This is a genomic window from Streptomyces sp. SCL15-4 (assembly GCF_033366695.1).
Classification (GTDB): Bacteria; Actinomycetota; Actinomycetes; order Streptomycetales; family Streptomycetaceae; genus Streptomyces.
Genome location: NZ_JAOBTQ010000001.1, coordinates 6,428,978 through 6,486,448 on the forward strand (window position 1 = coordinate 6,428,978; position 57,471 = coordinate 6,486,448).

General features: G+C 71.4%; 48 protein-coding genes, 3 rRNA genes and 1 pseudogene (2 of these 52 only partly in view). 34 read left to right on the plus strand and 18 right to left on the minus strand.

The window, feature by feature from the left end:
- From SCK26_RS28820 to SCK26_RS28830, 3 genes are all read right to left on the minus strand, one after another.
- On the minus strand, nt 1-2,569 hold the 5' portion of the coding sequence (locus SCK26_RS28820; protein WP_318204254.1) for a nitrate reductase subunit alpha. The gene continues 1,094 nt to the left of window position 1, outside the view; the window shows 2,569 of its 3,663 coding nt (coding positions 1-2,569); it begins with the start codon at nt 2,567-2,569; the stop codon falls past the left edge of the window.
- Between the two features lie 300 nt (nt 2,570-2,869).
- Entirely contained in the window at nt 2,870-3,094 is a 225-nt protein-coding gene (locus tag SCK26_RS28825; RefSeq protein WP_318204255.1) for a hypothetical protein, read from the minus strand.
- A 246-nt stretch (nt 3,095-3,340) separates the two neighbouring features.
- On the minus strand, nt 3,341-3,748 hold the full coding sequence (locus SCK26_RS28830) for a DUF3099 domain-containing protein (RefSeq protein ID WP_318204256.1): 408 nt from the start codon (nt 3,746-3,748) through the stop codon (nt 3,341-3,343).
- Between the two features lie 236 nt (nt 3,749-3,984).
- On the opposite strand from SCK26_RS28830, the gene SCK26_RS28835 reads away from it, so the two are divergent.
- Entirely contained in the window at nt 3,985-4,269 is a 285-nt protein-coding gene (locus SCK26_RS28835) for a GlsB/YeaQ/YmgE family stress response membrane protein (RefSeq protein ID WP_318204257.1), read from the plus strand.
- 68 nt (nt 4,270-4,337) lie between these two features.
- On the opposite strand, the gene tyrS is transcribed toward SCK26_RS28835, so the two are convergent.
- The 3 genes from tyrS to SCK26_RS28850 form a co-directional block, all read right to left on the minus strand.
- A complete protein-coding gene (gene tyrS, locus SCK26_RS28840) occupies nt 4,338-5,606 on the minus strand; it encodes a tyrosine--tRNA ligase (protein WP_318204258.1) in 1,269 nt (422 codons plus the stop codon).
- A 66-nt stretch (nt 5,607-5,672) separates the two neighbouring features.
- A complete protein-coding gene (locus SCK26_RS28845; RefSeq protein ID WP_318204259.1) occupies nt 5,673-7,067 on the minus strand; it encodes a TldD/PmbA family protein in 1,395 nt (464 codons plus the stop codon).
- Nucleotides 7,064-8,587 (minus strand): TldD/PmbA family protein, encoded by a 1,524-nt coding sequence (locus SCK26_RS28850; protein WP_318204260.1) that lies wholly within the window; start codon nt 8,585-8,587, stop codon nt 7,064-7,066. Before SCK26_RS28850 ends, SCK26_RS28845 begins: the two co-directional genes overlap by 4 nt.
- 239 nt (nt 8,588-8,826) lie before the next feature.
- Here SCK26_RS28850 and fabG point away from each other — a divergent pair, with 239 nt between their 5' ends.
- The 3 genes from fabG (at nt 8,827) to SCK26_RS28865 (ending at nt 10,930) form a co-directional block, all read left to right on the plus strand.
- A complete protein-coding gene (fabG, locus tag SCK26_RS28855) occupies nt 8,827-9,531 on the plus strand; it encodes a 3-oxoacyl-[acyl-carrier-protein] reductase (protein ID WP_318204261.1) in 705 nt (234 codons plus the stop codon).
- 5 nt (nt 9,532-9,536) lie between these two features.
- Nucleotides 9,537-10,304, plus strand: coding sequence for an enoyl-ACP reductase FabI (gene fabI, locus SCK26_RS28860; protein WP_318204262.1), 768 nt, complete (start codon nt 9,537-9,539; stop codon nt 10,302-10,304).
- A gap of 275 nt (nt 10,305-10,579) precedes the next feature.
- A complete protein-coding gene (locus tag SCK26_RS28865; protein WP_318204263.1) occupies nt 10,580-10,930 on the plus strand; it encodes a hypothetical protein in 351 nt (116 codons plus the stop codon).
- On the opposite strand, the gene SCK26_RS28870 is transcribed toward SCK26_RS28865, so the two are convergent.
- A complete protein-coding gene (locus SCK26_RS28870) occupies nt 10,908-11,600 on the minus strand; it encodes a FadR/GntR family transcriptional regulator (protein ID WP_318204264.1) in 693 nt (230 codons plus the stop codon). The genes SCK26_RS28865 and SCK26_RS28870 overlap by 23 nt on opposite strands.
- Before the next feature lie 70 nt (nt 11,601-11,670).
- On the opposite strand from SCK26_RS28870, the gene SCK26_RS28875 reads away from it, so the two are divergent.
- From SCK26_RS28875 to SCK26_RS28890, 4 genes are all read left to right on the plus strand, one after another.
- Nucleotides 11,671-13,008 (plus strand): CynX/NimT family MFS transporter, encoded by a 1,338-nt coding sequence (locus SCK26_RS28875; RefSeq protein ID WP_318204265.1) that lies wholly within the window; start codon nt 11,671-11,673, stop codon nt 13,006-13,008.
- Between the two features lie 56 nt (nt 13,009-13,064).
- The gene (locus SCK26_RS28880; RefSeq protein ID WP_258565284.1) at nt 13,065-13,184 is read left to right on the plus strand and encodes an SGM_5486 family transporter-associated protein; all 120 of its coding nucleotides are present in this window, start codon (nt 13,065-13,067) and stop codon (nt 13,182-13,184) included.
- A 286-nt stretch (nt 13,185-13,470) separates the two neighbouring features.
- Nucleotides 13,471-13,677, plus strand: a complete 207-nt coding sequence (locus SCK26_RS28885) for a hypothetical protein (protein ID WP_318204266.1) — start codon at nt 13,471-13,473, stop codon at nt 13,675-13,677.
- 78 nt (nt 13,678-13,755) lie between these two features.
- Entirely contained in the window at nt 13,756-14,274 is a 519-nt protein-coding gene (locus SCK26_RS28890) for a histidine phosphatase family protein (RefSeq protein ID WP_318204267.1), read from the plus strand.
- A 129-nt stretch (nt 14,275-14,403) separates the two neighbouring features.
- On the opposite strand, the gene serB is transcribed toward SCK26_RS28890, so the two are convergent.
- Nucleotides 14,404-15,627 carry a phosphoserine phosphatase SerB gene (serB, locus tag SCK26_RS28895; protein ID WP_318204268.1) on the minus strand — a complete coding sequence of 408 codons (1,224 nt, stop codon included), beginning with the start codon at nt 15,625-15,627 and terminating at the stop codon, nt 14,404-14,406.
- A gap of 590 nt (nt 15,628-16,217) precedes the next feature.
- Here serB and SCK26_RS28900 point away from each other — a divergent pair.
- Nucleotides 16,218-18,872: an FHA domain-containing protein gene (locus SCK26_RS28900; protein WP_318204269.1), complete on the plus strand. Its 2,655-nt coding sequence runs from the start codon at nt 16,218-16,220 to the stop codon at nt 18,870-18,872.
- Nucleotides 18,873-18,969: 97 nt separating this feature from the next.
- On the opposite strand, the gene SCK26_RS28905 is transcribed toward SCK26_RS28900, so the two are convergent.
- Complete coding sequence (locus tag SCK26_RS28905; protein ID WP_318204270.1) at nt 18,970-19,698, minus strand: transglycosylase SLT domain-containing protein; 729 nt, start codon at nt 19,696-19,698, stop codon at nt 18,970-18,972.
- Nucleotides 19,699-20,224: 526 nt separating this feature from the next.
- On the opposite strand from SCK26_RS28905, the gene SCK26_RS28910 reads away from it, so the two are divergent.
- The 3 genes from SCK26_RS28910 to SCK26_RS28920 all read left to right on the plus strand — a co-directional run bounded on the left by SCK26_RS28910 (nt 20,225) and on the right by SCK26_RS28920 (nt 22,413).
- The gene (locus tag SCK26_RS28910) at nt 20,225-21,370 is read left to right on the plus strand and encodes a GAF domain-containing sensor histidine kinase (RefSeq protein ID WP_318204271.1); all 1,146 of its coding nucleotides are present in this window, start codon (nt 20,225-20,227) and stop codon (nt 21,368-21,370) included.
- Complete coding sequence (locus SCK26_RS28915) at nt 21,363-22,004, plus strand: response regulator transcription factor (protein ID WP_318204272.1); 642 nt, start codon at nt 21,363-21,365, stop codon at nt 22,002-22,004. The genes SCK26_RS28910 and SCK26_RS28915 overlap by 8 nt, the downstream gene beginning before the upstream one ends.
- A gap of 169 nt (nt 22,005-22,173) precedes the next feature.
- Nucleotides 22,174-22,413, plus strand: coding sequence for a chaplin (locus tag SCK26_RS28920; RefSeq protein ID WP_318206118.1), 240 nt, complete (start codon nt 22,174-22,176; stop codon nt 22,411-22,413).
- Nucleotides 22,414-22,659: 246 nt separating this feature from the next.
- Here SCK26_RS28920 and SCK26_RS28925 read toward each other — a convergent pair whose 3' ends face one another.
- A complete protein-coding gene (locus SCK26_RS28925; RefSeq protein WP_318204273.1) occupies nt 22,660-23,448 on the minus strand; it encodes a hypothetical protein in 789 nt (262 codons plus the stop codon).
- Nucleotides 23,449-23,597: 149 nt separating this feature from the next.
- Here SCK26_RS28925 and SCK26_RS28930 point away from each other — a divergent pair, with 149 nt between their 5' ends.
- From SCK26_RS28930 to SCK26_RS28940, 3 genes are all read left to right on the plus strand, one after another.
- Nucleotides 23,598-24,395, plus strand: coding sequence for an ABC transporter ATP-binding protein (locus tag SCK26_RS28930; RefSeq protein ID WP_030619876.1), 798 nt, complete (start codon nt 23,598-23,600; stop codon nt 24,393-24,395).
- 60 nt (nt 24,396-24,455) lie between these two features.
- Nucleotides 24,456-24,884, plus strand: coding sequence for an NfeD family protein (locus SCK26_RS28935; RefSeq protein ID WP_318204274.1), 429 nt, complete (start codon nt 24,456-24,458; stop codon nt 24,882-24,884).
- A 123-nt stretch (nt 24,885-25,007) separates the two neighbouring features.
- Nucleotides 25,008-25,952, plus strand: a complete 945-nt coding sequence (locus SCK26_RS28940) for an SPFH domain-containing protein (protein WP_318204275.1) — start codon at nt 25,008-25,010, stop codon at nt 25,950-25,952.
- A gap of 95 nt (nt 25,953-26,047) precedes the next feature.
- On the opposite strand, the gene SCK26_RS28945 is transcribed toward SCK26_RS28940, so the two are convergent.
- The 3 genes from SCK26_RS28945 to SCK26_RS28955 form a co-directional block, all read right to left on the minus strand.
- Nucleotides 26,048-26,554: an HNH endonuclease gene (locus SCK26_RS28945; RefSeq protein ID WP_318204276.1), complete on the minus strand. Its 507-nt coding sequence runs from the start codon at nt 26,552-26,554 to the stop codon at nt 26,048-26,050.
- 167 nt (nt 26,555-26,721) lie between these two features.
- Nucleotides 26,722-27,261 (minus strand): YbhB/YbcL family Raf kinase inhibitor-like protein, encoded by a 540-nt coding sequence (locus SCK26_RS28950; protein ID WP_318204277.1) that lies wholly within the window; start codon nt 27,259-27,261, stop codon nt 26,722-26,724.
- A 44-nt stretch (nt 27,262-27,305) separates the two neighbouring features.
- Nucleotides 27,306-28,088 (minus strand): sporulation protein, encoded by a 783-nt coding sequence (locus SCK26_RS28955; RefSeq protein ID WP_318204278.1) that lies wholly within the window; start codon nt 28,086-28,088, stop codon nt 27,306-27,308.
- 108 nt (nt 28,089-28,196) lie between these two features.
- On the opposite strand from SCK26_RS28955, the gene SCK26_RS28960 reads away from it, so the two are divergent.
- From SCK26_RS28960 to SCK26_RS28980, 6 genes and pseudogenes are all read left to right on the plus strand, one after another.
- Nucleotides 28,197-28,847 (plus strand): DNA-3-methyladenine glycosylase, encoded by a 651-nt coding sequence (locus SCK26_RS28960; protein WP_318204279.1) that lies wholly within the window; start codon nt 28,197-28,199, stop codon nt 28,845-28,847.
- A 609-nt stretch (nt 28,848-29,456) separates the two neighbouring features.
- Nucleotides 29,457-30,983: ribosomal RNA gene (locus SCK26_RS28965) — 16S ribosomal RNA — on the plus strand.
- Between the two features lie 296 nt (nt 30,984-31,279).
- Nucleotides 31,280-34,401: ribosomal RNA gene (locus SCK26_RS28970) — 23S ribosomal RNA — on the plus strand.
- Nucleotides 34,402-34,510: 109 nt separating this feature from the next.
- A 5S ribosomal RNA gene (gene rrf, locus SCK26_RS28975) occupies nt 34,511-34,627 on the plus strand.
- Together the 16S, 23S and 5S rRNA genes form the textbook arrangement of a ribosomal RNA operon.
- 93 nt (nt 34,628-34,720) lie before the next feature.
- Nucleotides 34,721-35,554 (plus strand): annotated as a pseudogene (locus SCK26_RS38035) (tetratricopeptide repeat protein); the annotation flags it as partial.
- Nucleotides 35,555-35,569: 15 nt separating this feature from the next.
- Nucleotides 35,570-36,343, plus strand: a complete 774-nt coding sequence (locus SCK26_RS28980; RefSeq protein ID WP_318206119.1) for a tetratricopeptide repeat protein — start codon at nt 35,570-35,572, stop codon at nt 36,341-36,343.
- A gap of 107 nt (nt 36,344-36,450) precedes the next feature.
- Here SCK26_RS28980 and SCK26_RS28985 read toward each other — a convergent pair whose 3' ends face one another.
- Nucleotides 36,451-37,758: a DUF1015 domain-containing protein gene (locus tag SCK26_RS28985; protein ID WP_318204280.1), complete on the minus strand. Its 1,308-nt coding sequence runs from the start codon at nt 37,756-37,758 to the stop codon at nt 36,451-36,453.
- Nucleotides 37,759-37,832: 74 nt separating this feature from the next.
- Between SCK26_RS28985 and SCK26_RS28990 the strand changes: the two genes are divergently transcribed.
- The 4 genes from SCK26_RS28990 to SCK26_RS29005 all read left to right on the plus strand — a co-directional run bounded on the left by SCK26_RS28990 (nt 37,833) and on the right by SCK26_RS29005 (nt 41,946).
- Nucleotides 37,833-38,861, plus strand: a complete 1,029-nt coding sequence (locus SCK26_RS28990) for an HAD hydrolase-like protein (protein ID WP_318204281.1) — start codon at nt 37,833-37,835, stop codon at nt 38,859-38,861.
- A gap of 159 nt (nt 38,862-39,020) precedes the next feature.
- Nucleotides 39,021-40,064: a FecCD family ABC transporter permease gene (locus tag SCK26_RS28995; RefSeq protein WP_318204282.1), complete on the plus strand. Its 1,044-nt coding sequence runs from the start codon at nt 39,021-39,023 to the stop codon at nt 40,062-40,064.
- Nucleotides 40,061-41,107 carry a FecCD family ABC transporter permease gene (locus tag SCK26_RS29000; protein ID WP_318204283.1) on the plus strand — a complete coding sequence of 349 codons (1,047 nt, stop codon included), beginning with the start codon at nt 40,061-40,063 and terminating at the stop codon, nt 41,105-41,107. The genes SCK26_RS28995 and SCK26_RS29000 overlap by 4 nt, the downstream gene beginning before the upstream one ends.
- A complete protein-coding gene (locus SCK26_RS29005; RefSeq protein ID WP_318204284.1) occupies nt 41,104-41,946 on the plus strand; it encodes an ABC transporter ATP-binding protein in 843 nt (280 codons plus the stop codon). Before SCK26_RS29000 ends, SCK26_RS29005 begins: the two co-directional genes overlap by 4 nt.
- Here SCK26_RS29005 and SCK26_RS29010 read toward each other — a convergent pair.
- Entirely contained in the window at nt 41,930-42,277 is a 348-nt protein-coding gene (locus SCK26_RS29010; RefSeq protein WP_318204285.1) for a sterol-binding protein, read from the minus strand. The two genes, SCK26_RS29005 and SCK26_RS29010, sit on opposite strands and share 17 nt — an antisense overlap.
- Before the next feature lie 42 nt (nt 42,278-42,319).
- On the opposite strand from SCK26_RS29010, the gene SCK26_RS29015 reads away from it, so the two are divergent.
- From SCK26_RS29015 to SCK26_RS29040, 6 genes are all read left to right on the plus strand, one after another.
- A complete protein-coding gene (locus tag SCK26_RS29015; protein ID WP_318204286.1) occupies nt 42,320-42,601 on the plus strand; it encodes a hypothetical protein in 282 nt (93 codons plus the stop codon).
- A gap of 23 nt (nt 42,602-42,624) precedes the next feature.
- Nucleotides 42,625-43,440 carry a TlyA family RNA methyltransferase gene (locus tag SCK26_RS29020; protein WP_318204287.1) on the plus strand — a complete coding sequence of 272 codons (816 nt, stop codon included), beginning with the start codon at nt 42,625-42,627 and terminating at the stop codon, nt 43,438-43,440.
- Nucleotides 43,437-44,354 carry an NAD kinase gene (locus SCK26_RS29025; protein ID WP_318204288.1) on the plus strand — a complete coding sequence of 306 codons (918 nt, stop codon included), beginning with the start codon at nt 43,437-43,439 and terminating at the stop codon, nt 44,352-44,354. The genes SCK26_RS29020 and SCK26_RS29025 overlap by 4 nt, the downstream gene beginning before the upstream one ends.
- Nucleotides 44,355-44,393: 39 nt before the next feature.
- Entirely contained in the window at nt 44,394-46,136 is a 1,743-nt protein-coding gene (gene recN, locus SCK26_RS29030; protein WP_318204289.1) for a DNA repair protein RecN, read from the plus strand.
- A gap of 65 nt (nt 46,137-46,201) precedes the next feature.
- A complete protein-coding gene (locus tag SCK26_RS29035; RefSeq protein ID WP_318204290.1) occupies nt 46,202-46,945 on the plus strand; it encodes a hypothetical protein in 744 nt (247 codons plus the stop codon).
- Nucleotides 46,946-47,251: 306 nt separating this feature from the next.
- Complete coding sequence (locus SCK26_RS29040; protein ID WP_318204291.1) at nt 47,252-48,406, plus strand: glycosyltransferase family 4 protein; 1,155 nt, start codon at nt 47,252-47,254, stop codon at nt 48,404-48,406.
- A 20-nt stretch (nt 48,407-48,426) separates the two neighbouring features.
- Here SCK26_RS29040 and SCK26_RS29045 read toward each other — a convergent pair whose 3' ends face one another.
- From SCK26_RS29045 to SCK26_RS29055, 3 genes are all read right to left on the minus strand, one after another.
- Nucleotides 48,427-50,073, minus strand: a complete 1,647-nt coding sequence (locus SCK26_RS29045) for a PucR family transcriptional regulator (protein ID WP_318204292.1) — start codon at nt 50,071-50,073, stop codon at nt 48,427-48,429.
- 134 nt (nt 50,074-50,207) lie between these two features.
- On the minus strand, nt 50,208-51,566 hold the full coding sequence (locus tag SCK26_RS29050; RefSeq protein ID WP_318204293.1) for an FAD-binding oxidoreductase: 1,359 nt from the start codon (nt 51,564-51,566) through the stop codon (nt 50,208-50,210).
- Nucleotides 51,567-51,643: 77 nt separating this feature from the next.
- Nucleotides 51,644-53,446: a glycoside hydrolase family 15 protein gene (locus SCK26_RS29055; protein ID WP_318206120.1), complete on the minus strand. Its 1,803-nt coding sequence runs from the start codon at nt 53,444-53,446 to the stop codon at nt 51,644-51,646.
- Nucleotides 53,447-53,988: 542 nt separating this feature from the next.
- Here SCK26_RS29055 and SCK26_RS29060 point away from each other — a divergent pair.
- The 3 genes from SCK26_RS29060 to SCK26_RS29070 form a co-directional block, all read left to right on the plus strand.
- Nucleotides 53,989-55,638, plus strand: a complete 1,650-nt coding sequence (locus tag SCK26_RS29060; protein WP_318204294.1) for a CTP synthase — start codon at nt 53,989-53,991, stop codon at nt 55,636-55,638.
- An 82-nt stretch (nt 55,639-55,720) separates the two neighbouring features.
- Complete coding sequence (locus SCK26_RS29065; RefSeq protein WP_318204295.1) at nt 55,721-56,347, plus strand: NUDIX hydrolase; 627 nt, start codon at nt 55,721-55,723, stop codon at nt 56,345-56,347.
- Between the two features lie 164 nt (nt 56,348-56,511).
- On the plus strand, nt 56,512-57,471 hold the start of the coding sequence (locus tag SCK26_RS29070) for a tetratricopeptide repeat protein (protein ID WP_318204296.1). Its footprint extends 1,119 nt past the window's final position; 960 of the gene's 2,079 nt are visible here — the first part of the coding sequence; its start codon is at nt 56,512-56,514; its stop codon lies off the right edge, out of view.

Here is a 57,471-nt window from a genome sequence, read left to right on the forward strand (position 1 = left end):
GGGTGTCGTGCTGGAGGGGGGTGGCCACCAGGTCGTAGCCGACGTCCAGCCGGCCCTCGGCCAGCCGGGCGACCTCGGCGGCCAGGCCGTGGAAGATCTCGAAGTCGGTGCGGGCCTGCCAGGGCGGGCTGATCGCCGGGGAGAACGCGTGCACATAGGGGTGCATGTCCGTGCTGGACAGGTCGTGCTTCTCGTACCAGGTCGCCGCGGGCAGCACCAGATCCGCGAACAGCGTCGTCGAGGTCATCCGGAAGTCGAGCGCGAGCAGCAGGTCGAGCTTGCCGCGCGGCGCCTCCTCCCGCCACGCCACGTCCCGGGGCCGGCACCCGGGCGGTGCCTCCTCGGCGCTCGCGTTGTCGGCCGCCCCCAGCAGGTGCCGCAGGAAGAACTCGTTGCCCTTGGCGGACGAGCCGATCAGATTGGCCCGCCACACGGTGAGCACCCGCGGCCAGTTGGCCGGGTCGTCCGGGTTCTCGACGGCGTAGGAGAGCCGGCCGGCGTCCCGTTCGGCGGCCACCCACGCCGCCGGGTCGGCGCCCGCCTCGTGGACGCGTCGCCCCAAGTCCAGCGGGTTGGCACCGAAGGTGGGGTACGACGGCATCCAGCCCTGGCGCGCGGAACGGGCCACGAGGTCCGCGGTGTGCAGCCCGCCGAGCGTCCCGGGCGCGGTCGGCGCGGCCAGCGCGTCCGCGGTGAATTTCTCGTACCGCCACTGGTCGGTGTGCAGGTACCAGTACGGCGTGCCCGCCATCTGCCGCGACGGGCGCACCCAGTCCGAGGCCGTCGCCAGCTGCTGCCAGCCCGCGTACGGACGCACCTTCTCCTGGCCGACGTAGTGCGCCCAGCCGCCGCCGTTGACGCCCTGGCAGCCGGTGAGCAGCAGCAGCGACAGGAACGACCGGTAGATCGTGTCCGAGTGGAACCAGTGGTTGGTGCCCGCGCCCATCACGATCATGCAGCGGCCCCGGGTCTGCTCCGCGGTCCGGGCGAACTCCCTCGCCGCCCGCACCACGGCACCCGCCGGCACGGAGGTGATCGCCTCCTGCCAGGCCGGCGTGCAGGGCGTGGAGGCGTCCTCGTACGAGGCGGGCCACTGCCCGTCCAGGCCCTCGCGGCCCACCCCGTACCGGGCCAGCAGCAGATCGAAGACGGTGGTCACCAGGCGCCCGCCGACGCGCAGCGCCGGCACCGACCGGGTCAGCGTGGCGCCCGGTTCGTCGAAGCGCGGCAGCACCACCCGTGCCGTCGTGGCCTCCGGCCGGCCGTGGCAGGTCAGCAGGGGCCGGATGCCGTCGAGACCGAGGTGCCAGCGGCCCTTGCCCGCCTCGCCCCAGCGGTCGCCCAGCGTGCCGGGGGGCACGGCCGGCCGGCCGGTCGCCGTGTCGAACACGACCGGCATCCAGCGCCGCGCCGCCGCCTCCGCGTCCCCGGCCAGATCCAGGTCACGGGCGGTCACGAAGGCGCCCGGCGTACCGCCCTCGGCCGTATCGCCGTCGAGGGCGACCAGGAAGGGCAGGTCGGTGAACCGCTGCACGTAGTCGGTGAAGTACGGCACCTGCCGGTCCACGAAGCACTCGCGCAGGATGACGTGGCCCATCGCCATGGCCAGCGCGCCGTCGGTGCCCGGATGGGGATGCAGCCACTCGTCGGCGAACTTCGTGGCGTCCGCGTAGTCCGGCGAGACCACCACCACCTTCTGTCCCCGGTAGCGGGCCTCCGCCATCCAGTGGGCGTCCGGCGTCCGGGTGACCGGCACGTTGGAACCCCACAGCATCAGATAGGCCGCGTCCCACCAGTCGCCCGACTCCGGTACGTCCGTCTGGTCGCCGAAGACCTGCGGCGAGGCGATCGGCAGATCCGCGTACCAGTCGTAGAACGACAGCATCGGCGCCCCGATCAGCGCGTGGAACCGCGCCCCGGCCGCGTGCGACGCCATCGACATCGCCGGGATCGGGGAGAAACCCGCGATCCGGTCCGGCCCGTACTCCTTGAGCGTGTGCACATGGGCGGCGGCGGCGATCTCCAGCGCCTCCTCCCAGCCGATGCGCACCAGGCCGCCCTTGCCGCGCGCGGACTGGTAGCGGCGCCGCTTGTCCGGGTCGCCGGTGATCTCCGCCCACGCCGCCACCGGATCACCGCCCAGGCGGCGCTTTGCATCCCGGAACATCTCCACCAGGACTCCGCGGGCATGCGGGTACTTCACCCGGGTCGGCGAGTACGTGTACCAGGAGAACGACGCCCCGCGCGGACAGCCCCGCGGTTCGTAGTCGGGCCGGTCCGGGCCCGCCGAGGGATAGTCCGTCGCCTGGGTCTCCCAGGTGATCAGGCCGTCCTTCACATACACCTGCCAGGAACACGATCCCGTGCAGTTCACTCCGTGTGTGGAGCGCACCACCTTGTCGTGTGCCCAACGGTCCCGGTACGGCTGGTCGTTGACCTGCTGGTCCGTACGGAGTACGGCTCGTCCTCCGGGCGTGGTCGGCGCCCGTCGCAATAACTGTCCGGCCGCGAAAAGCCGTTCGGCCGCATCCGAAGCAATCCGCTCCGCCTTCGCCCTGCCACGTCCCACGCCCTCGGGCTCCCCTCGGGATCCGGTTGCCGGAGTGGTCGGCTCCGGCACGCACCTGTCGGTGAACGGGGCCAGAGTGCTCCCGGCACGCTCGCGCGGTGGCGCTCTTTTTCGCCGCTTGGGGCTACCGAGAACTTGTTTTTCTTGCGCTTTGCAATGGTTCGTGGCGGACGAAAGAGAGACGACCCGACGTTGGTGTCCGCGTTACGCGCCGTTGGGCAAGGACGCATGACAGGGTCCTATGACAGAGGACGCGCTCCTCGCCGCAGCCGCAGCCGCAGCCGCAGCCGCAGGCCCTCGTTACGCCCCGGACTCCTCGGCGGCCCGCCACTCCTCGAAAGGGACCACGTCCTTCAAAAATCCCCGCACCCCGAGGAACTGCGACAGGTGCTCGCGGTGGGCCGCGCAGGCCAGCCAGGTCTTGCGCCGCTCGGGCGTGTGGACCTTGGGGTTGTTCCAGGCCAGCACCCACTCGGCGGCGGCACGGCAGCCCTTGGCCGAGCAGATCGGGGTCTCGTCACTCACGTTTTCGTCTCGGTTCGTCTCATCGAGGGGCGGAAAACAGGGGAAAAGAAGGGCGGAAAACAAGGCGACGCCGGGCAGCCACGGGGGGAGCTGCCCGGCGTCGGTCCGTCGCTCCGACGGGGGATGCGGAGCGCCTACGCAGTATGTCACGGGTACCCCGTCGCCCGGGACCGGAACAGCTAGATTGATCTGAGGTTTTCTTGAGCTGCCAGGTGGCCGCCCCGGCGGTCCCGGCGTCCGCCGTGCTCAGACCGGGTCGGGACGCTCGCCGCCCGCCCCGGCCGTCTGGTTCGTCGGCACGTCGCGCGGCGCGGAATCCCGTACGGAGTCCCTGCGCTCCTCCTCGGCCGGCGCGGCGGCGATCATCGGACGCATCGGCGTGGTGACGAACGTGGAGGGAAGCGTGGGCGGCCGTTCGCGGCCCGCGTTGGCGATCACCACGGCGACATAGGGCAGCAGCGCGCCGAGCACGAGCGCCACGATCGCGACGTACCGCTCGACGTTCCACAGCGAGACCGCGAGGATCACCGACACGGTGCGGACCGCCATCGAGATCACATACCGGCGCTGCCGGCCCCGGACATCCTCGGCGAGTCCCGTCCGGGCGCCCGTGATCCGGAACACCTGGACGCCGCCGCCGTGCTGTTTCCGCATCACCATTCACCATCCGCCCGCATCGGACCCGTCCCGGCCCGCACCCTCGTCCGAAAACCCGGCCGGGCCATCCCCCACGTTACGCCGCTCCCGCGCCGCCTTCGAGGCCGGGTCGCCTCCCGCCTGCGGCGACGTCGCCGGGCCGGGACGCGTACGGGGCAGGCCGACATGCGCGGTCCGGCGCGGCGCACCACACTGGCCCTAATGCTCACGTCGAGCCGTACGAGGAGGCAGCCATGGGCTGGTTGTGGGCGATCATCGTGGGATTGGTGCTGGGCGTCATCGCCAAGGCGATCATCCCGGGCAAGCAGCACAGCCCGCTCTGGCTCACCACCATCTGCGGCATCCTGGGTGCCGTCGTGGGCAACGCGATCGCCCGCGCGGTCGGCGTGTCGGAGACCCGGGGCATCGACTGGAGCCGGCACATCTTCCAGCTGGTCGCGGCGATCGTCATCGTCGCGGCCGTCGACGCCCTCTACCTGGCGACGCTCGGCAAGAGGAAGCACCGGGCCCGGGTGTAAGGAGCGCGGGCAAGCCCGTCACGGTTCGCCCCGTCACGGCCTCCCGCGCCCCCCACGGCGCTACGGCGTCAGCCGGCGACGATCTCCACCGCGGCCAGGTTCTTCTTCCCGCGCCGCAGCACCAGCCACCGCCCGTGCAGCAGGTCCCCGGAGTCCGGGACGAAGTCCTCCGCGGTGACCTTCACGTTGTTGACGTAGGCCCCGCCCTCCTTCACCGTCCGCCGGGCCGCGGACTTGCTGGGGACCAGGCCGACCTCGGCGAGCAGATCGACCACCGGGGCCGGCGCGGAGACCCGCGCGTGCGGCACCTCCGACAGCGCCGCGGCCAGCGTCCGCTCGTCCAGCTCCGCCAGCTCGCCCTGGCCGAACAGCGCCTTGGACGCGGCGATCACCGCGGCCGTCTGGCCGGCGCCGTGCACCAGCGTGGTCAGCTCCTCGGCGAGCGCCCGCTGCGCCGCCCGGGCCTGCGGACGCTCCTCGGTCTGCCGCTCCAGCTCCTGGAGTTCCTCGCGGGACTTGAAGGACAGGATGCGCAGGTAGCGGGAGATGTCCCGGTCGTCCACGTTCAGCCAGAACTGGTAGAACGCGTACGGCGTCGTCATCTCCGGGTCGAGCCAGACGGCGCCGCCCTCGGTCTTGCCGAACTTGGTGCCGTCCGCCTTGGTCATCAGCGGGGTGGCCAGGGCGTGCACCGAGGCGTCCGGCTCCAGCCGGTGGATCAGGTCCAGACCGGCCGTGAGGTTGCCCCACTGGTCGCTGCCGCCCTGCTGGAGCGTGCAGCCGTAGCGCCGGTACAGCTCGAGGAAGTCCATGCCCTGGAGGAGCTGGTAGCTGAACTCGGTGTAGCTGATGCCCTGGTCGGACTCCAGGCGGCGGGCCACGGAGTCCTTCGTCAGCATCTTGTTGACGCGGAAGTGCTTGCCGATGTCCCGCAGGAACTCGATCGCGGAGAGGCCGGCGGTCCAGTCCAGGTTGTTGACCATGACCGCCGCGTTCTCGCCCTCGAAGGACAGGAACGGTTCGATCTGGCCGCGCAGCCGGTCCACCCAGCCGGCCACCGTCTCCGGGTCGTTCAGCGTGCGCTCGGCCGTCGGGCGCGGATCGCCGATCAGGCCCGTGGCGCCGCCGACCAGCGCCAGCGGCCGGTGCCCGGCCTGCTGGAGCCGGCGCACGGTGAGCACCTGCACCAGATGCCCCACGTGCAGCGACGGCGCCGTCGGGTCGAAACCGCAATAGAACGTGACGGGACCGTCCGCGAGCGCCTTGCGCAATGCGTCCTCGTCGGTGGACAGGGCGAACAGCCCGCGCCACTTCAGCTCGTCGACGATGTCCGTCACGGTTCTCGTGTCTCCTCGATGATCTTCCGGCAGCCGGGTGACACCCGACCACGAACGCCTACGAGGTTATACGCCCTGGCTGACAGAGCTCATGTTGAAATCCGGGACCCGCAGCGCGGGCATCGCGGCCCGGGTGAACCAGTCGCTCCACTCGCGCGGCAGCGTCTTCTGCGTCCGCCCGGCCTCGGTGGCCCGGCCCAGCAGGTCCACCGGCGACTCGTTGAACCGGAAGTTGTTCACCTGCCCGGTCACCTCGCCGTTCTCCACCAGGTAGACACCGTCCCGGGTCAGGCCGGTCAGCAGCAGGGTCGCCGGATCGACCTCGCGGATGTACCACAGGCAGGTCAGCAGCAGCCCGCGCTCGGTGTCCGCGACCATCTGCTCCAGCGAGCGGTCGCCGCCGCCGTCCAGGATCAGGTTGCCGAGCGCGGGAGCGACCGGGAGTCCGGTCAGGTCCGCGCTGTGCCGGGTCGTCGTCAGGTGCTTCAGCACGCCCTGGCCGACCCATTCGGTGGGGTGCGTGGGCAGCCCGTTGTCGAACACGGACAGATCGCCGCCGGAGGAGTGGGCGATCACGAAGGGCGGGCACTCCAGCCCCGGCTCGTCCGGGTCGCTGCGCAGGGTCAGCGGCAGCTCCGTAAGCCGCTCGCCGATCCGGGTGCCGCCGCCCGGCTTGGAGAACACCGTCCGCCCCTCGGCCGCGTCCCGGCCGGAGGCGGACCACAGCTGGTAGATCAGCAGGTCCGCGACCGCGGTCGGCGGCAGCAGGGTCTCGTACCGGCCCGCGGGCAGCTCCACGCGCCGCTCGGCCCAGCCGAGCCGTACGGCCAGCTCGGCGTCGAGGGCGCCGGGGTCGACGTCCTTGAAGTCCCGGGTGGACCGGCCGGCCCAGGCCGAGCGGGTGCGGTCGGGGGACTTGGCGTTCAGCTCCAGCGTGCCGGTGGGCTGGTCGTGCCGCAGGCGCAGCCCGGTGGAGGTGCCCATGTACGTCGACACCAGCTCGTGGTTGGCGAAACCGTACAGCTCCCGGCCGCCCGCACGCGCGCGTGCGAAGGCCTCGCCGAGCGCCGGCGCGAAGTCGGCGAACACCGCGGAGGAGGTCTCGGCGGGCGCGTCCGTGAAGTCGGGGGACTGCGGCACACCGCCGACCAGCGGCCGCGCGTCCTCGGCGGGACCGGCGCCGCGCGCGGCGGCCTCGGCGGACCGCACCAGCGGCTCCAGTTCCTCCGCGGTGACCGCCGACCGGGACACCACCCCCGAGGCGGTGCCCTCCTTGCCGTCCACGGTCGCGATCACGGTGAGCGTACGGCCGCGGGTCACCCCGTTGGTGGTGAGCGCGTTGCCCGCCCAGCGCAGGTTGGCGGTGGAGTGCTCGTCGGCGATGACGACACAGCCGTCGGCGCGGGAGAGGGCCAGCGCCTGCTCGACGATCTCGTGCGGCTTGCGGGTACGGGCGCTCATCGGCCGGCCTCCTGCGTGGTGTTGAGGATGTTGACGCCCTTGAACAGGGCCGACGGGCAGCCGTGGGACACGGCGGCGACCTGGCCCGGCTGGGCCTTGCCGCAGTTGAAGGCGCCGCCGAGGACATAGGTCCCCGGTCCGCCGACCGCGGCCATCGAGCCCCAGAAGTCGGTCGTCGTGGCCTGGTAGGCGACGTCCTTCAGCTGACCGGTGATCCGCCCGTTCTCGATCCTGAAGAAGCGCTGGCCGGTGAACTGGAAGTTGTACCGCTGCATGTCGATCGACCAGGACCGGTCGCCGACGACGTAGATGCCCCGGTCCACGCCTCCGATCAGGTCCTCCGTGGACAGCCCGGCGGGGTCCGGCCGCAGCGAGACGTTGGCCATGCGCTGCACCGGCACATGGGCGGGCGAGTCGGCGTACGCGCACCCGTTGGACCGCTCGAACCCGGTCAGCCGCGCGATCCGCCGGTCCAGCTGGTAGCCGACCAGCGTGCCGTCCTTCACCAGGTCCCAGGACTGCGCCTGGACGCCCTCGTCGTCGTAGCCGATGGTCGCCAGGCCGTGCTCGGCGGTGCGGTCGCCGGTGACGTTCATCAGCTCGGAGCCGTACCGCAGCCTGCCGAGCTGGTCGAAGGTGGCGAAGGAGGTGCCGGCGTAGGCGGCCTCGTAGCCGAGGGCACGGTCCAGCTCGGTGGCGTGGCCGATGGACTCGTGGATGGTCAGCCACAGGTTGGACGGGTCGACCACCAGGTCGTACAGCCCCGGTTCCACGCTGGGCGCCCGCATCTTCTCGGCGAGCAGCTCCGGGATCCGCGCCAGCTCGTCGTCCCAGTCCCAGCCGGTCCCGGTCAGGTACTCCCAGCCGCGCCCCACCGGCGGTGCCAGGGTGCGCATGGAGTCGAACTCGCCGCTCGCCTCGTCGACCGAGACGGCGGTCAGCTGCGGGTGCAGCCGTACCCGCTGCTGGGTGGTCACCGTCCCGGCCGTGTCCGCGTAGAACTTGTTCTCGTGCACGGTGAGCAGCGAGGCGTCGACGTGGTCGACGCCGGGCGCGGCCAGCAGCCGGGCGCTCCACTGCGCGAGCAGCGCGGACTTCTCCTCGTCGGGCACCGCGAACGGGTCGATCTCGTACGAGGAGATCCACGTCTTGTCGGAGTGCACCGGCTCGTCGGCCAGCTCCACGCGTTCGTCGGAGCCGGCGGCCTTGATCACCTGTGCGGACAGCTTGGCCATGGCCACCGCCTGCGAGGCGACCCGGGCGGCGGCGTCCATGGTCAGGTCCACCCCGGACGCGAAGCCCCACGTGCCGCCGTGCACCACCCGGACCGCGTACCCGAGGTCGGTGATGTCCGACGATCCGGCGAGCCGCGCGTCCCGCAGCCGCCAGGAGGCGCTGCGCACCCGCTCGAACCGGAAGTCCGCGTGCTCGGCCCCCAGCGCACGCGCGCGCGCCAGCGCGGCGTCGGCGAGGGCCCGTAGGGGAAGCGCCGTGAAGGCTTCGTCGATGGAATGAGGCACGGAGGTCTCCCTGCTGTCGTGGCCTGTCGCGTCCGATCATGTCCCGGGACCGGCCCGGCGGACCACAGGTTTGGGGCCCCGGCGACCGCATTCTGTAGGGACCCGACAGCGACACCCGCGCGCCACTGTCGGTGCCCGCTTGTCCTGGGACGCGACGGTACCGATAGGTTTCCGATGAAGCCGCCTGTCGCCCAGGAGTCCGGGCGGATGTGTAAGACCGCTATCGAAAGGGTGATCCGTTGAGCCGCTCGGTTCTCGTCACCGGAGGCAACCGGGGCATCGGCCTCGCCATCGCCCGCGCTTTCGCCGACGCCGGCGACAAGGTCGCGATCACGTACCGCTCGGGTGAGCCGCCGGCCGGCTTCCTGGCCGTCAAGTGCGACATCACCGACCCGGAGCAGGTGGAGCAGGCCTACAAGGAGATCGAGGACCGGCACGGTCCGGTCGAGGTCCTGGTCGCCAACGCCGGCGTCACCAAGGACCAGCTCCTGATGCGCATGTCCGAGGAGGACTTCACCTCGGTCATCGACACCAACCTCACCGGCACCTTCCGGGTCGTCAAGCGCGCCAACCGCGGCATGCTGCGGGCCAAGAAGGGCCGCGTCGTCCTGATCTCGTCCGTGGTCGGCCTGCTCGGCTCGGCGGGACAGGCGAACTACGCCGCCTCCAAGGCCGCGCTGGTCGGCTTCGCGCGTTCCCTCGCCCGGGAGCTGGGCTCGCGCAACATCACCTTCAACGTCGTCGCGCCCGGTTTCGTCGACACCGACATGACCAAGGTGCTCAGCGACGAACAGCGCCAGGGCATCGTCGCGCAGGTACCGCTCGGCCGGTACGCGCAGCCGGAGGAGATCGCCGCGGCGGTGCGCTTCCTCGCGTCCGACGACGCCTCGTACATCACTGGAGCCGTCATCCCGGTTGACGGCGGACTGGGAATGGGTCACTGATCACCATGAGCGGAATCCTCGAGGGCAAGCGCGTCCTGATCACCGGTGTGCTGATGGAGTCCTCCATCGCCTTCCACGCCGCCAAGCTGGCCCAGGAGCAGGGCGCCGAGATCATCCTGACCGCGTTCCCGCGGCCCACGCTGACCGAGCGCATCGCCAAGAAGCTGCCGAAGCCGACCAAGGTCATCGAGCTGGACGTCACCAACGAGGAGCACCTCGGGCGCCTCGCGGACGTCGTCGGCGAGGAGCTGGGCGGCCTGGACGGCGTCGTGCACTCCATCGGCTTCGCGCCGCAGGACGCGCTCGGCGGCAACTTCCTCAACACGCCGTTCGAGTCGGTCGCCACCGCCATGCACGTCTCGGCGTTCTCCCTGAAGTCGCTGACCATGGCCTGCCTGCCGCTGATGCAGAACGGCGGCTCGGTCGTCGGCCTCACCTTCGACGCGCAGTACGCCTGGCCGCAGTACGACTGGATGGGCCCGGCCAAGGCCGCCCTGGAGGCCGTCAACCGCTACATGGCGCGCGACCTGGGCAAGCAGAACATCCGCTGCAACCTGATCTCGGCGGGCCCGATCGGCTCCATGGCCGCCAAGTCCATCCCGGGCTTCAGCGACCTGGCCTCCGTGTGGGACACGCGTTCGCCGCTGGAGTGGGACCTGAAGGACCCCGAGCCGGCCGGCCGCGGCATCGTCGCGCTGCTGAGCGACTGGTTCCCGAAGACCACGGGCGAGATCATCCACGTCGACGGCGGTCTGCACGCCATCGGCGCCTGAGCTTCCCCGGTCCGCACCGACGCCCCGTTTCCCGCCGCGCGCGGGGAGTGGGGCGTCGGCCGTTGGCCGCCGGGTGCCGGGTGCCGGGTGCCGGGTGCGGGGTGCGGGGTGCCGGTGTGTGGGGGTGTGGCGGTGTGCGGGTGGGGCGGGGGGCGTTCACCTGTTCGGCTCACCGGCCGGGCCGCCGCCGCGCCGGCGGCGCACCCTGTGATTACGCCCTTGGACGACGCGTTCGCTCGCACGACCCTCCGCAGCCCGGCCGAGGAGGTCCGCTTGTGCGCCTGTCCCGCAGCCCGGTCCCGCCGACGGCGGCCCTGGCCCTCGTACTGTCGCTGCTGTACGGCGCGCCGGCGTACGCGCGCGAGCGGGACGGCGAGTCGCCCTCGCCGGTCCGGTTCGGCGCCTCCTGCCGTACGGCCGTGCGCGGCTCCCAGGTGGTGGCCTACTGCCACAACCCCTATGCCGACATCGACCGCGTGCGGCTGCACATCGAGTGCGCCCGCTGGTGGGACGTCGACACCGACAGCGCCCCGGCGGACGCCTGGCCCGCCCTGACCGTACGGCTCACCGGCCGGTGCTGGAAAGAGGTCCGCTCGGTGTGGATCAGCCACCAGAAGGCGCGCTGAACCGGCCCGGATCGCACAGGAACGGATAGCTCGCCGCCTCCTCGGCCGCCGCCTCGGCGTCCCCCGCGCGGATCGCGTCCACCAGGCGCGCGTGGTCCATGTGGGTCTCCGGGGTCAGCTCCGCGCCGACGTCCGCGCGCAGCCAGTCGCGCAGCACCTCGCCCAGATCGGCGTACATCGCCACCATCACGTCGTTGTGGGACGCGGCCACCACCGCCAGGTGGAAGGTGGCGTCGGCCGCCACGAACGCCTCCGTGTCGCCCGTCTCCCACACCTGCTCGCGCCGGACCAGCAGCGCGTCCAGCTGCTTGAGGTCCTTCTCGGTGCGCCGCTCGGCGGCGAGCTTCGCCGCGGCCGACTCCAGCGTGGAGCGCAGCTCGGCGATGTGCCGCGGGTCGGCGCCGGCGAAGCGGCGGTGCATCACGCCGGCCAGCTCGCTCGTGGCCACGACGTACGTGCCCGAGCCCTGGCGGATGTCCAGCAGCCCGTTGTGCGCGAGCGCGCGGACGGCCTCGCGGACGGTGTTGCGGGCGACACCGAGCTGCTCGACCAGTTCCGGTTCGGTCGGGATGCGCGAGCCCACCGGCCACTCGCCGGAGGTGATCTGGTTGCGCAGTTCGGCGATGACCTGCTCGGACAGCACCGAACGTCGTGGGTGGCTCAAGGGCATGGCACACCTTCGCACGGGAGGACCGGGCGCGGACGCTCCGGGGATGGACAGACAATCATCCTATGATTCTATGATGGGCCTCATGGCTAGTGAGGAAACCCGGACAGTGGAGACCCGTACGGCGATGTCAGCGACCGAACGCGGTACGGCCGCCGCGACCAACACCCCCGAGACGACCCCCGGCGCGGGCCGCACGCGCGCGTGGGCCACCCGGCTGGTCGTCGTGGGCATCATGCTGTCCGCGCTGAACCTCCGGCCGGCCATCACCAGCCTCGGCGCGCTCCTCGAAGAGGTCCGCGACGGGCTCGGCATGAGCGGCAGCGTGGCCGGGCTGCTCACCTCCGTGCCCCCGCTGTGCTTCGCCGTGTTCGGCGTCATGGCACCGCGCCTGGCCCGCCGCTTCGGACCGGCCGCCGTGGTGTGCGCCGGCATGGCCGCCATCGCCACCGGCCTGGTCATACGGCCGTACGTCGGCAACACGGCCGGATTCCTGGCCGCCAGCGCCCTCGCCCTGATGGGCATCGCCGTCAGCAACGTCCTGATGCCGGTCATCGTCAAGCGCTGGTTCCCCGACCGGGTCGGCTCCATGACCGGCCTGTACTCGATGGCCCTCGCCGCCGGCACCTCCCTCGCCGCCGCCCTGACCGTCCCGCTCACCGACGCCATGGGCGGCGACTGGCAGTCCGGCCTCGTCGTGTGGGCGGCCATCGCCGCCGCCGCCGTCCTGCCCTGGCTGCCACTGCTCCGCGACCGCGGCACCACCACCATCGCCGCCGCCCGGCCCGGGGAGCCGGCACGGGACGCGGACGAGCCGCAGGCCCCGCTGCGCATCACCCGCAGCCGCACCGCCTGGTCGCTCGCCGTCTTCTTCGGCCTCCAGGCCACGGCCGCCTACATCACGATGGGCTGGATGCCGCAGATCTTCCGGGACGCCGGTGTCTCGGCCGGCACCGCCGGTGTGCTGCTCGCCGTCACCATGGTGATGGGCGTGCCGCTGGCCTTCATCATTCCCCGGGTCGCCACGCGCCTGCCCCACCAGGGGCCGATCGTCCTGGTGCTGGGCGTCTGCGGGCTCGCCGGATACGCCGGGCTCTACCTCGCGCCGTCCGGCGGTGCCTGGGCCTGGGCCCTGCTGCTCGGCGTCTCCAACTGCGCCTTCCCGCTCGCCCTGACCATGGTCGGCATGCGTGCCCGCAGCGGTCCGGGCGTGGCCCAGCTGTCCGCGTTCGCCCAGAGCACCGGCTACCTGATCTCCATCCCCGGCCCGCTGCTGGTCGGCGTGCTCTACCAGCAGAGCGGCGGCTGGGGGCTGCCGATCGCCCTGATGGCGGCGCTGATGGTGCCACAGATGGCGGTGGGCTTCATGGCCGGCCGCGACCGTACGGTCGAGGACGAGGCGACGCGCTGACCCGGCCGGGGGCCCCGGGGCCGTCGCGGGGGAGGCGGGGTGCGAGACTGGGACGCATGCAGCCTGTGCTCGACCCGAACCCGCAGAACGGCCAGAAGAAGATGCTGCTCGTCTTCGGCTCGTTCCTCGCCATCTTCGTGATCATCGCCGTGGTGGCCATCATCGCGTCCCCGTAACAACAGCCTCACCCGCCCCGCACAGAGCGCGGACCCGTCCCGGGTCTTCCGAGCCTCCCGGCTTGCCCCGCCCGGGCCGGCTCTCTCCAAGCCCTTCCGGCTTCCCGGCCGGGCCGGCTTTTCCCGGGCGGATGGTGGGGCTGGCACCACCGTCCCCTAGGGGGTCAGGGTCAGGGTCAACTGGGTGGGAATCCGGATGGGTTGGCGCCTCCGGATTCCGTAGCTTCGAGGTGTGGCCGCGACGGGCGGTCGCGGACCCCTCGAAGACGCACGCACGGAGGCGACCATGCCGGCCCGCACCCCCTCCCGGCCCCACCCGGCGACCACGGGCGGCGCCGGCACCCGGCTGCCCTGGTGGGCGCTCGCCCTGCCCGCCCTCGCGTTCGTCGCGCTGCTCGCGCTGATACTCAACCCGTCGGACGCCCAGGCGGCCGGCGGCGACCCGGCGATCGCGCGGCTGCTGGAGCGCGTCCAGCAGCTCGCCGCGCGCTGACGGCAGGCGTCCCAGCGCGGTGAATCCGCATGTCAACTCCCTGCGCCGGGTGGTCCGTTTCATGCGAAGCTGGATCTCATGAGCGTCGCAGAACCCCGCAGGATCGTCCTCTTCCGGCATGCGAAAGCCGACTGGCCCCAGGTTCCCGACCACGAGCGCCCGCTCGCCGAGCGGGGCCGCATGGACGCCGCCGTCGCCGGACGCAAGCTGGCCGACACCGGCATCGCCTTCGACCTGGCCCTGTGCTCCACGGCGACCCGCACCCGTGAGACCTGGAAGCTCGCCGTCCACGAGCTGGCGCACCGGCCGAAGACCGTCTATGAGGAGCGGGTCTACGAGGCCTCGCCCGGTGAGCTGATCGCCGTGCTGAACGAGCTGCCCGAGGAGGCGCGGAACGTGATCCTCATCGGCCACAACCCGGGCGTGCACGGTCTGGCCGAGGTCCTGGCCGGCTCGGCCGAGGAGGACGCCCGGGCCCGGATGAACCGCCGCGGCTTCCCCGCCGCCGCCTTCGCCCTGCTCTCCTTCGACGGCCACTGGAAGGGCATCGAGCCCGGCGTCGCCACCCTCACGGACTACTGGGCGCCCTCGGAGTGATCCGGCGCCACCGCGCCGGGCCTTACGCGTGCGGCCCGGCACCCGCCGGGGTGCCGGGTCCTCCGGGCGGCGGAGCCGGCCGCCGGCCCACCACGGGCCGGACGCGGTCCGGCCCGGGTCCGGCCCGGTTCAGTCCTCGTCGTGCGTGTCGGCCGCCTCGACCTCTTCCCGGGTGACACCGAGGAGGTAGAGGACCGTGTCGAGGAAGGGGAAGTTCACCGCCGTGTGCGCTGCCTCCCGCACCACGGGCTTGGCGTTGAAGGCCACACCCAGACCCGCCGCGTTCAGCATGTCCAGGTCGTTGGCGCCGTCACCGATCGCCACCGTCTGCGACAGCGGCACCCCGGCCTCCGCCGCGAACCGGCGCAGCAGCCGCGCCTTGCCCGCCCGGTCCACGACCTCGCCGACGACCCGGCCGGTCAGTTTGCCGTCGACGATCTCCAGCGTGTTGGCCTGCGCGAAGTCCAGACCCAGCCGCTCCTTGAGATCGTCGGTGACCTGGGTGAAGCCACCGGAGACGACGCCCACCTGGTAGCCCAGCCGCTTCAGGGTGCGGATCAGGGTGCGGGCACCCGGCGTCAGCCGGACCTGCCGGCGCACCTTCTCCACCACCGACGCGTCCAGCCCCTTCAGCAGCGCCACCCGCGCGTGCAGCGACTGCTCGAAGTCCAGCTCCCCGCGCATCGCCGCGGCGGTCACCTCGGCGACCTGGTCCTCGCAGCCGGCGTGCGCCGCGAACAGCTCGATGACCTCGTCCTGGATCAGGGTCGAGTCCACGTCCATGACCACCAGCCGCTGGGCCCGCCGGTGCAGGCCCGCAGAGACCACCGCCACGTCGACACCCAGTGCCGCGGCGTCGGAGGCCAGTGCCGTGCGCAGCGGCTCGGTCTCCACCCCGGACACGGCGAACTCCACCGCCGTCACCGGGTACTTCGCGAGCCGGAAGATACGGTCGATGTTGCCGCCGGCCTTCGCGATCCGGGCGGCGATCGCGGCCGTCGACTCGGCGGTGAGCGGATGGCCCAGGACGGTCACCAGGGAGCGTCCGAGGCCGCGCGGACGGTTGTCGCCGTGTCCGGAGATGATCTCGGCCTGCATCTTCATCGACTCGGCCCAGCTGTGCACGGTGGCCCGCAGGTCGCCCTCCAGACCGGCCGGCGGCTGGGTCACCAGGACGCACAGCACCAGGCGGCCCCGGGTGACGACCTGCTCGATGTCGACGACGTCGACCAGGTAGGCGGCGAGGGTGTCGAAGAGGCCCGCCGTGATGCCCGGCTGGTCCTTGCCGAAGATCTTGACAAGGAGGGTGGGGACCTCGGGGGTCTGCGAAGCGGAGGTCTGCGAAGCGCTCATGGTGTCACCACCGTATCCGGCACCCAGTGCCTCCCGCCGCCGAGGTCCGCCTGACGGACACGGAACAATGGGCGGCGCCCCGGTGTCAGGAGCCTTGCCGCCGGGAGACGGCGAGGCACGGCTCCGGCCCGCCCCACCACGAGCGTGCCACGCCTCACCAGCATCCGCCGCCCCACCCCGCCCGGGCCCCACGCGCAAGCGCCGGCCCCGCACCACCCACGCCCCACGCCGATCGCCGTCCCCACCCCGCCCGGGAGGCACCGGGCGCCGGGCGAACGCGCGACACCGGCCACGCCCCGCACCGAGTGGCGTGAACCCGACGCCGGCCCCGGCCCCGGGCGTCCTCCGGCGCACCCGCCGGGCCCGCCGTCGGCAGGCGCCGGCGGACCGTTCGTCCTCCTCGCCGTGAGGGCCGCCCTCCACCCCGGTCCACCCCCGTCACCAGGGCGAGTTGGAGCGTGCGGGAGACCGCTTGGCAAGGCCCGGGTTTCGGTCAGGGGGCCACGCCTGGAATAGTTCCCCACGATGTTCGACATCCCTAGACTCCCCGCGACGGGGGTAATTCGGGGGACAACTCAGTGGGGCATGGAGTGCCGGAACTCGTACTGGAAACAAACGGACGGACCTGGACGCTCGACCCGTCCAGGCCTTACACCCTCGGCCGCGATCCGCAGGGTGACATCGTCTTCGACGACGCCAGGGTCTCCTGGCGGCACGCCACGGTCAGCTTCAACGGCCACAGTTGGGTCATCGAGGACCATGGCAGCACCAACGGCACGTATGTGCAGGGCCGACGGGTCCAGTACACGGAGATCGTCCCCGGTGCGTCGCTGCACCTCGGCAACGCGACCGACGGCCCGCGGCTGAACCTTTCGGCGGCCACCGCACCGGTCGGCGGCCCGGCCCCGCAGCAGCAGCCGGCGGCTCCGTACGCGGCCCAGGCCGCCGGCGCCCCCGACTGGTCCCAGCAGGCCCCCGCCCACCAGGCCGTACCCCAGCAGGCGCCCGCCCACCAGGCCCCGGCCCACCAGCAAGCCGTACCGCACCAGGCCTCGGCTCCGCACCAGGCCTCGGCTCCGCACCAGGCCCCGGCTCCGCACCAGGACCCGCACGCGGCCTGGCAGCAGCCCGCCGCGTTCCCGCAGCAGCAGCCCGGGCCCGCGGAGCAGTACGTCCAGAAGACGCCCGGTGGTGGCGCGGGGGTGCCGCCGGTCTACGGCGACCGCAGCCCGACCACGTTCCACCAGTTCGCGCTCGGCCGCGTGATGCGCATCGGCCGTGCCCTGGAGAACGACCTGGTCGTCTCCGACCTCCAGGTCTCCCGGAACCACGCCGAGTTCCACGCCACGCCGGACGGCCGCTTCGAGATCCGTGACCTCGGCTCGCACAACGGCACCTACGTCAACGGCCAGCCGATCCCGAAGGGCGGCTCGGCGCTGCTCGGCCCGAGCGACATCGTCGGCGTCGGCCACTCCACCTTCCGCATCGTCGGCGACCGCCTCGAGGAGTTCGTCGACACCGGTGAGGTCTCCTTCTCGGCCCGTCACCTGACCGTCACGGTCGACGGCGGCAAGCAGATCCTCAAGGACGTCTCCTTCGGCGTTCCCGAGAAGTCGCTGATCGCCGTGATCGGCCCGTCCGGCTCCGGCAAGTCCACCCTGCTCAAGGCGCTCACCGGCTACCGGCCCGCCAACCAGGGCGAGGTGCTGTACGACAACCGGAACCTGTACAAGCAGTTCGCCGAGCTGCGCCAGCGCATCGGCCTGGTGCCGCAGGACGACATCCTGCACCGCGAGCTGACCGTGAAGAAGGCCCTGAAGTACGCGGCCAAGCTGCGCTTCCCCGCCGACACCACGGCCAAGGAGCGCGACGCCCGCATCGACGAGGTGCTGCGCGAGCTGAAGCTCGACATCCACAAGGACAAGAAGGTCACCTCGCTCTCCGGCGGCCAGCGCAAGCGCGTCTCGGTCGCCCTGGAACTGCTCACCAAGCCGTCGCTGATCTTCCTGGACGAGCCGACCTCCGGCCTCGACCCGGGCATGGACCGCGACGTCATGCAGCTGCTGCGCGGCCTCGCCGACGACGGCCGTACGGTCCTCGTGGTCACCCACTCGGTGGCCGAGCTGGCGTTGTGCGACAAGTTGCTGGTGATGGCGCCGGGCGGCGCCGTCGCCTACTTCGGCCCGCCCGAGGAGGCGCTCAACTTCTTCGGCTACGACAGCTGGGCCGACGTCTTCTCCGCCTTCGAGAACTACCGCGACTACGACTGGGCGGGCCGCTGGAAGGGCTCGCAGCACTACCAGATGTACGCGGCGGAGATCGACGCCGTCGCCCCGCAGACCGGCCCCGTGCCCGTACCGCAGGCGCTGAGGCCGCCCAAGCCGCAGAGCTGGGGCTCGCAGCTGATGACCCTCGTCCGGCGCTATGTCGCGGTCATCGCCTCCGACAAGGGCTTCCTGGCGCTGACGGTGCTGCTGCCGGCGGTCATCGGCGCGGTCAGCCTGCTGATCCAGCACGACCGCGGGCTGCTGCCGAACCCGGTCAACCCCAGGACCCACCTGCCCGCACCGAACGGCACCGCCACCACCGTCCTGCTGATCCTCGCCGTCGGCGCGTGCTTCGCGGGCGCCGCGAACTCGGTCCGTGAGCTGATCAAGGAGCGGGTGATCTACGAGCGGGAGCGCGCGACCGGCCTGTCCCGCTCGGCGTACCTGATGTCCAAGGTGGTCGTGCTCGGCGCCGTCACCATGCTGCAGGGCCTGCTGGTCGGCGTCATCGGCTTCGCCAGCCGGGAGATCCCCGGCGAGGGCCTGGTGCTCGGCGGCTCCACGCTGATCGAGCTGTGCCTGCCGATCATGGCGCTGGGCTTCACCTCGATGATGGTCGGCCTGGTGATCTCCTCGCTGGTGAAGACCGCCGAGAAGACCATGCCGCTGCTCGTGATGTTCGCGATCGTCCAGGTCGTCTTCACCGGCTGCCTGTTCACCCTGCACGGCACGCTCGGCGTGAACGAGTTCTCGTACCTGATGCCGTCCCGCTGGGCGGTGGCCGCGGCCGGCACCACGCTGGACTTCAACGCCATCGCCCCGAACACCGACGACCCGGGCAGCACCGACCCGCTGTGGGACCACGCGGCCTCGGCCTGGGGCCTGGACATGCTCGTGCTGCTCGCGCTCGGCGCGGTCTGCGGCTTCTTCGTCTCCCGCTTCCTGCGCCGCCACGAGCCGGAGGTCATGCGCAAGTAACCGCGCGGCCACACCCCCGTACGACGCCGAAGGGCGGCGCCCCGGTCCCGGGGTGCCGCCCTTCGGCTCTTCGCGTCGTCGAGGTCCGCGCCAGGCCTCAGTACGCGCTGTTGACGTTGTCGATCGAGCCGTACCGGTGGGCCGCGTAGTTGGCGGCGGCGGTGATGTTGGCGACCGGGTCGTAGATGTTCCAGGACGTGCCGGCCACGTGGTACGCGGTGAAGGTCGGCGGGATGACCTGGAGCAGGCCCTTGGACGGGATGCCGTTGACGGCGTTGATGTCCCAGTTGTTGATGGCGAGGGGGTTGCCGGAGGACTCCCGCATGATGTTGCGGTGCAGCCCGTTGTAGCTGCCCGGGATGCCCCTGGCCTTCATGATGGACAGGGCCTGCCGGATCCAGCCGTCGAGGCTGTTGGAGTACGTCTTGGCGGCGACCGGCTGGATGCGCAGACGCTCGGTGGAGCGGGTGGCGGCCTGGACGGCGGAGTGCTGCCGGGCGGCCTTCGCGGCGGCGGCCTGCTTCTGCGCGGCGGCCTTGTCGGCGGCGTCGTCGGCGGCCTTCTTCCGCGCCGCGAGGGTGTCGAGCTTGACGTGGGCGGCGGCGAGCCGGCCGGTGACAGTGCCCTTGACGTTCTTCAGGACGGTGCCGGAGGCGACCTGCGCGGTCGCGGCCGGGGCGCCCGTGGTGACGGTGTCCTCGTGGCCGATGGTGGCCGACAGGGCGAGGGCGGCGGTGCCGAACACGGCGACACCGGCGACGGCGGCGATCTGCCGCTGCTTGGCCGGCGTACGACTGTGAGCTCGGGCGAGGATGTTCTTGGGCATGGCTGATGGACCTCTTCGATAGCGCGGAGGTCGCTCCTGCGTCCGCCGGGGGAATCGGCTCCTCCCACACGAACGCCGCGGTGGTAACCCGCGGCGCTGAGCGACGAGGCAATTCTTAGCGGGCGCAAAATGCCCAGGCAAAGGTGCGACATACGATCCGAGATAGTGGATCAGGGAAGGGCAAAATAGGACAGACGGGACCGTCGATCCCGTTCATGCGGCCGGGTCCTTCTCCTATGCGCCTTCGTACGTGATGCAGGCCCTATGCGCGGGCTCACATGGATTACCGAAAGCTCTCACAGCGAGTTGCTTCCGCAACGCTCAGCGTGAGGACCCTACTCCCGGAGGAGGAGACGGCCGGCGCCGGCCTCGTCACACCCACGCGCACCCACACCCCCACGCACGCGCGCGTGTCAGGCCCCGCCACCGGCACTCCGGGTCCTCCACCGGCCCTAGGACCAGCGGACCAGGCCCCGCCGGCACCGGGCCGATCCGGGCTGTCGGACCCCGCCGGTACCGTGAGGACATGAGTCAAGGCCCCCGGTCCGGCCTCGCCGCGGTGAGTTCCGCGCTGCTGGCCATGAGCAGGCACCTGGAGGTGCGCGACGTCCTCAAGACGATCGTCGCCTCCGCCCGCGAGCTGCTCGACGCCCAGTACGCCGCCCTCGGCGTCCCCGACGACCACGGCGGCTTCGCCCAGTTCGTCGTGGACGGCGTCAGCGAGGAGCAGTGGCGCGCCATCGGCCCGCTCCCGCGCCAGCACGGCATCCTCGCCGCGATGCTGCGCGAGGCGAAGGCCGAGCGCCTCGCCGACGTGCGCAAGGACCCCCGCTTCGAGGGCTGGCCGGACGCCCACCCCGACCTGGCCGACTTCCTGGGCCTGCCGATCAGGGACGGCGAGGAGGTCATCGGGGCCCTCTTCCTGGCCAACAAGCGCCGCGCCAGGCCGGAGGGCAGCTGCGGCTTCACCCAGGACGACGAGGAACTGCTCTCCATCCTCGCCCAGCACGCCGCCATCGCCCTCACCAACGCCCGCCTCTACGAACGCAGCCGCGAACTGACCATCGCCGAGGAACGCTCCCGCCTCGCCCATGAACTGCACGACGCGGTCAGCCAGAAACTCTTCTCGCTGCGCCTGACCGCCCAGGCCGCGGCCGCGCTCGTCGACCGCGACCCCGCCCGCGCCAAGGGCGAGCTGCACCAGGTGGCCTCGCTCGCCGCCGAGGCCGCCGACGAACTGCGCGCCGCCGTCGTGGAGCTGCGGCCCGCCGCGCTGGAGGAGGACGGGCTGATCGCCACCCTGCGCACCCAGATACAGGTCCTCGACCGCGCCCACTCGGCCCGCGTGACCTTCGCCGGCACCGGCTTCCGCGCCCTGCCCGCGGCCCAGGAGGAGGCCATGCTCCGGGTCGCCCAGGAAGCCCTGCACAACGCCCTGCGGCACTCCGGCGCGGCCCACGTCCACGTCAGCGTGGGGCGGCGCGGCAACGGCGCCGTGCTGCGCGTCACCGACGACGGCGGCGGCTTCGACCCCACGGCGGTCCGCCGCGCCGGACGCCACCTCGGCCTCGTCTCCATGCGGGACCGGACCAGCGGGGTCGGCGGCTCGCTGACCGTGCAATCGGCGCCCGGCAAGGGCACCACGATCGAGATGGAGGTCCCCGGTGGGTGAACCGATCAAGGTGCTGCTGGTCGACGACCACCAGGTCGTCCGCCGGGGCCTGCGCACCTTCCTGGAGGTGCAGGACGACATAGAGGTCGTCGGCGAGGCCGCCGACGGCGCCGAGGGAGTGGCCCGCGCCGAGGAACTGCGGCCCGACGTCGTCCTCATGGACATCAAGATGCCGGGCATGGACGGCATCGAGGCGCTGCGCAGACTGCGCGCACTGGGCCACCACGCGCGCGTGCTGATCGTCACGAGCTTCACCGAGCAGCGCACGGTCGTCCCGGCCCTGCGCGCGGGCGCCGCCGGATACGTCTACAAGGACGTGGACCCCGACGCCCTCGCCGGCGCCATCCGCTCCGTGCACGCCGGACACGTCCTGCTCCAGCCGGAGGTCGCCGACGCCCTGCTCTCCCGGGAGGAGGCGGGCGGCGGACAGGGCAGGGGAGGGTCGCTCACCGAGCGGGAGCGCGAGGTCCTCGGCCTGATCGCGGACGGCCGCTCCAACCGGGAGATAGCCCGCGCCCTCGTCCTCTCCGAGAAGACCGTCAAGACGCACGTCTCCAACATCCTGATGAAGCTGGACCTCGCCGACCGCACCCAGGCCGCGCTGTGGGCCGTACGCAACGGCGTGGCCGACTGACACGCCCCGGCCGGGCCGTGACCCGCGGCAACACGCGGCGTCACGGACCGGGCTGAGATTCATACCGTCGTGGGAATGTCACCCGGATGGCGCATCCCCGGGTGGTCTCCGCCGTTCTCCAGTGCGTGCCGCGGTGATCGCCGCGGTGAACGTCCAGGAGGGGCAGACAGTGAAGAACCTGAAGAAGGCAGCGGCCGTGACGATGGTGGCGGGTGGCCTGGTGGCCGCCGGCGCGGGGCTCGCCTCCGCCCAGAGCGGCGCCGCCGGCGCGGCCGCCGGGTCCCCGGGCGTCGCCTCGGGCAACGTCGCCCAGGTGCCGGTGCACGTCCCGGTGAACGCGGTCGGCAACAGCGTGAACGTCATCGGCGTGCTGAACCCGGCCTTCGGCAACCTCGGCCTCAACCACTGAGCCAGGCCCGCGAAGCGACCCGCAGGCCTCCCGGACCCGCCGGGAGGCCTGCGGGGGCCGTCCACCGGACGCGTCCGGACCCTGCCGCCGGACTCCCGCCCGCCTCGCGAAGCCGCGCCACGCCCCCTCGCCGCACCGCCCGGACCAGGGCCCCGGCACCTCCCGAGCCCTCCGGGGCGCCGGACCACGCACCCGACGCCGCGCCGCCCGTCCTCCGGACGGACGGCGGAAGTCCGACGACAGCACCTAGCGCGCCCCGCGCTCCCGCTCCTCCACATACGCGTTGTACGCCGCCACCTGCGCCCGCCGCGCCGTCCGCTCCACCGGCCTGAGCGCCTCGGCCCGCGCCCGCATCTCGGCGGAGCTGACCGCGGCCCCGTGCCCGTTGCCGTACGCCAGCGACACCAGCAGCCCCACCCGCTGCGCCAGCTCCAGCACCCGCACCGCACGCGGCGGATAACCCGGCGCCAGCACCTCCCGGCCCCGCTCGGCCCGGGCCCGGTACGCGTCGATCGCCGCCTGTGCCATCGGCCCCGACCCGGCGACGTCCAGCCTCGACAGCACCTCGGTCGCCTCCCGCAACGCCTCGGCCAGCTCCCGCTCGGCCTCGCCCAGCGACGGCACGTCGGCCGGCGGCGCCTCGCGCACCGGCAGCACCCGCCACACCACCTCGGTGTGCACATCGCCCTCGGGCCCGGCCTCGTACACCTCGGGCACCAGCCCGAACGCGGCACCGTGACAGACCACCGCCTCCTCGGCCTCCAGCGCCCGCGCGTTGAACTCCGGCGGACCGCTCAGCCCCAGCGGATGCCCCGGCGCCGGCAGCGCCACCCGCAGCCCGCCCACCCCGAGCGCGCGCAGCCGTCCCAGCGCGAGCGTCAGCCCGACCGGCGCCGGCTCACCGGGCAGCCCCTCCACCCGGTGCACCGCGTCCTCGCCCACGATGGCGAGGGCGGCGTCATCCGGAGCGACGAGTCCGGCCAAAAGGGCGTTACCCCAAGCTGCGAGGCGTCCTGAACGCGGTTCCGAGAGCATGCCCCCACCCTAAGGACCGGACCGATGGAATGGAGCGGGGCACTCGTGGCGTAGATTTCATAAGGGCTGCGCCCGCCGGCGCGGAACCCCAGCCACAGGCGTACGCGACAGCCGAGACCGGCCACACTGCAAGGGGAGACAACGCGCTCATGAGCGATGTTCTGGAGCTTCAGGACGTATCCGTGGTCCGCGAGGGCCGGGCTCTGGTGGACCAGGTCTCCTGGTCGGTGAAGGAGGGCGAGCGCTGGGTCATCCTCGGCCCCAACGGCGCCGGCAAGACCACCCTCCTGAACGTCGCCTCCAGCTACCTCTACCCCAGCACCGGCACCGCCACCATCCTCGGCGAGACCCTCGGCAAGCCCGGCACCGACGTCTTCGAGCTGCGCCCCCGCATCGGCATGGCCGGCATGGCCATGGCCGACAAGCTCCCCAAGCGCCAGACCGTCCTGCAGACCGTCCTCACCGCCGCCTACGGCATGACCGCCGGCTGGCAGGAGGAGTACGAGGACGTCGACGAGCAGCGCGCCCGCGCCTTCCTCGACCGCCTCGGCATGAGCGACTACCTGGACCGCAAGTTCGGCACCCTCTCCGAGGGCGAGCGCAAGCGCACCCTGATCGCCCGCGCCCTGATGACCGACCCCGAGCTGCTCCTGCTCGACGAGCCCGCCGCCGGCCTCGACCTCGGCGGCCGCGAGGACCTGGTCCGCCGCCTCGGCCGGCTCGCCCGAGACCCCATCGCCCCCTCGATGATCATGGTCACGCACCACGTCGAGGAGATCGCCCCCGGCTTCACCCACGTCCTCATGATCCGCCAGGGCAAGGTCCTCGCCGCCGGCCCCGTCGAGCTGGAACTGACCTCCCGCAACCTCTCCCTCTGCTTCGGCCTCCCGCTCGTCGTCGAGCAGGTCGGCGACCGCTGGACCGCCCAGGGCCTGCCCCTGTCCTGACCCCGCCGCTCCCCCCTGCGCGCCCTGTCCGCCGCCCGGCCGCGGCCCTACCATGACCATGTGGACATCGACGCATGGGTGTGGTGGCTCGTCGGCGCGGCGGCACTCGGGATCCCGCTGGTGGTCACCGCCATGCCGGAGTTCGGCATGCTCGCGGTGGGAGCCGTCGCGGCGGCGGTCGTCTCCGCGCTCGGCTTCGACGCCGTCATCCAGGTCCTCGCGTTCGTCGCCGTCTCCGTCGCCCTCATCGCCGTGGTCCGGCCCATCGCCGCCCGGCACGGCCGGCAGCGCCCTCAACTCGCCACCGGCGTGGAGGCGCTGAAAGGCAGACAGGCCGTCGTCCTCGAACGGGTCGACGCGGCCGGCGGCCGGATCAAGCTCGCCGGAGAGGTCTGGTCGGCCCGCGCCCTCGACACCGGCCGCGCCTACGAAGTCGGCCAGGAGGTGGACGTCGTGGACATCGAGGGGGCCACCGCGATCGTCCTGTGAGGACAACTCACGGGGAACGGCACACGAGTTGCCCCACGGTCTGACAGACTCGACCAGCAAGATCCTCAACAGTCATGAGATCTGCCGAAGGCGCCGAGGCGGAGAAGGGTACGGGGAGCGACGATGGAACCGGTCATCATCGTCCTGATCATCCTGGTGGTGTTGGTCTTCATCGCCCTGATCAAGACGATCCAAGTCATCCCACAGGCCAGCGCCGCCATCGTCGAGCGCTTCGGCCGCTACACACGGACGCTGAACGCGGGCCTCAACATCGTCGTCCCGTTCATCGACACCATCCGCAACCGCATCGACCTGCGAGAACAGGTCGTACCGTTCCCGCCGCAGCCGGTGATCACCCAGGACAACCTGGTCGTGAACATCGACACGGTCATCTACTACCAGGTCACCGACGCCCGGGCCGCCACCTACGAGGTCGCCAGCTACATCCAGGCGATCGAGCAGCTCACCGTCACCACCCTGCGCAACATCATCGGCGGCATGGACCTCGAACGGACCCTGACCTCCCGCGAGGAGATCAACGCCGCCCTGCGCGGCGTCCTGGACGAGGCCACCGGCAAGTGGGGCATCCGCGTCAACCGCGTGGAGCTGAAGGCCATCGAGCCGCCCACCTCCATCCAGGACTCGATGGAGAAGCAGATGCGCGCCGACCGGGACAAGCGCGCCGCCATCCTCCAGGCCGAAGGTGTCCGGCAGTCGGAGATCCTGCGCGCCGAGGGCGAGAAGCAGTCCCAGATCCTGCGCGCCGAGGGTGAGGCCAAGGCCGCCGCGCTGCGCGCCGAAGGCGAGGCCCAGGCCGTGCGTACGGTCTTCGAGGCCATCCACGCCGGTGACCCGGACCAGAAGCTGCTGTCCTACCAGTACCTCCAGATGCTCCCCAAGATCGCCGAGGGCGACGCCAACAAGCTCTGGATCGTCCCGAGCGAAATCGGCGACGCCCTCAAGGGCCTCTCCGGAGCCATGGGCAACTTCGGCTCGCTGGGCGGCGGTTCGGGCAACAACGGCTCCAACGGCGGCACGGAACGCCGGGAGAAGCCCCCGATCGACTGAGACCACGGGCACCCGCGCCCCGACCGGGGCGCGGGAAACCGCGCGACCAGCCGGAAGCGACCCGCAGCCGCCGGCGGACGGCACCCGGCAGACGCCTAGGCAGCTTCCCGGGCGAGCCACTCGGGAAGCGCGGCGAACTCCTCCTGCCCCAGCGAAAGCAACATCGCATCGGCCGGAGTGGGTTCGAACGGCTGCCGCAGCAGCGTCATCCCGGCCTCGTCCGGAGTCCGGTTCGCCTTCCGGTGATTGTCCTCCGCGCACGCGGCCACCGTGTTCAGCCACGTGTCCTGCCCGCCCTGCGCCCGCGGCACCACATGGTCCACGGTCGTGGCCCGGCGCCCGCAGTACGCGCACCGGTACCGGTCGCGCACCAGCACTCCCCGCCGCGACCACGGCGCTCGTCTTCGGAACGGCACCCGTACGTACCGGCACAGCCGGATCACCCGGGGCGCGGGTATGTCCACGTCCGCGCCGCGCATACGCAGTTCCGGGTGGGCCTGCTCGACCACGGCCTTGTCCTGGAGCACCAGGACCACGGCTCGGTTCAGGGACACCGTCGACAGCGGCTCGAAACTCGCGTTCAGGACCAACGTGTCACGCATCCAGCCCACCTCCCGTGTGCGCCTGCCCGCCCCCCGGCGGGCTCGGATCAACTCTGGACGGGCGCGCCGAGATGGACAACGCAATAAAAATGCCCGCCTCCGATCACTTCCAAGACAGGAGGCGGGCAAACGTTCAGTGAACGCCGAACCGGATCGCGCTACGGCGCTCAGCCCTCGGCGGGGTTCTCGTACTCACCGATCAGCTGGGCGCGCGCGATCGTGTGGAACCGCAGGTTGAAGCCGACGAAGGCCGGCGAGGCGTCCGCGTCCGGACCCAGCTTCTCCTGGTCCACCGCGTACACCGTGAAGACGTACCGGTGCGGGCCGTCCCCGGGAGGCGGAGCGGCACCGCCGAAGTCCTTCGTGCCGTAGTCGTTCCGCGCGTGCACGGCACCCTCGGGCAGCCCCTCGAAGGAGCCGCCGCCCACACCCGCCGGCAGCTCGGTCACCGAGGCCGGAATGTCGAACAGCACCCAGTGCCAGAACCCGCTGCCGGTCGGCGCGTCCGGGTCGTAGCAGGTCACGGCGAAGCTCTTCGTCTCCGTCGGAAAGCCCTCCCAGCGCAGGTGCGGCGAACTGTTGCCCTCCGCGTACACCTGGGCGCCCGCGAGCGTGGCACCCTCCTTGACGTCCTCGCTCGTCACCGTGAACGACGGAACGGGCGGATGGAAGTCATGGGGGAGCGGCCGCCGCTTGAGCTCGGTCACCTCGGTACCTCCTGATCGATGATCTGCAACCAGCGGCTCCGAGCCTAGAACCAGTTGCGCTTGCTGCCGACCTCGGACAGCCACTGGTTGAGGTACGCCGCCCAGTCGGTCCCCTGCCAGTCGTTCAGCCCCACCTGGAAGGACCGGTAGGTGTCCGAGCCCTCGCTGAACAGACCCGGCTTCTTGTCCATCTCCAGCACGACGTCCATCGCGCGCTCGTCCGCCACGAAGCTCAGCTCCACCTGGTTCAGACCGCGGTACTGCGCCGGCGGGAAGAACTCGATCTCCTGGTAGAACGGCAGCTGCTGCCGCGTACCCCGGATGTGACCGCGCTCCATGTCCGCGTTCTTGAACCGGAAGCCCAGCTGGACGAAGGCGTCCAGGATCGCCTTCTGCGCCGGCAGCGGGTGCACGTTGACCGGGTCCAGGTCGCCGGAGTCCACGGCCCGCGCGATCGCCAGCTCGGTGGTCACACCGATGTGCATCCCGTGCAGCGCCTGCCCGTCGATCATGGTGATCGGCGTCTCCCAGGGGATCTCCAGCCCGAACGGCACCGCGTGCACCGCACCGGCCTGGAGCTCGAAGGCACCGCCGAGCCGCACCTTCGTGAACTCGATGTCCTGCTTGTACTCCTGGTCGCCGCTCTCCACCTCGACCTTGGCCTGGAGCCCGACGGACAGCCCCTCGATGGCCTGGTTCACCGTCCCGCCCTGGATCCGCACCTCACCCTGGACGACACCGCCCGGCACGACGTTGACCTCGGTCAGCACCGTCTCCACCGACGCGCCGCCGGCCCCCAGGCTCGCGAGCAGCTTCTTGAACGCCATGGCACTCCCTTTACGAATGGACCCTCGACCGGTACAAACGCGATCCGCCCGTGGCCGGTTCCGCAGGCCCCACAGACCCTCAGACCCTCTGGACTACCCTCGGACGGCATGATCGCGCCCCCGGACCGTACGCCACTGCCCCGCACCTTCTTCGACCGCCCGGTCCTGGAGGTCGCCCCGGACCTCCTCGGCCGCATCCTGGTCCGGACCACACCCGACGGCCCGATCGCCGTCCGCCTCACCGAGGTGGAGGCCTACGACGGCCCGAACGACCCCGGCTCGCACGCCTACCGAGGCCGCACCGCCCGCAACGCCGTGATGTTCGGCGAGCCCGGACACGTGTACGTCTACTTCACCTACGGCATGTGGCACTGCATGAACCTGGTCTGCGGACCCGAGGGCCGGGCGAGCGCCGTACTGCTGCGCGCCGGCGAGGTGGTGGAAGGCGCCGAGCTGGCCCGCAAGCGACGTCTTTCGGCCCGGAACGACAAGGAACTGGCCAAGGGTCCCGCCCGGCTCGCGACGGCCCTGGGGATCGACCGGGCCTTGGACGGCACGGACGCCTGCGCCCCGGGCGAGACCCCGCTGCGGATACTGACCGGCGCGCCGATCCCCTCCGACCAGGTACGCAGTGGTCCCCGCACCGGTGTCGCGGGCGAGGGCGGCGACGGGGACCTCCACCCGTGGCGCTACTGGGTGGCGGACGACCCCACCGTCAGCCCCTACCGGGCCCACGTGCCGAGGCGCCGACGAGGTTGACGCGGCCGGCCGGAGTGCGTAATGTGGCCCGAGCCGCTGAACCGGGTACGGCGTATGCCTGCAGCCGGAGCGGCCAACCCACTGCCCAGCTCCACCCCCTCATACGGGGTTGTTTTCGGCGCGCTCGCGCGCTCGAATTCGAACTCGCGAGACTCGATTATGAGACTCCGAGGGAATCGGCTAGCGTAGTGAATGTCGAAAGGGCGAACGGCGAAAGCCGAAAGCCCCAAGGCAATCCCGCCGACAGGGAATCGGACGCCGAAAGGATCTGATAGAGTCGGAACCGCCGGAAAGGGAAACGCGAGAGCGGGAACCTGGAAAGCACCGAGGAAATCGGATCGAGAAAAGATCTGATAGAGTCGGAAACGCAAGACCGAAGGGAAGCGCCCGGAGGAAAGCCCGAGAGGGTGAGTACAAAGGAAGCGACCGTTCCTTGAGAACTCAACAGCGTGCCAAAAGTCAACGCCAGATATGTTGATACCCCGTCTCCGGTCATCACGACCGGGACGAGGTTCCTTTGAAAAAACACAGCGAGGACGCTGTGTGCGAGAGGACTATTCCTCCTCTCGCACCGCTCTCGTGATGTGTCATCCCGATTACGGGAAAACATTCACGGAGAGTTTGATCCTGGCTCAGGACGAACGCTGGCGGCGTGCTTAACACATGCAAGTCGAACGATGAACCTCCTTCGGGAGGGGATTAGTGGCGAACGGGTGAGTAACACGTGGGCAATCTGCCCTGCACTCTGGGACAAGCCCTGGAAACGGGGTCTAATACCGGATATGAGCTTCCATCGCATGGTGGAGGCTGTAAAGCTCCGGCGGTGCAGGATGAGCCCGCGGCCTATCAGCTTGTTGGTGAGGTAACGGCTCACCAAGGCGACGACGGGTAGCCGGCCTGAGAGGGCGACCGGCCACACTGGGACTGAGACACGGCCCAGACTCCTACGGGAGGCAGCAGTGGGGAATATTGCACAATGGGCGAAAGCCTGATGCAGCGACGCCGCGTGAGGGATGACGGCCTTCGGGTTGTAAACCTCTTTCAGCAGGGAAGAAGCGAAAGTGACGGTACCTGCAGAAGAAGCGCCGGCTAACTACGTGCCAGCAGCCGCGGTAATACGTAGGGCGCAAGCGTTGTCCGGAATTATTGGGCGTAAAGAGCTCGTAGGCGGCTTGTCACGTCGGTTGTGAAAGCCCGGGGCTTAACCCCGGGTCTGCAGTCGATACGGGCAGGCTAGAGTTCGGTAGGGGAGATCGGAATTCCTGGTGTAGCGGTGAAATGCGCAGATATCAGGAGGAACACCGGTGGCGAAGGCGGATCTCTGGGCCGATACTGACGCTGAGGAGCGAAAGCGTGGGGAGCGAACAGGATTAGATACCCTGGTAGTCCACGCCGTAAACGGTGGGCACTAGGTGTGGGCAACATTCCACGTTGTCCGTGCCGCAGCTAACGCATTAAGTGCCCCGCCTGGGGAGTACGGCCGCAAGGCTAAAACTCAAAGGAATTGACGGGGGCCCGCACAAGCGGCGGAGCATGTGGCTTAATTCGACGCAACGCGAAGAACCTTACCAAGGCTTGACATACACCGGAAAGCATTAGAGATAGTGCCCCCCTTGTGGTCGGTGTACAGGTGGTGCATGGCTGTCGTCAGCTCGTGTCGTGAGATGTTGGGTTAAGTCCCGCAACGAGCGCAACCCTTGTCCCGTGTTGCCAGCAGGCCCTTGTGGTGCTGGGGACTCACGGGAGACCGCCGGGGTCAACTCGGAGGAAGGTGGGGACGACGTCAAGTCATCATGCCCCTTATGTCTTGGGCTGCACACGTGCTACAATGGCCGGTACAATGAGCTGCGATACCGTGAGGTGGAGCGAATCTCAAAAAGCCGGTCTCAGTTCGGATTGGGGTCTGCAACTCGACCCCATGAAGTCGGAGTCGCTAGTAATCGCAGATCAGCATTGCTGCGGTGAATACGTTCCCGGGCCTTGTACACACCGCCCGTCACGTCACGAAAGTCGGTAACACCCGAAGCCGGTGGCCCAACCCCTTGTGGGAGGGAGCTGTCGAAGGTGGGACTGGCGATTGGGACGAAGTCGTAACAAGGTAGCCGTACCGGAAGGTGCGGCTGGATCACCTCCTTTCTAAGGAGCATCTAGCTGCCGCGAGGCAGCCAGAGCCACTACGTCGGCGAATGATCGACGGTGGTTAGCTCATGGGTGGAACGTTGACTACTCGGCACTTTTGACCTGCTGCTCTTCCTAGTACTGCTTCGGCGTGGAACGGAACGAGCGAAGGGATGAGGGTGTCGGGCACGCTGTTGGGTGTCTGAGGGAGCGAACTTCCTCAGTTGCCGGCCCCAGTGCACTCGGACCTTTGGTCTGGGGTGATGGGTGGCTGGTCGTTGTTTGAGAACTACACAGTGAACGCGAGCATCTGTGGCCAAGTTTTTAAGGGCGCACGGTGGATGCCTTGGCACCAGGAACCGATGAAGGACGTGGGAGGCCGCGATAGTCCCCGGGGAGTCGTCAACCAGGCTTTGATCCGGGGGTTTCCGAATGGGGAAACCCGGCAGTCGTCATGGGCTGTCACCCGCTGCTGAACACATAGGCAGTGTGGAGGGAACGAGGGGAAGTGAAACATCTCAGTACCCTCAGGAAGAGAAAACAACCGTGATTCCGGGAGTAGTGGCGAGCGAAACCGGATGAGGCCAAACCGTATGCGTGTGAGACCCGGCAGGGGTTGCGTATACGGGGTTGTGGGATTTCTCTTGATCAGTCTGCCGGCTGGTCGACGAGTCAGAAACCGTTGATGTAGGCGAAGGACATGCGAAAGGTCCGGCGTAGAGGGTAAGACCCCCGTAGTCGAAACATCAGCGGCTCGTTTGAGAAACACCCAAGTAGCACGGGGCCCGAGAAATCCCGTGTGAATCTGGCGGGACCACCCGCTAAGCCTAAATATTCCCTGGTGACCGATAGCGGATAGTACCGTGAGGGAATGGTGAAAAGTACCGCGGGAGCGGAGTGAAATAGTACCTGAAACCGTGTGCCTACAAGCCGTGGGAGCGTCGGAACGAGGCTTGCCTTGTTCTCGTGACTGCGTGCCTTTTGAAGAATGAGCCTGCGAGTTTGCGGTGTGTTGCGAGGTTAACCCGGGTGGGGAAGCCGTAGCGAAAGCGAGTCCGAATAGGGCGTTTTAGTAGCACGCTCAAGACCCGAAGCGGAGTGATCTAGCCATGGGCAGGTTGAAGCGGAGGTAAGACTTCGTGGAGGACCGAACCCACCAGGGTTGAAAACCTGGGGGATGACCTGTGGTTAGGGGTGAAAGGCCAATCAAACTCCGTGATAGCTGGTTCTCCCCGAAATGCATTTAGGTGCAGCGTCGTGTGTTTCTTGCCGGAGGTAGAGCACTGGATAGGCGATGGGCCCTACCGGGTTACTGACCTTAGCCAAACTCCGAATGCCGGTAAGTGAGAGCGCGGCAGTGAGACTGTGGGGGATAAGCTCCATGGTCGAGAGGGAAACAGCCCAGAGCATCGACTAAGGCCCCTAAGCGTACGCTAAGTGGGAAAGGATGTGGAGTCGCACAGACAACCAGGAGGTTGGCTTAGAAGCAGCCACCCTTGAAAGAGTGCGTAATAGCTCACTGGTCTAGTGATTCCGCGCCGACAATGTAGCGGGGCTCAAGCGTACCGCCGAAGTCGTGTCATTGCAGCAATAAGCCCCAACGGGTGCTGTGATGGGTAGGGGAGCGTCGTCTGCCGGGTGAAGCGGCACTGGAAGGTAGTCGTGGACGGTTGACGAGTGAGAATGCAGGCATGAGTAGCGATACAAACGTGAGAAACGTTTGCGCCGATTGACTAAGGGTTCCTGGGTCAAGCTGATCTGCCCAGGGTAAGTCGGGACCTAAGGCGAGGCCGACAGGCGTAGTCGATGGATAACCGGTTGATATTCCGGTACCCGCTGTGAAGCGTCAAACATCGAGCATCGTGATGCTAAGGCCGTGAAGCCGTTCCGGACCCTTCGGGGAATGGAAAGTGGTGGAGCCGCCGGACCAAGCGGTTAGTAGGTGAGTGATGGGGTGACGCAGGAAGGTAGTCCATCCCGGGCGGTGGTTGTCCCGGGGTAAGGGTGTAGCCCGAGTGGTAGGCAAATCCGCCACTCTTGCAGGGTGAGACCTGATGCCGAGCCGATTGTGGTGAAGTGGATGATCCTATGCTGTCGAGAAAAGCCTCTAGCGAGTTTCATGGCGGCCCGTACCCTAAACCGACTCAGGTGGTCAGGTAGAGAATACCGAGGCGTTCGGGTGAACTATGGTTAAGGAACTCGGCAAAATGCCCCCGTAACTTCGGGAGAAGGGGGGCCACACCTGGTGATGAGCTTTGCGCTCTGAGCTGGGGGTGGCCGCAGAGACCAGCGAGAAGCGACTGTTTACTAAAAACACAGGTCCGTGCGAAGCCGTAAGGCGATGTATACGGACTGACGCCTGCCCGGTGCTGGAACGTTAAGGGGACCGGTTAGTCACATTTCGGTGTGGCGAAGCTGAGAACTTAAGCGCCAGTAAACGGCGGTGGTAACTATAACCATCCTAAGGTAGCGAAATTCCTTGTCGGGTAAGTTCCGACCTGCACGAATGGCGTAACGACTTCTCGACTGTCTCAACCATAGGCCCGGTGAAATTGCACTACGAGTAAAGATGCTCGTTTCGCGCAGCAGGACGGAAAGACCCCGGGACCTTTACTACAGTTTGATATTGGTGTTCGGTTCGGCTTGTGTAGGATAGCTGGGAGACTGTGAAGCTCGCACGCCAGTGTGGGTGGAGTCGTCGTTGAAATACCAGTCTGGTCGTGCTGGATGTCTAACCTGGGTCCGTGATCCGGATCAGGGACAGTGTCTGATGGGTAGTTTAACTGGGGCGGTTGCCTCCTAAAGGGTAACGGAGGCGCCCAAAGGTTCCCTCAGCCTGGTTGGCAATCAGGTGTTGAGTGTAAGTGCACAAGGGAGCTTGACTGTGAGACCGACGGGTCGAGCAGGGACGAAAGTCGGGACTAGTGATCCGGCGGTGGCTTGTGGAAGCGCCGTCGCTCAACGGATAAAAGGTACCCCGGGGATAACAGGCTGATCTTCCCCAAGAGTCCATATCGACGGGATGGTTTGGCACCTCGATGTCGGCTCGTCGCATCCTGGGGCTGGAGTCGGTCCCAAGGGTTGGGCTGTTCGCCCATTAAAGCGGTACGCGAGCTGGGTTTAGAACGTCGTGAGACAGTTCGGTCCCTATCCGCTGTGCGCGTAGGAGTCTTGAGAAGGGCTGTCCCTAGTACGAGAGGACCGGGACGGACGAACCTCTGGTGTGCCAGTTGTTCTGCCAAGGGCATGGCTGGTTGGCTACGTTCGGGAGGGATAACCGCTGAAAGCATCTAAGCGGGAAGCCTGCTTCGAGATGAGGACTCCCACCCACTTGATGGGGTAAGGCTCCCAGTAGACGACTGGGTTGATAGGCCAGATATGGAAGCCTGGTAACGGGTGGAGTTGACTGGTACTAATAGGCCGAGGGCTTGTCCATTGATGCTCGCGTTCACTGTGTATGTTCTGAGGCAACGAACGGTTGCCGGTTCAGAGCTGAACTGAAACACAAGTAAAAAGTGTGCTTGTTCGCTCGAAACCATTAGGGTTTCGGTGGTCATAGCGTGAGGGAAACGCCCGGTTACATACCGAACCCGGAAGCTAAGCCTCACAGCGCCGATGGTACTGCAGGGGGGACCCTGTGGGAGAGTAGGACACCGCCGAACAATCTTTGGAGGACCCCTGGTCACCAGCGTTCAGCTGGGACCAGGGGTCCTTTTGTTTTTACAATGCTTGAGGTACCACAGACAGGAGTCACCATGTCCACCAACTCTCCCGGCGACCGTCCGGAGCGCGACCAGCGGCGACGGGACAGTGGTGACCGGGGTGACCGCGGCGGCTTCCGGCGGGACAACGACCGCCGGGACAACGAGCGCCGCACCAACGACCGCGGCACCAACGACCGTGGCACCAACGACCGTGGCGGTTACGGCCGGCGTGACGACCGTCGCGATGACCGTCGTGATGACCGTCGGGGCGATGACCGTCGTGGTGGCGGGTTCCGTCGTGAGGGCGATCGGGGTGCGCGGCCGGGGTTCCAGCGGGACGACCGGGACCGTGGCGAGCGCGGTGGCTTCCGCCGCGACGAGCGTCGCGACGACCAGCGCGGTGGTGGTTTCCGCCGGGACGACAGCCGGAGCGACCGCCCCTCCTACCGCCGCGACGACGACCGCGGCGGCTACCGCCGCGATGACCGCCGAGACGACCGCCGTGACGACCAGCGCGGTGCTTTCCGAGGCCGTGACGACCGCCGTGACGACCGTCGGGACGACCGCCGTGGCGACGACCGTGGCGGCTTCCGCCGCGACGACAGCCGGCGCGACGACCGCGGTGGCTTCCGCCGCGACGACCGCCGCGATGACGACCGTGGCGGCTTCCGCCGGGACGACCGGCGTGACGACCGCCGCGACGACCAGCGCGGTGGTTTCCGGGGCCGTGACGACCGTGGCGGCCGTGGGCCCGGCAGGGACGACCGCGGTGGCCGGCCGGGTGGTGGCTTCCGGGGGCGTGACGGCCGGGACGACCGTCGTGACGACCGCAGGGACGACCGCCGTGGCGGGAGCCGGTTCCGCGACGAGCGGGACCGGGACCGCGAGCCGATCAAGCGGCTGCCGATCCCGGAGGACGTCACCGGTGACGAGATCGACAGGGACGTCCGGCAGGAGCTGCAGAGCCTGCCCAAGACGCTCGCCGAGGACGTCGCCAAGAACCTGGTGATGGTCGCCCGGCTGATCGACGAGGACCCCGAGGGCGCCTACGCCTACTCCAAGGTCGCCCTCCGCCTGGCGTCCCGCGTGGCCGCCGTGCGCGAGGCCGCCGGATTCGCCGCGTACGCGAGCCAGAAGTACAGCGAGGCGCTCGCCGAGTTCCGGGCCGCCCGGCGGATGACCGGCGCCGTCGAGCTGTGGCCGGTGATGGCCGACTGCGAGCGCGGTCTCGGCCGGCCGGAGAAGGCGCTGGAGATGGCCGGCGCCCCCGAGGTCCACAAGCTGGACAAGGCCGGCCAGGTGGAGATGCGGCTCGTCGCCGCCGGTGCCCGGCGTGACATGGGCCAGCTGGACGCGGCCATCGTGACCCTGCAGAGCCCGGAGCTGGCGTCGAACTCGGTGCAGCCGTGGACCGCGCGCCTGCGCTACGCCTACGCCGACGCCCTGCTGGCCGCCGGCCGGGAGGGCGAGGCGCGGGAGTGGTTCGCGAAGGCCGTCGAGGCGGACCGGGACGGCAGCACGGACGCCTCCGACCGGCTCGCCGAGCTGGACGGCGTGGAGTTCGTCGACGCCCTCGCCGAGGACGCCTCCGACGAGCCCGAGTCCGACGAGCCCGAGGAAGCCGAAGCGGCCGGCTCCGCGGACGCCGCGCCGGAGGAGGACGACAAGCACTGATGCCGCCGGCCGACGCGGAAGGCGGCGGAAAGCGCGGCGGAACAGTCACCTGAAAGGGGGGCGGGCTCTCATCGGAGCCCGCCCCCCTTTCAGGTGATGCCCTCGGCTCAGACCTCCAGCGCGCGCAGCACCAGCCCCGACGCCGGCTTCGGCCCGAACGACGTCGACTTGCGGGGCATCGTCACGCCCTGCCGGGCCAGGTCGCGTACGACCTCCTCGCGGACCGGGTGCATCAGGACGGCCGTAGCGCCGTCGCGTTCCGCCTTCTCGACCGTCGCCGCCGTGTCGTGGATGTAGGCGATGTGCGCCGGGGAGTCCTCGGGGATGCGCCAGACGTGCTCCAGCAGCGTGGCGTGCAGGACCGTGGCGTCCAGCGAGCGCCAGGCGGCCGGGCGGTCCGCCGGGACGGTCCGGGCCAGCAGCCGGGGGTCCGGGCGGTCGAGCAGGTGGAAGGCGCCGTCGCCGGCCAGCAGGAAGGCGTTGCCCGCGCAGGACGCGTCCGCCAGGGCCGCCAGTGCGTCCGCCAGCGGCACGTCCAGCCGGCGCACCCGGAACAGACCCGTCACCGCCCGGAGCGCGTCCGCGACCGGCAGGCCGTGCAGCAGCCGGTGGATGGCGCGGACACGCAGCGGATAGCGGACGGTGTCGACCAGCAGGACGAGGCCGTAGTCCCAGGGGCTGGGGGAGGGATGTTCCGCGCGCAGCCGCCGGTAGGTGGCCCAGCGGTGGTGGCCGTCGGCGATCAGCGCCTGGCGGCCGGCCAGGTCCTTCTGGATCCCGGCCAGGTCGACGGGGTCGGTGACGGACCACAGCCGGTGCCGGAAGCCGTCCTCGGTGGTCGTGGCCAGCAGCGGCGGGCGGCCCGCCGTCCGCTCGACCACCTCGGCCGCCGTACCCGCGCCCGCCCCGTCCGTCGTGCCGTCGCCCCGGTACGTCAGCAGCAGCGGCTCCAGGTTCGCCCGGGTCGCGCGCATCAGCGCGGCGCGGTCGGCGACCACGGGCGGCATGACGTCCTCGTGCGGCAGTACCACGCCCTCCGCGGGCTCCGACACCCGCAGCGTGCCGATGATCCCGCGCTGGACCATGCCGTCGCCGTCGCGCTGCTCGTACACGTACAGGCCGGGGTCCGGGTCGGCGACGAGGATGCCCTCGGCCAGCCAGCGGCGCAGGGTGTCGGCGGCCTGCTCGGTGCGGGCGCTGGGGGTGCCGGCCTGGGGCAGGATCAGCCGGACGATGTTGTGCGGGTCGGCCGACTGGAGGTGGTGCAGGCCGTCGGGCCGTACGACGACGTCGTAGGGAGGGGAGGTGACGGAGGCGAGGCTGCCGACCCGGTCGGGGTCGTAACGCAGGCCACGGAACGGGGTGAGTTCCAGGCCGCGGCGCGTCGTTGCCTCCGAGTGACCTGCTGTCTTCATCCCGGCATCGTACGTGTGTCGGCGGCATGCGGGATGATCGGGGGAAAGGCGAGTCTACGAGGAGCGATACGGACATGAGCCAAGGCGTCAGGACCAGGCCGGAGGCCAGCGGGCAGCCCCTGAGCGAGGCGTACGACACGGCGCTGCTCGATCTGGACGGGGTGGTCTACGCGGGCGGCAGCGCGATCGCGCACGCGGTCGACGCGCTCGCGGCGGCCCGGTCGGGCGGCATGCGGCTGGCGTACGTCACCAACAACGCGCTGCGCACCCCGGACACGGTGGCCGGGCACCTGACGGAGCTGGGCATACCGACGGACGCGGACGACGTCATCACCTCCGCGCAGGCCGTCGCCCGGCTGATCGGCGAGCAGGTGCCCGCCGGGGCGCGGGTGCTGGTGATCGGCGGCGAGGGGCTGCGGGTGGCGCTGCGCGAGCGCGGCCTGGTCCCGGTGGAGTCGGCGGACGACGATCCGGCGGCGGTCGTACAGGGCTACGGCGGCCCCGACCTGCCCTGGGGCCGTTTCGCGGAGGCGTCGTACGCCATTCGGCGGGGGGTGCCGTGGTTCGCGTCCAACACCGACCTGACGATTCCGGGCGGGCGGGGCATCGCGCCGGGCAACGGCGCGGCGGTGGAGGTCGTACGGATCGCGACCGGCGCGGAACCGCAGGTCGCGGGCAAGCCGCTGCCCCCGATGCACCGGGAGACGATCATCCGGACCGGTGCCGATCGCCCGCTGGTGGTCGGGGACCGGCTGGACACCGACATCGAGGGCGCGTTCAACGGCGGGGTCGACTCGCTGCTGGTGCTGACCGGCGTGACCGACGGGGCGCAGCTGCTCGCCGCGCCGCCCCACCACCGGCCGACGTACGTGGACGCCGATCTGCGCGGGCTGCTCACCGGGCAGCCAGAGGTCACCGGGGACGGGGCCGGTTTCCGCTGCGGCGGCTGGACGGCGACGGCCGGTGACGGCCGGCTGGAGCTGACCGGTGACGGCGAGACGGCGGACGGGCTGCGGGCGCTGTGCGCGGCGGCCTGGACGGCGGCCGGGGACGGCTCCTGCACGCTGGACGGCGAGAAGGCGCTGACCCGGCTGGGGTGGTGACGGGCGGGAGGGGCGCACCGGCGGACGGGAAGGAACGCGCGCCGGGAGTGTGAAGGAACGCGCGCCGGGAGTGTGAAGGAGCGCGTACCGGGGAGTGAGAGGGAGCGCGAGCGCGTACCGGGGATCGAGAAGGAGTGCAGGGTAGGCTAACCTAACCTCGTGTTGGTCGACAGTCCCCCGGAACAGCGCGCGGAGACCGCGCCCGCGCCCCCAACCCGCCATGTGGCCAGGGCCCTTGGGCTCCTGCTCTCGGCCGTGCTCCTGCTGCTCGTCGCCTTGGCGAGCATCGCGATCGGGGCGAAAGGGCTGTCGCCGGCCCAGGTCTGGCACGGCCTGTTCCACGACACGGGCACCTACGGCGACGTGGTCGTGGACGAGCGGCTCGCGCGCACGGTGCTCGGCCTGCTGGTCGGCGCCGCGCTCGGGCTCTCCGGCGCGGTGCTCCAGGCGCTGACCCGCAATCCGCTGGCCGACCCCGGGCTGCTCGGCATCAACGCGGGTGCGTCCGCCGCCGTCGTCACGGCCATGACCTATCTCGGCGTCACCAGCCTGACCGGCTATGTGTGGTTCGCGTTCCTGGGCGCGGCGGCGGTCGGCGCGCTGGTCTGGTTCCTCGGCGGCAGCCGGGGCGCCACCCCGGTGCGGCTCGCGCTCGCTGGTACGGCGATCAGCGCGGCCCTGTACGGCTATCTCCAGGCCGTGATGATCACGGACGGCGCGGCGCTGGCCAAGATGCGCTTCTGGACGGTGGGTTCGCTGGTCTCGGCGACCGACTCCACCATCGTGCAGGTGCTGCCGTTCCTCGCGGTCGGCACGGTGCTGGCGCTCGTGCTGGCCCGGCCGCTGAACGCGGTGGAGATGGGCGACGACACCGCCCGCGCCCTCGGCGCCAACCTGGACCGCACCCGCGCGCTGGCCATGCTGTCCGCCGTGGTGCTGTGCGGTGCCGCGACCGCCGCCTGCGGCCCGATCATGTTCGTCGGCCTGATGGTGCCGCACGTCGTGCGCTCCTTCACCGGCCCCGACCTGCGCTGGATCCTGCCGTACGCCACGGTCCTGGCGCCCGTGCTGCTGCTCGGCGCCGATGTCCTCGGCCGGGTGGCGGCCCGTCCCGCCGAGGTCCAGGTCGGCATCGTCACCGCGATCATCGGCGGCCCGGTCTTCATCTTTCTCGTACGACGGCGGAGGACGGCCCAGCTGTGAAGACCCACTCCAGGAGCCGTGCCGTGCGCACCCCCGGCGGGCTCTCCGTGCGCCTGGACCCGCGGGCCCTGACCGTCGTCGTCCTGCTGCTGGTGGCCGCCTGCGCCGCCGGCGTCGCCCTGATCGGGACCGGCGACGCCAGGATCCCGGCGGCCGACGTGCTGCGGACGCTCGCCGGGAACGGCACCGCCTACCAGGACTTCATCGTCAACGAACTGCGGCTGCCCAGGGTCCTCGTCGGCCTGCTGGTCGGCGCCTCCCTCGGCCTCGGTGGCGCCCTGTTCCAGTCCATCTCCCGCAACCCGCTGGGCAGCCCGGACGTGCTCGGCCTGTCGCAGGGTTCCACGGCCGGCGCGCTGATCGTGATCGTGCTGCTGTCCGGCAGCGCCTCCCAGGTGACCCTCGGCGCGCTGGCCGGCGGCCTCGTGACCGGTCTCGCCATCTATCTGCTCGCCTGGAAGCAGGGCGTGCACGGCTACCGGATGGTGCTGGTCGGCATCGGCGTCAACGCGGTCATGACGGCCGTCAACGGCTATCTGCTCACCAAGGCCGACCTGGTCGACGCCGCCCGCGCGGTGGTGTGGATGACCGGCTCGCTCAACGGACGGGACTGGGAGCAGGTCTGGCCGCTGCTCGCGCTGTGCGCCGTCCTCGTGCCGCTGGTCCTCGCCAACGCCCGCGGCCTGCGCATGATGGAGATGGGCGACGACATCTCGAACGCGCTCGGCGTGCGCGTCCAGCGGGTGCGGCTGCTGCTGATGGTCAGCGCCGTGCTGCTCACCGCCGCCGCCACGGCCGCCGCCGGTCCCGTCAGCTTCGTCGCGCTGACCGCGCCGCAGCTCGCCCGCCGCCTGACCCGCTCGCCGGGACCCAACCTGGTGCCGTCCCTGTGCATGGGCGCGACCCTGCTGGTCGCCGCCGACTGGGCCGCCCAGCGCGCCTTCGGCGCCGACCAGCTGCCCGTCGGCGTGGTCACCGGCGTGCTCGGCGGCGCCTATCTGCTGTGGCTGCTGGTCACCGAGCGCCGGGCGGGCCGGATATGACCCCCGCCGGCGCGACGAACAACCCGAGGAGCACTGTGAACCGCCTGTCCGCCGAGAACGTCACCCTCGCCTACGACCAGCGTGTCATCGCCGAGCAGCTGTCGGTGGAGATCCCCGACCGGTCCTTCACGGTGATCGTCGGCCCGAACGCGTGCGGCAAGTCGACGCTGCTGCGGGCGCTGTCGCGGATGCTCAAGCCCAGCCGGGGCCGGGTGCTGCTGGACGGGCAGGCCATCCAGTCGATGCCCGCGAAGAAGGTCGCCCGCACCCTCGGCCTGCTGCCCCAGTCGGCCGTCGCCCCCGACGGCATCACGGTCGCCGACCTCGTCGGCCGGGGCCGCTACCCGCACCAGGGCCTGCTGCGCCAGTGGTCGGCCGAGGACGAGCGGGTCGTGCGGGAGTCGATGCGGCAGACCGGCGTCGCCGAACTGGCCGAGCGGTACGTGGACGAGCTGTCCGGCGGACAGCGGCAGCGGGTGTGGATCGCCATGGCGCTCGCCCAGCAGACCCCGCTGCTGCTCCTGGACGAGCCGACCACCTACCTGGACATCCAGCACCAGATCGACGTCCTCGACCTGTGCGCCGAACTCCACGAGGAGCAGGGCCGGACGCTGGTGGCCGTGCTGCACGACCTCAACCACGCCGCCCGCTACGCCACCCACCTCATCGCCCTGCGCGACGGAAAGGTGATCGCCGAGGGCGCGCCCGGCGACATCGTCACCGCCGAGCTGGTGGAAGCGGTGTTCGGACTGCGCTGCCAGGTGATCGACGACCCCGAGACCGGCACCCCGCTGGTCGTGCCCGCCGCCCGCAAGGCACGGCTCACAGCAGCTTCCTGAGCCGGAACAGATCCAGCAGGCCCGCCTCCAGCCGCACCCGGCCCGAGCCCCAGGCGGCCGCGAAGTCCAGCCCGCCGTCCACCAGGGCCACCAGGTCGTCCCCGGCCAGGGCGAGCCTGATCCGCGCCTTCTCCCGCGGCGGACCGGCAAAGGTGTCGTCCACCACGATCCGCCCGCCCGTCATCCGCCCGGCGAAGGTGACGTCCAGGTCGGTGATGTGGCAGCTCACCGAGCGGTCCAGCGCGGCGGCCGCGCGGACGTCGCCCTCGGCGCCCCGCATGTTGTCCGAAAGCTTCTCCAGTGCGGCGCGGCACTCCTCGATCGTGGCCATCGCCCCCGACGCTACCCCAGCGGTTCGAGGTAGCGTCGGGGCATGAGCGAGTCCGTGTCCGAGGCCGGGACGGAACCGGGGGCCGAGCCCGAACGCGCGCCCGAGCCCGCCGCCCCGGCCCCCCTGAACCTCCCGCGCACCCCCACCGGCGACGCCGGGGTCGACGCGTGCCTGGAGCGGCTGGCCGACGCCGGCCACCTCGCCACCGACGGACATGCCGAGGTGTACGAGGATGTACTTCGGGGGCTGCGCGACGCGCTCACCGCGCTCGACGCCCGCCCGGAACCTCCGGTGCCCCCGACGCCGTACCCCAGCAGACCGTAACCAGAGCAGGAGCTGAACCGAACGTGGCAGGAGTCGCACGCCGCCGTCTCGACGCGGAGCTGGTCCGCCGGAAGCTCGCCCGTTCGCGCGAGCACGCCAGCCAGCTGATCGCCGCCGGGCGGGTCTCCGTCGGCAAGACCGTGGCGACCAAGCCGGCCACCCAGGTGGAGACCGCCGCGGCCATCGTGGTCTCCGCCGACGACAGCGACCCCGACTACGTCTCCCGGGGCGGGCACAAGCTGGCCGGCGCGCTGGCGGCGTTCGGGCCGCGGGGACTCGTGGTCGAGGGCCGGCGCGCGCTGGACGCCGGCGCCTCCACCGGCGGCTTCACCGATGTCCTGCTGCGCGCGGGCGCCGCCCACGTCGTCGCCGTCGACGTCGGCTACGGCCAGCTCGCCTGGTCCCTCCAACAGGATGAACGCGTCACCGTCAAGGACCGTACGAACGTACGCGAGTTGACGCTCGAGGCGATCGATGGGGAACCGGTGGACCTGGTCGTGGGCGATCTGTCCTTCATTCCGCTCGGACTGGTGCTGCCCGCTCTCAAGCGGTGCGTGACGCCGGACGCCGACCTGGTGATGATGGTCAAGCCGCAGTTCGAGGTGGGCAAGGAACGGCTCGGCAGCGGCGGCGTCGTGCGCAGCCCCGAGCTGCGGGCGGAGGCCGTGCTGGGGGTGGCCGGGAAGGCGTGGGAGCTGGGCCTCGGGGTGCGGGCGGTCACCGCCAGCCCGCTGCCCGGGCCCTCCGGTAACGTCGAGTACTTTCTCTGGTTGCGGGCGGGGGCACCCCGGGTGGACCCGGCCGACGTCGACCGTGCAGTGGCGGAGGGGCCGCGTTGACACAGAACCGTGCGCGTACTGTTTTCCTGCTCGCCCACACCGGGCGGCCCGCGGCGATCCGCAGCGCGGAACTCGTCGTCAAGGGCCTGGTGCGGCACGGCATCGGGGTGCGGGTGCTGGAGGACGAGGCGCGCGACCTGCCGCTCCCCGACGACGTGCACCTCGTCAAGGAGGCGACCGCGCAGTGCCTGGACGGCTGCGAGCTGCTGATCGTGCTGGGCGGCGACGGCACGCTGCTGCGCGGGGCCGAATTCTCGCGGGCCTCCGGGGTGCCGATGCTCGGCGTCAACCTCGGGCGCGTCGGGTTCCTCGCGGAGGCCGAGCGGGACGACCTCGACCGGGTGGTGGACCGGGTGGTGGACCGGTCCTACGAGGTCGAGGAGCGGATGACCGTCGACGTCGTCGTGCACCGCAACGGCGACATCGTGCACACCGACTGGGCGCTGAACGAGGCCGCCGTGCAGAAGGCCGGCGCCGAGAAGCTGCTGGAGGTCGTGCTGGAGATCGACGGGCGGCCGGTGTCGGAGTTCGGCTGCGACGGAGTGATCCTCTCCACGCCCACCGGTTCCACGGCCTACGCCTTCTCCGCCGGCGGCCCGGTGGTCTGGCCGGAGGTGGAGGCGCTGCTGATGGTGCCGATCAGCGCGCACGCGCTGTTCGCCAAGCCGCTGGTCACCTCACCGGACTCGGTGCTCGCGGTGGAGGTGCTGCCGCACATCCCGCCGGGCGTGCTGTGGTGCGACGGCCGGCGCACGGTCGAGCTGCCGCCCGGCGCGCGGGTGGAGGTGCGGCGGGGCGCCGTGCCGGTGCGGCTGGCCCGGCTGCACCACTCGTCGTTCACCGACCGGCTCGTGGCGAAGTTCGCCCTGCCGACCACGGGATGGCGCGGGGCACCGCACCACTCCTCGGAGTGACACAGGCGGGCCGTGTGCGCTGCCCGCCCCGGACCTCGTATGGTCTGTTCCGTGTTGGAGGAGATGCGGATACGGTCGCTCGGGGTCATCGACGATGCCGTCGTCGAGCTGTCACCGGGGTTCACCGCCGTCACCGGTGAGACGGGTGCGGGCAAGACCATGGTGGTCACCAGCCTCGGGCTGCTGCTCGGCGGCCGGGCCGACCCGGCGCTCGTGCGGATCGGGGCGGAGAAGGCGGTCGTGGAGGGCCGGGTCGCCGTGCCCTCCGGTGCCGCGGCCGCCGTACGCGCCGAGGAGGCCGGGGCCGAGCTGGACGACGGTGCCCTGCTGATCAGCCGTACCGTCTCCGCCGAGGGCCGCTCCCGGGCGCATCTGGGCGGGCGCAGCGTGCCCGTCGGGCTGCTCGCCGAGCTGGCCGACGACCTGGTGGCCGTGCACGGACAGACCGACCAGCAGGGACTGCTGAAGCTGTCCCGGCAGCGGCAGGCGCTCGACCGGTACGCGGGCGACGCCGTCGCCGTGCCGCTCGCCGAGTACACCGGGGCCTACCAGCGGCTGCGGGCCGTCTCCGCCGAGCTGGAGGAGATCACCACCCGCGCGCGGGAACGGGCGCAGGAGGCCGACCTGCTGCGCTTCGGGCTCGACGAGATCGCCGCGGTGGAGCCCCGGCCCGGCGAGGACGCGGAGCTGGCGGAGGAGGCCGGGCGGCTCGGGCACGCCGAGGCGCTGTCGTCCGCCGCGGCGGCCGCGCACGCCGCTCTCGCGGGCAATCCGGAGGACCCCGAGGGCATCGACGCCTCGACCCTCGTCGCGGGCGCGCACCGCGCCCTGGAGGCCGTACGGTCGCACGACCCGGCGCTGGCCGGGCTCGCCGACCGGATCGGGGAGATCGGCATCCTGCTCGCCGACGTGGCCGGTGAGCTGGCCGGATACGCCGACGATCTCGACGCCGACCCGCTGCGGCTGGCCGCCGTGGAGGAGCGCCGGGCCGCGCTGACCGCGCTGACCCGCAAGTACGGCGAGGACATCGACGCGGTGCTGGCCTGGGCCGAGCGCAGCGCCGCCCGGCTCACCGAGCTGGACGGCGACGACGGGCGGATCGTGGAGCTGACCGCCGAGCGGGACGCGCTCCGCACCGAGCTGGGCGCGCTCGCGCAGCGGCTGACGGACGCGCGGACCGAGGCCGCCGAGCGGTTCGCGGCGGCGGTCACCGCCGAGCTGGCCTCGCTGGCGATGCCGCACGCGCGGGTGTCCTTCGACATCCGGCAGACCGACGACCCCGAGGGCGTCGAGGTCGGCGGGCGGACGGTCGCCTACGGCCCGTCGGGCGCGGACGAGGTCGAGCTGCTGCTCGCCCCGCACCCGGGCGCCCCGCCCCGGCCCATCGCCAAGGGCGCCTCCGGCGGTGAGCTGTCCCGGGTGATGCTCGCGGTGGAGGTGGTCTTCGCGGGCACCGACCCGGTCCCCACGTACCTGTTCGACGAGGTCGACGCCGGGGTCGGCGGCAAGGCCGCGGTCGAGATCGGCCGGCGCCTGGCGAAGCTCGCCCGCACCGCGCAGGTCGTGGTGGTCACCCACCTGCCCCAGGTCGCCGCGTTCGCCGACCGCCAGCTGCTGGTGGAGAAGACCGACGACGGCTCCGTCACCCGCTCCGGCGTGAAGGTCCTGGAAGGCGAGGACCGCATCCGCGAACTGTCCCGCATGCTGGCCGGCCAGGAGGACTCCGAGACGGCCCGCGCCCACGCGGAGGAACTCCTGGCGACGGCCAGGGCGGAGGTGTAGCGGAGGGGGCCGGGACGTTTCCCGGGGTGCGGCCCGGTCCGCGCCGTTTCCCTAGGGTGGGCGGCATGATCGACAAGCGAACGTGCCGCCCCCTCCTCCTCGCCGCCGCGCTCGCCCGGACCGGCCAGGCCCTGCTGCGCGCCGCCCCGCCCGGCGGACGCGCGCGCTGGGAGCGGACCAACCACGCCGGGCGGGCCGTCGGCCTGTACGCCGGGCCCGCCGTGGCGGTGGGGGCCGCGGTCGCGGCCGCCCGGGTGCGGCCCGCGGCCGGCGCCGCGGTGCTGGCCGCCGCCGTGTGCGGGGCCTACGACGATGTCGCCGGGGACCACCGGCGCGGGTTCCGGGCGCATCTGCGGGCGCTGCGGGACGGGGAGGTCACCAGCGGGGCCGTGAAGTTGTTCGGGATCTCGGCGGCGGGGCTGGCGGCGGGCGCCGTGCTGAAGGAGCGGCCGGTGGACAGGCTGCTCGCCGGGGCCGTCATCGCCGGGAGCGCCCATGTCGTGAACCTCCTCGACGTACGGCCGGGACGGGCCGCCGGTGCCGTGCTCGCGCTCGGGGCGCCCGGGCTGCTGCGGCAGGGACCCGGGGCGCGGCTGGCGGCCGGGGCGATGGGGGCCGCCGCGGCCGTGCTGCCGGACGACGCGGGGGAGCGGGTGATGCTCGGGGACACGGGGGCGCACGCGCTCGGCGCCGCGCTCGGGGCGGCCGTGGTGGCGGGAAACGGGCGCGCGGGACTGCTCGCGCACGCCGTAGCGCTGGTCGCCGCCGCCCGCCACGGGGACCGGATCAGTGCCTGGGTGCGCGGCTGACCTCGTCGTATGTCCGCGCACCCGACCCGTCCAGACCGGCCCCTTCCTCACCCGTGTGAGTGATGTGCTCCGGCGCATTGCCCCAGCCCGCCGCGTGATGCGCCCTCCCGTGCGTTCCCTGAACGGCCGTGTGCCCTGGCATGCTTGGCAGGGAACGCGGAGCGGGCAGCGGGTCCGGACGGTCCGCGCGGGAGGCGCGCGGGGTGCGTCCTTCCGCCCCCCTGAGCCCCCAACCTTCTGTACGTTTTCCCGTGACCGCCCCACGCGCCCTCTCGTGACCGCCCCACGAACCAGGAGCCCCGGCCCGTGAGCCCGCTGAGCAGCAACGCACCGCACGGCCGGCCGCCGCTGCGCACCGTGCAGGTGCTCGGCGGAGGCAACGCCGCCAGCAGCGCGCACGTGCGCTCCCTGGCCGAGGGACTGGTCGCGCGGGGCGTACGGGTCACCGTGTGCGCCCCCGTCGAGACCGACCGGGCCTACGACTTCACCGGCACCGGCGCCGACCACGTCCACGTGCCCCGCAGCAGCGACCCCGTCTCCGTCGCCGCCCTCCGCACCGCCTGCGCCGGCGCCGATCTGGTGCACGCCCACGGACTGCACGCCTCCTTCCGGTCCGTGCTCGCGCTCGGCGGCCGCACCACCCCGCTGGTGGTCACCTGGCACGACCGCTCCCACGCGGAGGGCCCGCGCGCGCATCTGCTGCGGATGCTGGAGCGCCGGGTGATGCGCACCGCGGCCGTCGTCCTCGGCGCCAGCCCCGACCTGGTCGACCGGGCCCGCCGGACCGGCGCGCGCGACGCCCGGCTCGCCGCGGTCGCCCTGCCCGGCCGACGCCGGCCCGGCGGCCCCGACGAGGCCGCGGACCACGACGACCCCGACCGGCGGCGCCCCAAGGTCCGCGCCGAACTCGGCGCCATCGACCGCCCGTTGCTGATCGCGGTCGGCTCCCTGGAACGCCACCGCGGCTTCGGCGTCCTGCTCGACGCGGCCCGGCTGTGGCGGGAGTCGGACCCGGTGCCGCTGGTGGTGATCGCGGGGGAGGGGCCGCTGCGGCCGGTGCTCCAGCGGCGGATCGAGGACGAGGAACTGCCGGTGCGCCTCGTCGGCCGCCGCGACGACGTCCCCGACCTGCTCGCCGCCGCCGACGTGGCCCTGCTGACCAGCCGCTGGGAATCGCGGTCCGTCCTCGCCCAGGAGGCGCTGCACGCGCGCGTGCCGCTCGTCGCCACCCGGGTCGGCGGCGTCCCCGACCTCGTCGGCGACGCGGCCGAACTCGTCCCCTACGGCGATCCGGTGGCCCTCGCCGGGACGGTCCTGCGGCTGCTCGCCGACCCCGGGCGGCGCGCCCGGCTGCGCGAGCGCGCCGCCCGGCAGGCCGCCGGCTGGCCGAGCGAGGACGAGACCGTCGCCCAGGTCCTCAGCGTCTACGACGAGCTGACCCGGCCCAGACCGCTGCCCTAGGGCCCGGCCGCCGCGGACGCCTACGGCACGTGCCGGCGCGCCCGCAGGGCCAGGCCGAGCGCCAGGACCGCCTGCGGGTCGTCCAGGTCGGTGCCCAGCAACTCACCTATGCGGGCCAGGCGGTTGTACAGCGTCTGGCGGTTGAGATGCAGCTCCCGGGCCGTCTCCGCCTTGCGGCCCGCGTGCGCGAGATAGGTCTCCAGCGTCGGCAGCAGCGGCGGCCGGGAGCGGCGGTCGTGCTCGCGCAGCGGGCCGATCGCCCGGTCCACGAAGGCCGCCAGGTCCGGGTGGTCGCGCAGCCGCCACAACAGCAGGTCGATGTCCAGGCGCCGGGCGTCGTACCAGGGCCGGTCGGTCAGTCCCTGCGCGGCCGTCGCCGTCTCCGCCGCGTGCCGCAGCCCCGCCGAGGCCGCCGTCCAGCCGCCGGCCGCTCCGACCACCACCACCGGCGGCGGCGAGCCCGGCCGCCGCATCCCGGCCCGCTCCACGCCGGCCCGCAGCGCCGCCGCGACCCGGTCCGCGACCGCCGTCCGCTCCGCCTCCGCGCGCAGCCCGGTCAGCACCAGGACCCGGCCCTCCACCGGCCGCACCCCCAGCAGCACCGGCACCCCTACCGCGGCCAGCTCCTCGGAGACCGCCCGGGCCGGCACCGCCCAGCCGCCACCGGGCGAGAGGGTGTCCCCGATCCGCATCACCACCGGCAGCAGCGGGCCGTCGCACGGCTTGAAGCCGAGCACCCGGGCCTGCGCCGGGGCGTCCTCCGCCGCGATCCGGCCCTCGGCGAGATCGGTGAGGAAGTCCCCGCGGCCGCGCGCCGCCAGCTCCTCCTCCTGCCGGGCCTGCATCAGCACCACGGCCAGGATGCCCGCGGCCCGCTCCGCGGCGATCCGGTGCACCGGGGCCGGCGTCGCCCGGACCGGCGGCAGCACCAGCCGGGCCCGCACCGGGCCCGCCGGGCCCGGGCCGCCGCCCGGCACGTCCACCAGCACCGTGCCGGCCGGCGGCGGGGCCTCCTTGTGCGGGCCGCGCAGTCCCTCCCACACCTGGAGCGGTTCGGTGCCCTCCGGCCCGGCACCGGCGGCGTACAGCAGCCGGCCGTCCGCCGTCTCCAGGAACACCGGATTGCCGCTGAAGTCGGCCAGGATGCCCAGCACCTGCGGTATCCCGCCGCCGCCGAGCAGGGCCTCGGTGCAGCGCCGGTGCACCTCCTCGGCACGCTGGAGCAGCGCGTAGTGGCCGTTGACGATCTCGGTGTGGATCTCCTCGGTCACCGCCACGAACGGCACCTCGCGGTGCAGCTGGACCAGCGGCAGACCGGCCGCCCGGGCCGTGTCCACCAGCGCCGCCGGCAGCCGGCCGAAGCGCGGGCCCAGCTCCACCACCAGCGCGGCGATCCCCCGCTCGGCCAGGGTCCGCACGAACGCCCGCTGCTCGGCCGGCCGTGTGCCGAAGCCGTAGCCCGTGGTGAGCAGCAGCTCGCCGCCCTTGAGCAGCGACGCGATGTTCGGCACCTCGCCGGCGTGCACCCAGCGCACGGTGCGGCCGAGCCGGTCGGCGCCCGCCAGGACCTCCGGCAGGCCGCTGCGCAGTCCGGGCAGCTCCAGCGCCCGCCGCACGGTGATGCCGGCGCCCTGGGTGTCGAATCGGTGGTCCGTACGGCTGTCCATGCAGCGGACGCTACCCGCGCGCACGTCGCGGTGACATCCCCGGCCGATCACGGCGGCGGTCACCGGGCCCGCGCGAGCGGCACCGCGCGATCCCCGTCAAGCCGGCCCGGGTTCCGCACTCCGACCGCCGGGCCTCACACGGGCCGGACGTTGTGGTGGAAGCGGAAGACGTCGTCGGGGTCGTACCGCCGCTTCACCTTCTCCAGCCGCAGCATGTTCCCGGCGCCCAGCCCCGCCCGGACCCGCTCGGGGCCCTCCTCGCCGACGAGGTCCAGGCACACGGCCCCGGTGCGCCACGGCCGTACGGCGGCGCGGACGTCCCGCACCCAGCCGAGCGCCCGCGCGTCGTCTGCCGGGTCCGCCCAGGCCGCGCACGGATGCGCGATCCACGGGGCGTCCCGGGAGGCCACCGGGAAGGAGCGCGGACCGGCGGCGACCGCCCCGCCCTGCGGAAACAGCAGCTGCCGGGACCGGGACGGCACCGGCATGCCCTCCGCCCCGGCGCAGAAGGCGTCCACCGCCTCCTCCGACAGCCCGGAAAGACACTCCGCCGACCAGTGCAGGCGCAGCCCCGCCGGAAGGTCGAGCAGGCGCTGCGCCTGCGTGTACGGCACCTCGCCGGTCCGCTCCCGGGTGTGCGGCAGTGCGCGCAACGGCCCGGCGAGGGCGCGCAGCCCGTCCGCGTCGCCGGCGTAGGTCAGCACGGCCGCGCACAGCGGGCCGTCCTCCGGATGCGGCGACGAGTACAGCACCGCGCCGCTCAGCTCGTCCGGCCCGGTGCGGAGGATCTCCCGGAAGGCGCGGACCACCTCCGGTGCGAGGCCGGGCGGATACAGCAGCCGGGCGAGGGAAAAGCGCGGCAGCCCGCGCAGCCGCAGGGTGAGCGCGGTGGCGATGCCGAAGTTGCCGCCTGCGCCGTGCAGCGCCCAGAACAGCTCGGGACGCTCGTCGGCGCTCGCGCGCACCCGCTCGGCCCCGGCGGTCACCAGCTCCACGGCGAGGAGATGGTCGACGGCCGGACCGAAGGCGCGGTCCAGCCAGCCGGTGCCGCCGCCGAGCACGAAACCGGCCACGCCGGTCGCGCGGGCCCGTGCGCCGGGGGTCGCCAGGCCGTACGGCAGAGCCGCCCGGTCCAGGTCGCCCGTCGTGGCGCCGCCCTCGACCCGGACCACCGCGGCCACCGGGTCGACGGCCACCCGGCGCATCCGGCGCAGGTCCACCATCAGCGCGCCGTCGCCGGAGGCCGTACCGGCGAGGCCCCGGCCGCCGCCGCGCACCGCGATCCGCAGGTCGAGGTCCCGGCCGAAGCGGACGGCCCGCACCACGTCGGCCGCGTCCGCGCACCGGGCGATGACGGCCGGCCGCCGCTCGGCCCGTGCGCCGGACACCGCGCGGGCCGCGTCGTACCCGGGGTCCCACGGGGCGAACACCTCGCCGGCCAGATCCTCACGGAGGGCGGCGAGAGCCGAGTGCGCCTTGGAACGGAAAGCCATGACCGCCCTCTTTCCGGGAGAGGGGGTGGGTCCGCTTCCAGCCTAGGCGCGAGCGCCCCGGGAGCGAGGCGGGGAACTCACCCTCCGTACGCCCCGGACGCCGTCAGCCGCAGCGCCGTGTCGATCAGCGGCACATGGCTGAACGCCTGCGGGAAGTTCCCCACCTGCCGCTTCAGCCGCGGGTCCCACTCCTCGGCGAGCAGGCCGAGGTCGTTGCGCAGCGAGAGGAGCTTCTCGAACAGCCTGCGGGCCTCGTCCACCCGGCCGATCATCGCCAGGTCGTCCGCCATCCAGAACGAGCAGGCCAGGAAGGCGCCCTCGTCGCCGGGCAGGCCGTCGACGCCCTCGCTCTCGCCCTCCGTCGGATAACGCAGGATGAACCCGTCCGGGGTGGACAGCTCGCGCTGGATCGCCTCGATGGTGCCGATCACCCGCTTGTCGTCCGGCGGCAGGAAGCCCATCTGCGGGATCAGCAGCAGCGAGGCGTCCAGTTCCTTGGAGCCGTAGGACTGGGTGAAGGTGTTGCGCTCCTTGTCGTAGCCCTTCTCGCACACGTCCCGGTGGATGTCGTCGCGCAGCTCGCGCCAGCGCTCCAGCGGGCCGTCCGCGTCCCCGGACTCGATCAGCTTGATGGTGCGGTCCACCGCGACCCAGGCCATCACCTTGGAGTGCACGAAGTGCCGGCGCGGGCCGCGCACCTCCCAGATGCCCTCGTCCGGCTCCTGCCAGTGGTCCTCCAGATAGCGGATCAGCTTCAGCTGGAGCAGGGAGGCGTAGTCGTTGCGGGCCAGACCGGTCATGTGGCCCAGGTGCAGCGCCTCGGTGACCTCGCCGTACACGTCCAGCTGGAGCTGGTGCGCGGCGCCGTTGCCGACGCGGACCGGGGCGGAGTTCTCATAGCCCGGCAACCAGTCCAGCTCGGCCTCGCCCAGCTCCCGCTCGCCGGCGATGCCGTACATGATCTGGAGGTTCTCCGGGTCGCCGGCGACCGCCCGCAGCAGCCACTCGCGCCAGGCGCGGGCCTCCTCGCGGTAGCCGGTGCGCAGCAGCGAGGACAGCGTGATCGCCGCGTCCCGCAGCCAGGTGTAGCGGTAGTCCCAGTTGCGCACGCCCCCGATGTCCTCGGGCAGGGAGGTGGTCGGGGCCGCGACGATGCCGCCGGTGGGGGCGTAGGTCAGCGCCTTCAGGGTGATCAGCGAACGGATCACCGCCTCGCGGTAGGGCCCGTGGTACGTACAGTGCTCGACCCACTCGCGCCAGAAGTCCTCCGTGGCCTCCAGCGAGGTCTCCGGCTCCGGCAGCGGCGGCGGCTCCTTGTGCGAGGGCTGCCAGGAGATGGTGAAGGCGATGCGGTCGCCCGGGGCCACGGTGAAGTCGGCGTAGGTCGTCAGCGCCTTGCCGTAGGTCTCGGCCTCCGTGTCGAACCACACGGAGTCGGGTCCGGCGACGGCCACCGTGCGGCCCTCGTGCTTGTGCACCCACGGCACCACCCGGCCGTAGGAGAACCGCATCCGCAGCGCGGAGCGCATCGGCACCCGGCCGGTGACGCCCTCCACGATCCGGATCAGCTGCGGGGCACCGTCACGCGGCGGCATGAAATCGGTCACGCGCACCGTGCCGCGCGGGGTGTCCCACTCGGTCTCCAGGATGAGGGAGTCGCCGCGGTAGCCGCGCCGGGCGGCCGTGGGTGGCTCGGCGTCGGCCGCGTGCGCCGGGCCGAGCCGCCAGAAGCCGTGCTCCTCGGTGCCCAGCAGGCCGGCGAAGATGGCATGCGAGTCGAAGCGGGGCAGGCACAGCCAGTCCACCGTGCCGTCCCGGCAGACCAGTGCGGCGGTCTGCATGTCTCCGATGAGTGCGTAGTCTTCGATGCGCCCGGCCACGTGCAACTCCAGTCGAACGGCCACGTCACACCCCCGCGCAGGGGGCTGTCGCTAGTGCGGTCAAGGGTTGGTTGATGTGTGTCGTTGAGCGATGAAGCAAAGCAGCCCGCCCAGCCCTGGGGCAACACGACGGTCCTTGCTCAACGAACTGCCGCGCTCTCGTTGTTCCGGGTGGTACGGGCGGGGGTGTGCCGTCGTTACCGGCCGGGCTCGGCAGTGAGTGTCCGAGCAGGATACGACGCATGCAGATGATCCGGGTGCCCCTCCGGGCAACCTGTATGAGCCGAACGAGTGAGCGCCGGGTGAGAACCGTGTGCCCGGACGGTTGCGAAAGTTGCGCGAGTGACACGCGTAGCCCCGTGCGGTGCACGGACGAGCGCGGAGCGTGGCCGGAAGCCATCCCGCTCAGGCGCTGATACGCTGGTAGCCCGTGGACCGGTGGGAGAAAACCCCCCGAACCGCAGCGACGGCACCCCCGGAACTCTCCGGGACGGCAGCCGCCCCGCATCACCGCCAGCGACCACGGGAGCCCCCTCTTGGCCATGCCGCCCAAATCCACGACGACCAAGCACATCTTCGTCACCGGGGGTGTCGCCTCCTCGCTCGGCAAGGGTCTGACGGCCTCCAGTCTGGGCATGCTGCTCAAGGCCCGCGGTCTGCGTGTCGTGATGCAGAAGCTCGACCCGTATCTGAACGTCGACCCGGGCACGATGAACCCCTTCCAGCACGGTGAGGTGTTCGTCACCAACGACGGTGCGGAGACCGACCTGGACATCGGTCACTACGAGCGTTTCCTGGACCGTGATCTGGACGGTTCGGCCAACGTGACCACCGGCCAGGTGTACTCCACCGTGATCGCCAAGGAGCGGCGCGGGGAGTATCTGGGTGACACGGTGCAGGTCATCCCGCACATCACCAACGAGATCAAGCACCGTATCCGGCGTATGGCCACCGACGAGGTCGATGTGGTGATCACCGAGGTCGGGGGCACGGTCGGTGACATCGAGTCGCTGCCGTTTCTGGAGACCGTGCGCCAGGTGCGTCACGAGGTGGGCCGGGACAACGTGTTCGTGGTGCACATCTCGCTGCTGCCCTACATCGGCCCGTCCGGTGAGCTGAAGACCAAGCCGACCCAGCACTCGGTGGCGGCGCTGCGCAACATCGGCATCCAGCCCGACGCGATCGTGCTGCGCTGCGACCGTGAGGTGCCCACCGCGATCAAGCGGAAGATCTCGCTGATGTGCGACGTGGACGAGGCCGCGGTGGTGGCCTGTCCCGACGCCCGCTCGATCTACGACATTCCCAAGGTCGTGCACACCGAGGGCCTGGACGCCTATGTGGTGCGCAAGCTGGACCTGCCGTTCCGGGACGTGGACTGGAGCACCTGGGACGACCTGCTCGACCGTGTCCACAATCCCGCGCACGAGGTCACCCTGGCGCTGGTGGGCAAGTACATCGACCTGCCTGATGCGTATCTGTCGGTGACCGAGGCGCTGCGCGCGGGCGGGTTCGCCAACCGTGCCCGGGTGAAGATCAAGTGGGTGACCTCCGACGACTGCAAGACCCCGGCGGGTGCCCAGGCCCAGCTCGCGGACGTGGACGGCATCTGCATCCCCGGCGGGTTCGGCGAGCGCGGTGTCAACGGCAAGGTCGGCGCGATCCGCTATGCCCGGGAGAACGGGATCCCGTTGCTGGGGCTGTGCCTGGGCCTGCAGTGCATCGTCGTGGAGGCCGCGCGGAACCTGGCCGGCATCCCGGACGCCAACTCCACCGAGTTCGACCCGGGCACCGCTCACCCGGTGATCTCCACCATGGCCGAGCAGATGGACATCGTGGCGGGCGAGGGCGACCTGGGCGGCACGATGCGGCTGGGCATGTATCCGGCGAAGCTCGCCGAGGGCTCCATCGTCCGTGAGGTCTACGACGGCAAGGAGTACGTCGAGGAGCGCCACCGCCACCGCTACGAGGTCAACAACGCCTACCGCGCGGAACTGGAGAAGAAGGCCGGCATCGTCTTCTCCGGCACCTCTCCCGACGGCAAGCTCGTGGAATACGTGGAGTACCCGCGCGGCGTCCACCCCTACCTCGTCGCCACCCAGGCCCACCCCGAGCTGCGCTCCCGGCCCACCCGCCCGCACCCGCTCTTCGCCGGCCTCGTCAAGGCCGCCGTCGAGCGGAAGACCGCCGAGTAACACGCCGGTTGTACGGTGGCCGGGGTGCGCACCTTCGAGGTGGGCACCCCGGTTTCACTGTGTGCGCGTGGAAGGACAGGGCATGACGATCAAGGACACCCCCGCGGAGTGGGAGATCCGGGCCACGGACACCCCCTTCACGGGCAACAAGACCGCCGTCCGCACGGACGACGTGGTCATGCCCGACGGTTCGGTGGTCCGCCGGGACTACCAGGTCCACCCCGGCTCCGTCGCCGTCCTCGCCCTGGACGAGGAGGACCGGGTGCTGCTGATCAACCAGTACCGCCACCCGGTCCGGCACAAGCTGTGGGAGATCCCGGCCGGTCTGCTGGACGTGCCCGGCGAGAACCCGCTGCACGCCGCCCAGCGGGAGCTGTACGAGGAGGCGCACGTCAAGGCCGAGGACTGGCGGGTGCTGACCGACGTCTACACCACTCCCGGCGGCTGCGACGAGGCCGTGCGGATCTTCCTCGCCCGCGGTCTGTCCGAGGCCGACGGGGAGCGCTTCGCGGCGGAGCACGAGGAGACCGACATGGAGCACGCGCGTGTGCCGGTCGGCGAACTCGTGCGCCGGATCCTGGCCGGGGACGTACACAACAACTGCCTCGTGGTCGGCGTGCTCTCCCTGGTCGCCGCCCGCGGCGGAGACGGGCTGGACGCGCTGCGTCCCGCCGACGCGGCCTGGCCCGCGCGCCCCTTCGAGAGCTGACCGGACCCGTCCGGGCCATCCGTGTGACCATCGCCTGATCCGATCGGGCGATGCGTTCGCCGCGCTCCTCCGGGTACGTCGCAGAGCGTGAACTAGGCTCTGGAAACGCCCGTCCCGGAAGACACCGGCGGGCTTGCGCGTGCGGTGGGACGGGAGTGTGGCCCGTGACGGATCAGGCGGTGGACCCAGACGGTGCGGAGCTGTCCGCGCACCCGGTCCCGAAGGACCGTTTCCTGGGCCGCGGCCGGGAGTTGAAGGAGCTGTGCGCCGACATCGGGCGCGCCGGCCTGGACACCCTCTCCGGCCGCAAGGCCCCCCGCGCGCGCGTCCTGCTCATCGCCGGCCGCCCCGGCTCCGGCCGCACCAGCCTCGCCGAGGAACTCGTCCGCCGGCTCGCCGGCCGCTACCCCGGCGGAGTGCTGCGGGCCCGGCTCGGCGAGCCCGACGGCACCCCGGTGCCCGTCGAGCGGGTGGCCCGCCGGCTGCTGGAGGCGCTGGAGCTGCCCGCCCCCGCCGGGGCCGCCGAGGACGACCTCGCCGCCGCCCTGCGGGCGGCCCTCGTGGGCCGGCGGACGGTGCTGCTGCTGGACGACGCGGCCGGCGCCGAGCAGGTCGACGCGCTGCTCCCGGAGGACCCGGACTGCCTGGTGGTCGCCGTCTCCCGGGGCCCGCTCACCGGTATCGCCGACGTCCGCCCCTGCACCCTCGGCGGCCTCGACACCAAGTCCGCGGTGGACCTGCTCACCGGCTACGCGGGCGGGGTCCGCGTCACCGTCGACCCGCGCTCCGCGGAGAGCCTGGTGGAGGCCTGCCAGGGTCACCCGGGCGCGCTGGTGCTGGCCGGCGGCTGGCTCGCCGCCCGTCCCAAAGCGGCCGTCTCCGACCTCGCCAAGCGGCTGCACGCGACGGCCGCCGGGGACGGCACGGAGGGCGCGGAGGCGACCCCGCTGTCCCGTGTCTTCCGGCTCGTCTACGACCAGCTGCCCGCTCCGGTCGCCCGGATGCTGCGGCTGCTCTGCCTCGCCCCGGCCGGTCTCGCCGACCCGCACACCGCCTCCGCGCTGGCCGGCTGCTCGGTCGACGCCGCCCGCGCCACCCTGGACGACCTCGCCGTCCTCGGCCTG

Bases quoted from the DNA above. Each gene is read 5' to 3' on its own strand.
- SCK26_RS28990 (WP_318204281.1), top strand. From the start codon at position 37,833: ATGAGCCAAGGCGTCAGGACCAGGCCGGAGGCCAGCGGGCAGCCCCTG.
- SCK26_RS28930 (WP_030619876.1), top strand. From the start codon at position 23,598: ATGAGCGATGTTCTGGAGCTTCAGGACGTATCCGTGGTCCGCGAGGGC.
- SCK26_RS28880 (WP_258565284.1), top strand. From the start codon at position 13,065: ATGCAGCCTGTGCTCGACCCGAACCCGCAGAACGGCCAGAAGAAGATG.
- serB (WP_318204268.1), bottom strand. From the start codon at position 15,627: ATGAGCGCTTCGCAGACCTCCGCTTCGCAGACCCCCGAGGTCCCCACC.
- SCK26_RS28925 (WP_318204273.1), bottom strand. From the start codon at position 23,448: ATGCTCTCGGAACCGCGTTCAGGACGCCTCGCAGCTTGGGGTAACGCC.
- SCK26_RS28870 (WP_318204264.1), bottom strand. From the start codon at position 11,600: ATGCCCTTGAGCCACCCACGACGTTCGGTGCTGTCCGAGCAGGTCATC.
- SCK26_RS29050 (WP_318204293.1), bottom strand. From the start codon at position 51,566: ATGGCTTTCCGTTCCAAGGCGCACTCGGCTCTCGCCGCCCTCCGTGAG.
- SCK26_RS29005 (WP_318204284.1), top strand. From the start codon at position 41,104: ATGACCCCCGCCGGCGCGACGAACAACCCGAGGAGCACTGTGAACCGC.
- fabI (WP_318204262.1), top strand. From the start codon at position 9,537: ATGAGCGGAATCCTCGAGGGCAAGCGCGTCCTGATCACCGGTGTGCTG.
- SCK26_RS29035 (WP_318204290.1), top strand. From the start codon at position 46,202: ATGATCGACAAGCGAACGTGCCGCCCCCTCCTCCTCGCCGCCGCGCTC.
- SCK26_RS29045 (WP_318204292.1), bottom strand. From the start codon at position 50,073: ATGGACAGCCGTACGGACCACCGATTCGACACCCAGGGCGCCGGCATC.
- SCK26_RS29010 (WP_318204285.1), bottom strand. From the start codon at position 42,277: ATGGCCACGATCGAGGAGTGCCGCGCCGCACTGGAGAAGCTTTCGGAC.
- SCK26_RS29060 (WP_318204294.1), top strand. From the start codon at position 53,989: ATGCCGCCCAAATCCACGACGACCAAGCACATCTTCGTCACCGGGGGT.
- SCK26_RS28890 (WP_318204267.1), top strand. From the start codon at position 13,756: ATGAGCGTCGCAGAACCCCGCAGGATCGTCCTCTTCCGGCATGCGAAA.
- recN (WP_318204289.1), top strand. From the start codon at position 44,394: ATGGTCTGTTCCGTGTTGGAGGAGATGCGGATACGGTCGCTCGGGGTC.
- SCK26_RS29015 (WP_318204286.1), top strand. From the start codon at position 42,320: ATGAGCGAGTCCGTGTCCGAGGCCGGGACGGAACCGGGGGCCGAGCCC.
- SCK26_RS28885 (WP_318204266.1), top strand. From the start codon at position 13,471: ATGCCGGCCCGCACCCCCTCCCGGCCCCACCCGGCGACCACGGGCGGC.
- SCK26_RS28905 (WP_318204270.1), bottom strand. From the start codon at position 19,698: ATGCCCAAGAACATCCTCGCCCGAGCTCACAGTCGTACGCCGGCCAAG.
- SCK26_RS28955 (WP_318204278.1), bottom strand. From the start codon at position 28,088: ATGGCGTTCAAGAAGCTGCTCGCGAGCCTGGGGGCCGGCGGCGCGTCG.
- SCK26_RS28940 (WP_318204275.1), top strand. From the start codon at position 25,008: ATGGAACCGGTCATCATCGTCCTGATCATCCTGGTGGTGTTGGTCTTC.
- SCK26_RS28910 (WP_318204271.1), top strand. From the start codon at position 20,225: ATGAGTCAAGGCCCCCGGTCCGGCCTCGCCGCGGTGAGTTCCGCGCTG.
- SCK26_RS28845 (WP_318204259.1), bottom strand. From the start codon at position 7,067: ATGAGCGCCCGTACCCGCAAGCCGCACGAGATCGTCGAGCAGGCGCTG.
- SCK26_RS28835 (WP_318204257.1), top strand. From the start codon at position 3,985: ATGGGCTGGTTGTGGGCGATCATCGTGGGATTGGTGCTGGGCGTCATC.
- SCK26_RS29065 (WP_318204295.1), top strand. From the start codon at position 55,721: ATGACGATCAAGGACACCCCCGCGGAGTGGGAGATCCGGGCCACGGAC.
- SCK26_RS28945 (WP_318204276.1), bottom strand. From the start codon at position 26,554: ATGCGTGACACGTTGGTCCTGAACGCGAGTTTCGAGCCGCTGTCGACG.
- SCK26_RS28830 (WP_318204256.1), bottom strand. From the start codon at position 3,748: ATGCGGAAACAGCACGGCGGCGGCGTCCAGGTGTTCCGGATCACGGGC.
- SCK26_RS28985 (WP_318204280.1), bottom strand. From the start codon at position 37,758: ATGAAGACAGCAGGTCACTCGGAGGCAACGACGCGCCGCGGCCTGGAA.
- SCK26_RS28960 (WP_318204279.1), top strand. From the start codon at position 28,197: ATGATCGCGCCCCCGGACCGTACGCCACTGCCCCGCACCTTCTTCGAC.
- SCK26_RS28875 (WP_318204265.1), top strand. From the start codon at position 11,671: ATGATGGGCCTCATGGCTAGTGAGGAAACCCGGACAGTGGAGACCCGT.